This is a genomic window from Prauserella alba, assembly GCF_024171735.1.
Taxonomy (GTDB): domain Bacteria; phylum Actinomycetota; class Actinomycetes; order Mycobacteriales; family Pseudonocardiaceae; genus Prauserella; species Prauserella alba.
On record NZ_JAMTCH010000009.1, the window covers coordinates 57,199 to 114,869 of the forward strand.

Annotated in this window: 49 protein-coding genes and 1 pseudogene (1 of these 50 running past the window's edge); 17 read left to right on the forward strand and 33 right to left on the reverse strand. The window is 70.8% G+C overall.

Features of this window, described 5'->3' with window-relative positions; all coding sequences use genetic code 11:
- The 3 genes from LY12_RS24685 to LY12_RS24695 form a co-directional block, all read right to left on the reverse strand.
- Positions 1-771 carry the 5' portion of a potassium channel family protein gene (locus LY12_RS24685; protein ID WP_253859948.1) on the reverse strand. 237 nt of this gene lie to the left of the window's left edge, so only the first 771 of its 1,008 coding nucleotides appear in the window; its start codon is at positions 769-771; the stop codon falls past the left edge of the window.
- 83 nt (positions 772-854) lie between these two features.
- Positions 855-4,241: an ATP-dependent helicase gene (locus LY12_RS24690; protein ID WP_253859869.1), complete on the reverse strand. Its 3,387-nt coding sequence runs from the start codon at positions 4,239-4,241 to the stop codon at positions 855-857.
- On the reverse strand, positions 4,238-7,660 hold the full coding sequence (locus LY12_RS24695; RefSeq protein ID WP_253859870.1) for an ATP-dependent helicase: 3,423 nt from the start codon (positions 7,658-7,660) through the stop codon (positions 4,238-4,240). The genes LY12_RS24690 and LY12_RS24695 overlap by 4 nt, the downstream gene beginning before the upstream one ends.
- A gap of 299 nt (positions 7,661-7,959) precedes the next feature.
- On the opposite strand from LY12_RS24695, the gene LY12_RS24700 reads away from it, so the two are divergent.
- Positions 7,960-8,250: an MGMT family protein gene (locus tag LY12_RS24700; protein ID WP_253859871.1), complete on the forward strand. Its 291-nt coding sequence runs from the start codon at positions 7,960-7,962 to the stop codon at positions 8,248-8,250.
- Between the two features lie 154 nt (positions 8,251-8,404).
- Positions 8,405-9,346: a siderophore-interacting protein gene (locus LY12_RS24705; RefSeq protein WP_253859872.1), complete on the forward strand. Its 942-nt coding sequence runs from the start codon at positions 8,405-8,407 to the stop codon at positions 9,344-9,346.
- 46 nt (positions 9,347-9,392) lie between these two features.
- Here the strand turns inward: LY12_RS24705 and LY12_RS24710 are convergent, their stop codons facing one another.
- Both LY12_RS24710 and LY12_RS24715 read right to left on the reverse strand, forming a co-directional pair.
- The gene (locus LY12_RS24710) at positions 9,393-10,244 is read right to left on the reverse strand and encodes a uroporphyrinogen-III synthase (protein WP_253859873.1); all 852 of its coding nucleotides are present in this window, start codon (positions 10,242-10,244) and stop codon (positions 9,393-9,395) included.
- A gap of 193 nt (positions 10,245-10,437) precedes the next feature.
- Positions 10,438-11,415 (reverse strand): helix-turn-helix transcriptional regulator, encoded by a 978-nt coding sequence (locus tag LY12_RS24715; protein ID WP_253859874.1) that lies wholly within the window; start codon positions 11,413-11,415, stop codon positions 10,438-10,440.
- A 63-nt stretch (positions 11,416-11,478) separates the two neighbouring features.
- On the opposite strand from LY12_RS24715, the gene LY12_RS24720 reads away from it, so the two are divergent.
- Positions 11,479-11,877, forward strand: coding sequence for a DUF3224 domain-containing protein (locus tag LY12_RS24720; RefSeq protein WP_253859875.1), 399 nt, complete (start codon positions 11,479-11,481; stop codon positions 11,875-11,877).
- A gap of 11 nt (positions 11,878-11,888) precedes the next feature.
- On the opposite strand, the gene LY12_RS24725 is transcribed toward LY12_RS24720, so the two are convergent.
- The 11 genes from LY12_RS24725 to LY12_RS24775 all read right to left on the reverse strand — a co-directional run bounded on the left by LY12_RS24725 (position 11,889) and on the right by LY12_RS24775 (position 28,589).
- Positions 11,889-12,632: a sirohydrochlorin chelatase gene (locus LY12_RS24725; RefSeq protein WP_253859876.1), complete on the reverse strand. Its 744-nt coding sequence runs from the start codon at positions 12,630-12,632 to the stop codon at positions 11,889-11,891.
- A complete protein-coding gene (locus tag LY12_RS24730; RefSeq protein WP_253859877.1) occupies positions 12,629-13,744 on the reverse strand; it encodes a uroporphyrinogen-III synthase in 1,116 nt (371 codons plus the stop codon). The genes LY12_RS24725 and LY12_RS24730 overlap by 4 nt, the downstream gene beginning before the upstream one ends.
- Positions 13,741-14,103, reverse strand: coding sequence for a nitrite reductase small subunit NirD (gene nirD, locus LY12_RS24735; protein ID WP_253859878.1), 363 nt, complete (start codon positions 14,101-14,103; stop codon positions 13,741-13,743). The genes LY12_RS24730 and nirD overlap by 4 nt, the downstream gene beginning before the upstream one ends.
- Positions 14,100-16,616 (reverse strand): nitrite reductase large subunit NirB, encoded by a 2,517-nt coding sequence (nirB, locus tag LY12_RS24740; protein WP_253859879.1) that lies wholly within the window; start codon positions 16,614-16,616, stop codon positions 14,100-14,102. Before nirB ends, nirD begins: the two co-directional genes overlap by 4 nt.
- A 175-nt stretch (positions 16,617-16,791) precedes the next feature.
- Entirely contained in the window at positions 16,792-18,180 is a 1,389-nt protein-coding gene (locus LY12_RS24745; RefSeq protein ID WP_253859880.1) for an MFS transporter, read from the reverse strand.
- Between the two features lie 1,963 nt (positions 18,181-20,143).
- Positions 20,144-21,595 (reverse strand): FAD-dependent oxidoreductase, encoded by a 1,452-nt coding sequence (locus LY12_RS24750; RefSeq protein ID WP_253859881.1) that lies wholly within the window; start codon positions 21,593-21,595, stop codon positions 20,144-20,146.
- Positions 21,592-23,730 carry a molybdopterin oxidoreductase family protein gene (locus LY12_RS24755; protein ID WP_308292173.1) on the reverse strand — a complete coding sequence of 713 codons (2,139 nt, stop codon included), beginning with the start codon at positions 23,728-23,730 and terminating at the stop codon, positions 21,592-21,594. The genes LY12_RS24750 and LY12_RS24755 overlap by 4 nt, the downstream gene beginning before the upstream one ends.
- Positions 23,731-23,892: 162 nt before the next feature.
- The gene (locus LY12_RS24760; RefSeq protein WP_308292170.1) at positions 23,893-24,699 is read right to left on the reverse strand and encodes a TIGR02569 family protein; all 807 of its coding nucleotides are present in this window, start codon (positions 24,697-24,699) and stop codon (positions 23,893-23,895) included.
- Positions 24,700-24,917: 218 nt separating this feature from the next.
- Entirely contained in the window at positions 24,918-26,096 is a 1,179-nt protein-coding gene (gene moeZ, locus LY12_RS24765) for an adenylyltransferase/sulfurtransferase MoeZ (protein WP_253859882.1), read from the reverse strand.
- Positions 26,097-26,201: 105 nt separating this feature from the next.
- Positions 26,202-27,383 carry a DUF3152 domain-containing protein gene (locus LY12_RS24770; protein ID WP_253859883.1) on the reverse strand — a complete coding sequence of 394 codons (1,182 nt, stop codon included), beginning with the start codon at positions 27,381-27,383 and terminating at the stop codon, positions 26,202-26,204.
- Positions 27,384-27,434: 51 nt separating this feature from the next.
- Complete coding sequence (locus LY12_RS24775) at positions 27,435-28,589, reverse strand: alpha/beta fold hydrolase (RefSeq protein WP_253859884.1); 1,155 nt, start codon at positions 28,587-28,589, stop codon at positions 27,435-27,437.
- 86 nt (positions 28,590-28,675) lie between these two features.
- Between LY12_RS24775 and LY12_RS24780 the strand changes: the two genes are divergently transcribed.
- Complete coding sequence (locus tag LY12_RS24780) at positions 28,676-29,299, forward strand: TetR/AcrR family transcriptional regulator (RefSeq protein WP_253859885.1); 624 nt, start codon at positions 28,676-28,678, stop codon at positions 29,297-29,299.
- On the opposite strand, the gene LY12_RS24785 is transcribed toward LY12_RS24780, so the two are convergent.
- Positions 29,238-30,236, reverse strand: coding sequence for an alpha/beta fold hydrolase (locus tag LY12_RS24785; protein ID WP_372493632.1), 999 nt, complete (start codon positions 30,234-30,236; stop codon positions 29,238-29,240). The genes LY12_RS24780 and LY12_RS24785 overlap by 62 nt on opposite strands.
- A gap of 8 nt (positions 30,237-30,244) precedes the next feature.
- Positions 30,245-31,150 carry an AurF N-oxygenase family protein gene (locus LY12_RS24790; protein WP_253859887.1) on the reverse strand — a complete coding sequence of 302 codons (906 nt, stop codon included), beginning with the start codon at positions 31,148-31,150 and terminating at the stop codon, positions 30,245-30,247.
- Between the two features lie 124 nt (positions 31,151-31,274).
- Between LY12_RS24790 and LY12_RS24795 the strand changes: the two genes are divergently transcribed.
- Both LY12_RS24795 and LY12_RS24800 read left to right on the forward strand, forming a co-directional pair.
- Positions 31,275-32,081, forward strand: a complete 807-nt coding sequence (locus LY12_RS24795) for a TetR/AcrR family transcriptional regulator (RefSeq protein ID WP_372493633.1) — start codon at positions 31,275-31,277, stop codon at positions 32,079-32,081.
- Positions 32,078-32,404 carry a DUF4873 domain-containing protein gene (locus LY12_RS24800; RefSeq protein WP_253859889.1) on the forward strand — a complete coding sequence of 109 codons (327 nt, stop codon included), beginning with the start codon at positions 32,078-32,080 and terminating at the stop codon, positions 32,402-32,404. The genes LY12_RS24795 and LY12_RS24800 overlap by 4 nt, the downstream gene beginning before the upstream one ends.
- 75 nt (positions 32,405-32,479) lie before the next feature.
- Here LY12_RS24800 and LY12_RS24805 read toward each other — a convergent pair whose 3' ends face one another.
- Positions 32,480-32,710 carry a DUF3107 domain-containing protein gene (locus tag LY12_RS24805; RefSeq protein WP_253859890.1) on the reverse strand — a complete coding sequence of 77 codons (231 nt, stop codon included), beginning with the start codon at positions 32,708-32,710 and terminating at the stop codon, positions 32,480-32,482.
- Between the two features lie 287 nt (positions 32,711-32,997).
- Positions 32,998-33,654 (reverse strand): ferritin-like fold-containing protein, encoded by a 657-nt coding sequence (locus tag LY12_RS24810; RefSeq protein WP_253859891.1) that lies wholly within the window; start codon positions 33,652-33,654, stop codon positions 32,998-33,000.
- Positions 33,655-34,097: 443 nt separating this feature from the next.
- Between LY12_RS24810 and LY12_RS24815 the strand changes: the two genes are divergently transcribed.
- The 3 genes from LY12_RS24815 to LY12_RS24825 are packed head-to-tail and all read left to right on the forward strand — an operon-like array spanning position 34,098 to position 37,903.
- A complete protein-coding gene (locus LY12_RS24815) occupies positions 34,098-35,735 on the forward strand; it encodes a DEAD/DEAH box helicase (protein ID WP_253859951.1) in 1,638 nt (545 codons plus the stop codon).
- A 5-nt stretch (positions 35,736-35,740) separates the two neighbouring features.
- Positions 35,741-37,042 carry an Rv3212 family protein gene (locus tag LY12_RS24820; protein WP_253859892.1) on the forward strand — a complete coding sequence of 434 codons (1,302 nt, stop codon included), beginning with the start codon at positions 35,741-35,743 and terminating at the stop codon, positions 37,040-37,042.
- 30 nt (positions 37,043-37,072) lie between these two features.
- Positions 37,073-37,903, forward strand: coding sequence for an alpha/beta fold hydrolase (locus tag LY12_RS24825; RefSeq protein WP_253859893.1), 831 nt, complete (start codon positions 37,073-37,075; stop codon positions 37,901-37,903).
- Between the two features lie 228 nt (positions 37,904-38,131).
- On the opposite strand, the gene LY12_RS24830 is transcribed toward LY12_RS24825, so the two are convergent.
- Positions 38,132-39,061 carry a LysR family transcriptional regulator gene (locus tag LY12_RS24830; RefSeq protein ID WP_253859894.1) on the reverse strand — a complete coding sequence of 310 codons (930 nt, stop codon included), beginning with the start codon at positions 39,059-39,061 and terminating at the stop codon, positions 38,132-38,134.
- Between the two features lie 164 nt (positions 39,062-39,225).
- Between LY12_RS24830 and LY12_RS24835 the strand changes: the two genes are divergently transcribed.
- On the forward strand, positions 39,226-39,702 hold the full coding sequence (locus LY12_RS24835) for a DapH/DapD/GlmU-related protein (RefSeq protein WP_253859895.1): 477 nt from the start codon (positions 39,226-39,228) through the stop codon (positions 39,700-39,702).
- A 205-nt stretch (positions 39,703-39,907) separates the two neighbouring features.
- Here LY12_RS24835 and LY12_RS24840 read toward each other — a convergent pair whose 3' ends face one another.
- The 6 genes and pseudogenes from LY12_RS24840 to LY12_RS24865 form a co-directional block, all read right to left on the reverse strand.
- Complete coding sequence (locus LY12_RS24840) at positions 39,908-40,195, reverse strand: hypothetical protein (RefSeq protein WP_253859896.1); 288 nt, start codon at positions 40,193-40,195, stop codon at positions 39,908-39,910.
- Positions 40,196-40,518: 323 nt separating this feature from the next.
- A pseudogene (locus LY12_RS24845) lies at positions 40,519-41,370 on the reverse strand (RecB family exonuclease); the annotation flags it as partial.
- A 31-nt stretch (positions 41,371-41,401) separates the two neighbouring features.
- Complete coding sequence (locus LY12_RS24850; protein ID WP_253859897.1) at positions 41,402-42,019, reverse strand: MarC family protein; 618 nt, start codon at positions 42,017-42,019, stop codon at positions 41,402-41,404.
- A 10-nt stretch (positions 42,020-42,029) separates the two neighbouring features.
- Positions 42,030-42,902 carry a PHP domain-containing protein gene (locus LY12_RS24855; protein WP_253859898.1) on the reverse strand — a complete coding sequence of 291 codons (873 nt, stop codon included), beginning with the start codon at positions 42,900-42,902 and terminating at the stop codon, positions 42,030-42,032.
- Positions 42,903-42,989: 87 nt separating this feature from the next.
- Positions 42,990-43,550, reverse strand: coding sequence for a PH domain-containing protein (locus LY12_RS24860; protein ID WP_183779175.1), 561 nt, complete (start codon positions 43,548-43,550; stop codon positions 42,990-42,992).
- 19 nt (positions 43,551-43,569) lie between these two features.
- Complete coding sequence (locus LY12_RS24865) at positions 43,570-43,731, reverse strand: hypothetical protein (protein ID WP_183657701.1); 162 nt, start codon at positions 43,729-43,731, stop codon at positions 43,570-43,572.
- Between the two features lie 268 nt (positions 43,732-43,999).
- Here LY12_RS24865 and LY12_RS24870 point away from each other — a divergent pair, with 268 nt between their 5' ends.
- Entirely contained in the window at positions 44,000-44,404 is a 405-nt protein-coding gene (locus LY12_RS24870) for an NUDIX hydrolase (protein ID WP_253859899.1), read from the forward strand.
- A gap of 45 nt (positions 44,405-44,449) precedes the next feature.
- On the opposite strand, the gene LY12_RS24875 is transcribed toward LY12_RS24870, so the two are convergent.
- Positions 44,450-45,559, reverse strand: coding sequence for a DUF2332 domain-containing protein (locus tag LY12_RS24875; protein WP_253859900.1), 1,110 nt, complete (start codon positions 45,557-45,559; stop codon positions 44,450-44,452).
- Between the two features lie 486 nt (positions 45,560-46,045).
- On the opposite strand from LY12_RS24875, the gene corA reads away from it, so the two are divergent.
- The 3 genes from corA (at position 46,046) to LY12_RS24890 (ending at position 48,913) form a co-directional block, all read left to right on the forward strand.
- Complete coding sequence (corA, locus tag LY12_RS24880) at positions 46,046-47,149, forward strand: magnesium/cobalt transporter CorA (protein ID WP_253859901.1); 1,104 nt, start codon at positions 46,046-46,048, stop codon at positions 47,147-47,149.
- Between the two features lie 274 nt (positions 47,150-47,423).
- Positions 47,424-48,074, forward strand: a complete 651-nt coding sequence (locus LY12_RS24885) for a metallophosphoesterase family protein (RefSeq protein ID WP_253859902.1) — start codon at positions 47,424-47,426, stop codon at positions 48,072-48,074.
- Complete coding sequence (locus LY12_RS24890; RefSeq protein ID WP_253859903.1) at positions 48,071-48,913, forward strand: chromosome partitioning protein ParB; 843 nt, start codon at positions 48,071-48,073, stop codon at positions 48,911-48,913. Before LY12_RS24885 ends, LY12_RS24890 begins: the two co-directional genes overlap by 4 nt.
- A gap of 127 nt (positions 48,914-49,040) precedes the next feature.
- Here LY12_RS24890 and LY12_RS24895 read toward each other — a convergent pair whose 3' ends face one another.
- The 5 genes from LY12_RS24895 to LY12_RS24915 form a co-directional block, all read right to left on the reverse strand.
- Positions 49,041-50,222 (reverse strand): ABC transporter ATP-binding protein, encoded by a 1,182-nt coding sequence (locus tag LY12_RS24895; RefSeq protein ID WP_253859904.1) that lies wholly within the window; start codon positions 50,220-50,222, stop codon positions 49,041-49,043.
- 4 nt (positions 50,223-50,226) lie between these two features.
- Positions 50,227-51,066, reverse strand: coding sequence for a carbohydrate ABC transporter permease (locus tag LY12_RS24900; protein WP_253859905.1), 840 nt, complete (start codon positions 51,064-51,066; stop codon positions 50,227-50,229).
- Complete coding sequence (locus LY12_RS24905) at positions 51,066-52,022, reverse strand: carbohydrate ABC transporter permease (RefSeq protein ID WP_253859906.1); 957 nt, start codon at positions 52,020-52,022, stop codon at positions 51,066-51,068. The genes LY12_RS24900 and LY12_RS24905 overlap by 1 nt, the downstream gene beginning before the upstream one ends.
- Positions 52,019-53,344 (reverse strand): ABC transporter substrate-binding protein, encoded by a 1,326-nt coding sequence (locus LY12_RS24910; RefSeq protein WP_253859907.1) that lies wholly within the window; start codon positions 53,342-53,344, stop codon positions 52,019-52,021. The genes LY12_RS24905 and LY12_RS24910 overlap by 4 nt, the downstream gene beginning before the upstream one ends.
- A 287-nt stretch (positions 53,345-53,631) precedes the next feature.
- Positions 53,632-54,153: a general stress protein gene (locus LY12_RS24915; protein ID WP_253859908.1), complete on the reverse strand. Its 522-nt coding sequence runs from the start codon at positions 54,151-54,153 to the stop codon at positions 53,632-53,634.
- Between the two features lie 265 nt (positions 54,154-54,418).
- Here LY12_RS24915 and LY12_RS24920 point away from each other — a divergent pair, with 265 nt between their 5' ends.
- From LY12_RS24920 to LY12_RS24930, 3 genes are read left to right on the forward strand one after another with little or no spacing between them, the layout of a single operon-like run.
- A complete protein-coding gene (locus LY12_RS24920) occupies positions 54,419-55,735 on the forward strand; it encodes a magnesium transporter MgtE N-terminal domain-containing protein (protein ID WP_253859909.1) in 1,317 nt (438 codons plus the stop codon).
- Positions 55,728-56,267, forward strand: a complete 540-nt coding sequence (locus LY12_RS24925; protein WP_253859910.1) for a DUF1003 domain-containing protein — start codon at positions 55,728-55,730, stop codon at positions 56,265-56,267. The genes LY12_RS24920 and LY12_RS24925 overlap by 8 nt, the downstream gene beginning before the upstream one ends.
- Entirely contained in the window at positions 56,264-57,409 is a 1,146-nt protein-coding gene (locus tag LY12_RS24930) for an Mrp/NBP35 family ATP-binding protein (protein ID WP_253859911.1), read from the forward strand. Before LY12_RS24925 ends, LY12_RS24930 begins: the two co-directional genes overlap by 4 nt.
- The last annotated feature ends 262 nt before the right edge of the window (positions 57,410-57,671 follow it).

Consider the following 57,671-nt stretch of genomic DNA (forward strand, 5'->3'; position numbering starts at 1 on the left):
CACCAGCGGGGTGCGCGTGGCCATACCCAGCAGCCTGCCCGCCGTCTCACTGGAGACCACGACCTGATCGGCACCCGACTGCTTCAGCAGGTGCACGTTCTCCGCCTCCCGCACCGACGCCAGAATGCTCGCCTTCGGCGCCAGCTCGCGCGCGGTCAGGGTGACCAGGACCGCGGTGTCGTCGCGGTTCGGCGCGATGACCACCGACCGGGCCCGTTGCACCCCGGCGACCCGCAACACGTCGGCACGCGTGGCGCTGCCGTGGACGGTGATCAGGCCGAGCGCGCTGGCGGCGTCGAGCGCCTGCTGGTCGGTGTCGACGACCACGACCTGGTTCGCCTCGACGTCCTGTTCTGCCAGGAGCGCGTTGATCGCCGACCGGCCCTTCGTGCCGAATCCGACGACCACCACATGGTCTCGCACCTTGTTCCTCCATTTCTGGATCCGCAGCGCCTGGCGGGAACGCTCCGTCAGCACTTCCAGTGTGGTGCCGACCAGCACGATCAGGAACGCCACCCGCAGCGGGGTGACGACCACGATGTTGATCAGCCGCGCGAAATCGGTCACCGGTGCGATGTCGCCGTAGCCGGTCGTCGACAACGACACCGTCGCGTAGTAGACGGCATCGAGGAACGAGATGCCGTCCCCGTTGCTGTCGGTGTACCCGTCGCGGCCGATGTACACGATGATCACGGCCACGAACAGGAACAACAGCGCGCCGACGATGCGCCGGACGATCGCGTTGAGCGGGCTGACCTTCGCATCCGGCATCCGGATGACCCCGACCAACGCGTGGCCCGGCTGTTCGGGCAGCGGCCGCTGCCGGAGCAGTCCCTTGATCACGCTGAGCAACCCTAGCCGCTATCGTCCACCGATCGCAGCAACGCGCGCAAACCGTCGGCGTCGGCCAGGTCGGCCGGACGGACGGTGCGGTCGTGGCGCACGTAGTGGAACGCGGCACGCACCTTCTCCAGGGGAGTACCGGACAGCCCCGCCCAAGCGAGCCGGTACGCCGCGAGCTGCACCGACACCGCCTGCATCGCCGATTCGTCCGGCACGCCGCCGGTCTTCCAGTCGACGACGGTCCACCCACCGTCGTCGTCGGCGAACACCGCATCCATGCGACCACGCACCGTGACACCGTCGACGACCGTGGAGAACGGCACCTCGACGTCGTGCGGAGTGCGGTGCGCCCACTCGCTGCGTTCGAACGCCTGCCGCAGCGCGTCCAGTTCCCCGTCCGGAGCCTCCCCCGGATCGGCCGCGCCGGGCAGATCGTCGAGGTCGAACAACCGGTCCCCCGCGAACCGGCGTTCCAGCCAGCCGTGGAACGCGGTACCGCGGCGCGCGTAGGCGTTCGGCGGGAACGGCAGCGGCCGCCGCAGCCGCCGGGCGAGTTCGTCGGGCCGGTCCGCGAGTTCGACGAGCTGGCTCACCGACAGCTGCCCAGGCAGGGCGATGTCCTCCGTGCGGCCGGAGGCACGTTCACGCTCGGCCAGCAGGACGTCCGTGTCGGCCGCCCAACCCTCCGGATCGCCGTCCTCGGGTGGCGCGTCCTCGGGTGGCGGCGCCTCGGGAGACTCGGCCGGATCCGGGAACGAATCGCCGAGTGGCAGCGCGAGCTGATCGTGCTCGTCCGCCGTGGCCGCGGACTCCGGCACGGCGGACTCCGGCGCCGCCCGGGTCCCGGCGGCCGGTGTGGCGTCCGCGGGGTCGGCGTCCAGTACGGCGAGGGCGTCCAGTACCGCGTCGGCGCCGTCCCGGACGGCGTCCCTGCGCGTGCCGAGAGGGTCGGCGGGCCAGGTCACCGGTTCGGCGTTCTCCCCTGCGAGGGGATTCTCGGCGCCCTCCTCGGGTGCGTCGGCCCACGTGGTGATCGTGCCGATCGTCTCCTCGGCGCCGACGGCCTCGGCGACCTCGGTCAGGAACGCCGACGGCCCCTTCGGAGAGCCGCTGGTCTCGCCCCACCAGTGCCCGGACACGAGCAGGTGCTGTTCGCTGCGGGTCAGCGCGACGTAGCAGAGCCTGCGCTCCTCCTCGGCGTGCCGATCGGCGAACGCTGCCTCGTGTTCCTTGCAGGCGTCGAGGACCTCCTTGCGGTTCTCGTCGCCGCGCAGTGGCAGTTCGGGCAGGTCCTGGCTGTCGCCACGCAGCGGAGCGGGCAGTTCGGTGACGGTCCGCAGCCACGAGGACGACCGCCGGTCTCCCGGGAACACGCCCTTCACCAGGTGCGGCACGGCCACGACCCGCCATTCGAGGCCCTTCGACGAGTGCACCGTGAGCACCTGCACCCGGTCGGCGGCCACCTCGACCTCGCCGGGCGGCAGCCCGTCCTCGGCGTGCTCGGCGGTGGCGAGATAGTCCACGAACGACAGCAGTGTGCCGGTGGGCGAGTTCTCGGCGTACTCGGTGACGACGTCGGCGAACGCGTCGAGGTGCGCCCGTCCCGCGCCGCCGGGCCGCGACATCGCCTCGACGTCGAGCAGCATGGTGCGTTCGACGTCGGCGACCAGTTCGGGCAACGGCTGGTCGAGCCGCCTGCGCAGCGCACCGAGTTCCTTGCTGAGCCGCGTGATGCGGGCGAAACCGGTCTCGGAGTACCGCCCCGGCTCGCCGGGGTCGTCGAGCGCGTCGACCAGACCGGCTTCCTCGGCGCGTTCGGTGACGATGTCGTCGCCGTCGGCGGAGAGCTCGTTCGCCCTGCGCCACAGCGCACCGAGGTCGGCCGCGGCGATCCGCCAACGAGCCCCGGTCAGCAACCGTGCCGCAGCGGTGCCGGACAGCGGTTCGGCCAGCACCCGCAGGGTCGCGACGAGGTCGGCCACCTCCGGTTCGTCGAGCAGCCCGCCGAGACCGACGACCTCGACCGGCAGGCCCCGGGCGCGCAGCCGCTCGGCCACCGGGGCCATGTCGGCACGGCGCCGCACCAGCACGGCAGCCGTGGGCGGCGCACCCGTCGCATCCCGTTCGGCGTACCAGATCCCGGCGAGTTCGTCGGCGAGCCACTCGCGTTCGGCCCGCACGTCCGGCAGCAGTCCACATCGGACGTCTGCGGTGGGCGCGCCGTCACGGGCACGGAGCCGCTGCACGCCGAGCCCGCCCGCACGCAGCGGTTCGGCGACCACGTTGGCGAGGGTCAGCACCTCGGGCGGGTTCCGGAAGCTGGTGAGCATGCCGTATTCGCGGGCAGGCAGACTGCGCCCGGTCTCGCCGTCCGCGCGCGGGAAGTCGGTGGTGAACCGGGGCAGATTCGCCGCGCTCGCGCCGCGCCACCCGTAGATCGCCTGCGCAGGGTCGCCCACGGCGGTCACGGGCAGCGCCTCGGCACAGCTACCCCCGAACAGTGACCGCAGCAGCACCCGCTGGGCGTGGCCGGTGTCCTGGTACTCGTCGAGCAGCACGGCGCCGTAGCGTTCGCGTTCGGTGGCGACGACCTCCGGATGCCCTTCGGCGAGCCGGGCGGCCAGCGACATCTGGTCGGCGAAGTCGAGTGCCCCTTCGGCGCGCTTGCGCTGCTTGTAGGCGTCCACGAGGGGCAGCAGCGAGAGCCGGAACCGTTGCGGCGTCAGGATCTTCTGCAGATCGACGGGCATCGCCGCACGCTGGCCCTTGGCCCGAGGTGCGTTCTCGATCAGTTCGCACAGCCACGTCGTGTGCTCGGCCAGCCGTTCCTCGTCGACGAGGTGCTCCGCGAGTTCGCCCGTCAGCCCGAGCAGCTGCGCCGTCACACTGGCGGGCACCAGCTCGGTGTCGAGGTCGTGGTCCCACGTCGACACCACGCGGTGCGCCAGCCGCCACGACGCGGTCTCCGACAGCAACCGCGCACCGGGCTGGACCGGCAGCCGCAACCCGTGTTCACCGAGCAGCCGCCCTGCGTAGGCGTGGTACGTCAGCACCGTGGGTTCGCCCGCGAGCACCGCGGCCCGCCGCGTGCCGCCGGGGTCGATGCGGTCGAGCAGACCCGACCCGGCGAGCACGCGCAGGCGGGCGCGTACCCGGTCGGCCAGCTGCCGCGCCGCCTTGCGGGTGAACGTCAGCCCCAGGACGCGTTCGGGCGTGACGAGGCCGTTGGCGACCAGCCACACGACACGCGCGGCCATCGTCTCCGTCTTGCCCGCACCCGCACCGGCGACGACCAGTGACGGCTCCGGCGGCGCGGCGATCACCGCGGCCTGTTCGTCGGTCGGCGTCGGCAGGCCGAGGGCGTCTGCGACCTCGGCGGGGCTCACCAGCTGTGTCACGGTCCCGTCACCTGCCTGCCCTCGGGACGCGCGGGGCACGACGACCGCGCGGGGCACCGGTCGCAGTCCTTGTTCTCGCGCGCCTCGTACGCAGGGCCCGCGGTCGCGGCCGCCGCGTCGCGCACCAGCCGCAGCCAGTGCACCTCGCCGTCGTCGTCCAACGGCGGCTGCTGCCGTTCACTGGAACCGGTCTTGGTGTGGGACTTGGCGACGTACACGAGCTTGGCACCGCCGGGTTTCGTCGCGGGCTGCGCGGTCGCGGACTGCGTGGTCCGCAGGTGATGCTCGAACGCGCCGAGCAGCACCGCCAGCTGATACGCCGCGAGCTGCGGGTGCTGCTCCGCGTCCTTGGCGCTCACCGCGTTCTTGCCCGTCTTGAGGTCGACCACGACCGGCCTGCCCTGGCCGTCCATTTCGAGCCGGTCGACCCGGCCGGTCAACGTGACCCGCAGTTCCGGATCCGCACCACCGGTGCCCGCGGCGTCCGAATCGGCCCCGGCCGCTGCGTCCACAGCGCCGGTGTCGCCGCCGTCGATGTCGCCGGCTTCGGTGTCGCTGCCGTCGGTGTCGCTGCTCCGGCTGCCGTCGCCTGCCACGTCGAGCGTCGCCGGCAGCTGCACGGACATCTCCTGTTCCACCGCCAGCTGAGTGAGGTCCTGTCTGCTCTGCTGCAGCCAGTTCAGGAAGTTCTGCACCATCTGCTCGACCCGCACCCGCTCCCGGCGGGAGAACCACGGCGCACCGGCGTCTACTTTGGTCCACGCCTTGTCGAGTTCGGCCGTGATCTCGGCGTGGTCGGCGCCGGACGCGGCCGCCTGCGCGAGCGCGTGCACGAGTGTCCCGGTGACGGCGGCGAGCTGCGACGGGTCGGCACCGCCGTGGCGTTCGATCAGCCACCGCAGCGGGCACTTCGCGAGCACCTCGACCGTGGACGGCGACACGCGCACGGGTTCGCCGGGCTTTCGGAGCGGTTCGGCGGTGCTCGGCTCGTGCAGGCCGTACCACTGGCTCGGGTGCGCACCGGGCACGCCCGCACGCGCGAGCCGGGCGAGCTGTTTCGCGGCACGCCGCTTGCGATCGGCGGGTTCTCCGGGGCGGCACACCACCGAGCGCAGCTCGCCGACCAGTTCCGGCAGCACGAGCGCCCGTTCCCGCCGGTACACCCGCACGTCGGGACCCGCGTCGGCGGCGTCCTCCTCGTGTGCCAGCAGTTCCTCCACGAACCGTGACGGCTGCTCGTCCTCCCCCTGCACCGCCGTGACCAGCAGTTCCGAGCGCGCACGGCTCGCGGCCACGTAGAACAGCCGCCGTTCCTCGGCCAGCAATGGTGCGATCAGCGACACGCCGTCGCTGTCCACTCCGGACAGCAGATCGACGAGTCGCTCCACGCCGAGCAGCGTGCCGCGTGGCCGCAGGTCCGGCCAGCCGCCTTCCTGTGCGCCCGCCACCGCCACGACCGTCCACTCACGACCCGCGGCGGCGTGCGCCGTGAGCAGCGCGACGCCGCTGCCGCGCGCGGCGACGGGAGCGAGACTGTCACCGGCGATGTGCTGCGAGGTCAGGTACTCGGCGAAGCCCCCGACGCTCGCTCTCGGCAATCTGTCGACATATCGGCCCGCGGCGTCGAACAGCGCGACAACGGCGTCGAGGTCGCGGTCGGCCTGCGCGGCGAGCGAACCGCCGCGTTCGATCTGCCGGAGCAACCGCTTCTCCAGGCCGCTGGTCTGCCACACGCGCCACAGCACGTTCTCGACGTCCGTACCGCTCTGCGCCGCCTCGCGCGCCGTGGCCAGCAGGCCACCGACGCGGCGCACCGGTGCCGCCTCGGCGTCGGCAAGGCCCGCGAGGATGTCGCCGCCGCGCAGCACCTCGACGAGCAGTTCGTCGCTCGACCGCTCACCGCCGCCGGTGAGTTCCAGCCGCCGCAGGCCGCGCCGCAACCGGCGCAGTGCCAGCGGATCCGCACCGCCGAGCGGCGAGGCGAGCAGCATCTCGGCCACGTCGGCGTCGAGCGCGTCGGGATCGGTGGCCAACCGCAGGACCTCCAACAGCGGCCGCACGCCGGGCTGGCGGGCCAGCGGAACCTCTTCGGCGGCCGACGCGATCGGCACGCCCGCGGCCGCCAGCGCTCGCTGCAGCACCGGCATCGACCGGGTCGGCGACCGCACCAGTACCGCCATCTCCTCCCACGGCACCTCGTCGAGCAGGTGGGCGCGGCGGAGCCGGTCCGCGAGCCAGGACGCCTCGGCGGCAGGCGTCGGGAACAGCCGTGCCCGCACGGAACCGGGAACCACGGCACTGTCCGGGTCGGGTTCCACCGGCCGGGTGTCGCGGGCCGCACCGGCGCCCGCGAACCCGCGCGCAATGCGGGTGACGGCGTCGTGCACGGCGGGCCCGGGCCGGTGGGTGCGGGTGAGCGTGACGGTCCGCGCCCCGTCGAGCCCCGACAGCAGCGTCGGGTCCGCGCCGCGGAACGAGAACACGGACTGATCGGGGTCGCCGGCGAGCAGGAAGTCGTCGGCCGTTCCGCCGAGCAGCCGCAACAGCCGCAGCTGCAGCGGGTCGAGGTGCTGGGCGTCGTCGACGAGCACGTGCCGCAGCCGGTGCTGTTCACGCTCCAGCAGTTCCGGGTCGCCCTCCAGTTCGACGAGCGCGCTCGCGACGAGTTCGGCGGCGTCCATGGCGGGTGCGCCGGGCGTGCCCAGCGCGTGACCACCCGACCCGTGCAGCAACGTCACCTCTTCGTACTGGCGCCAGAAGTTCCCCGCCGCGACCCATTCCTCGCGCCCCTCCGACCGGCCGAGCTTGACGAGGTCCTCGGGCCCGAGTCCGCGTTCGGCGGCGCGCAGGATCAGGTCCCGCACCTCCTCGGCGAACCCGGCGACGCCGAGCGCGGGACGCAGGCGTTCCGGCCAGTCGGGCGCGCCCCGTTCGAGGTCGCCTGCGAGGAGGTCACGGACCACGACGTCCTGTTCCGGCCCGGACAGCAGCCGCGGTTCGGGCTGGCCGGTGAGATTCGCCTGCAGCCGGAGGACGGCGAACGCGTACGAATGCACCGTCCGCACCATCGGTTCGCGGACCGTGCGGTGAGTTCCGGCATCGGCCGGGTCGTCGCCGGCGCCCGCGGCCGTGATGCGCCGGGTGATGTCCCGCCGCACCTCGTTCGCGGCGCGGCGGGACGCGGTGACGACGAGGATGCTCTCCGGGTCGGCCCCACCGCGGATACGCTCGGCCGCGAGCTCGGCGGTCAGCGCCGTCTTACCGGTGCCGGGGCCGCCGAGGACCCGGACGAACCCCGCGGGCGCGTCGAGCAACCGGGCTGCATCGGGCTCCCAGACATGAGCGGGTGCCGCTGGTGCCGGCGGCCGCACCAACCGGGCATTCAGACCACTCCTGCTCACGGCTTCCGATGGAACCATGTCCCCCCGACAGCTCCTCCGGCACGTCGGACGTGTCGAGCCGCGCAACCTGCCCCCAAGGGCACTGTGGTCGCACTGAACGCCACGAATCCTCCCCTCACGACGGGGACGCGGGCCGCACAGTGACCCCTCGGGCGAACACCGTCGACCCCTCGGCGAGCCGCGTCAACGAGGGGGACTCGGCGTTCCCGCTCGCCGACTCGACCACCGCCCCTCATCGACACGCCGACGTGTGGCGGTGTTCGATGCCCCAAGGTGCCCTTGTGGGGGCTCATCCGGCCACGCCTAGGCTCGCTGTCATGGACGAGGAGTTGCACGAGCGGATCCGCGACGCCGTCACGACGGTCCCGCCCGGCACGGTCGCCACGTACGGCGACATCGCCGCCCTCGCAGGCGCCCCGACACCCCGGCTGGTCGGCCGGGTCCTGTCGGAGGACGGCGCCGACATTCCCTGGCATCGGGTGCTGCGCGCCAACGGCACCCCGGCGCCCCACATAGTGCACCGGCAGCTCGAACTGCTCCGCGGCGAAGGGGTTCTCGCCGACGGGCAGCGCATCGACCTGCGCACCTACCGGTGGCGGCCGGAGTAGTTCAACAAGCTGAGTAATTCACAAGTCGAGTAGTTTAACTGCCGAGTAGTTCAACGGCTGAGTAGTTCAAGAACCGGGTAGTTCAGAAGCCGAGTAGTTCGAGAGCCGCGCCACACCGCCACCCAGGGGTTGCGCATTCGGTTAGGCTTGCCTAATGATCGTCACGGCGCAGTCCCACGCGGCACCGGCAGCGACCCCGGCACCGGCATCGACTCCGGCAGCGGCATCGACTCCGGCAGCGACCGCACCGGCCGACGATCGGCCGCCGCAGTTCACCTTCCGGCGCCTGACGGTGTCGGCGACCCGGCGGCTCACCCCGCACCTCGTGCGCGTGACGCTCACCGGCGACGACCTGCGGGGCTTCGTCACCGCAGCGCCCGACCAGTACGTCAAGGTCTTCTTCCCCCACGGCGGCCGCACCCGTCCGGACCTGCCGCCTCCCATCGAGGGCGACACCACGTCCTGGTACCGCACCTACCTGGCCATGCCCGACGAGGTCCGCCCGCCGATGCGCACCTACACCGTCCGCGCATTCCGGCCGGAACATTGCGAACTGGACATCGACTTCGTGCTGCACGCCGACGGCGGACCGGCCTCGACCTGGGCCGCGGACGCGCGCCCCGGCGACGAGATCGCGCTGATGGGACCGCACGGCATCTACTCCGTCCCCGAGAGCGCGACCTGGCAGCTGCTCGTCGGCGACGAGTCGGCGATCCCCGCGATCGCAGCGATCCTGGAACAACTGCCCCGCGACGCCTGCGCCCGCGTGTTCGTCGAGGTCGGCGACCCCGCCGACCGGATCGACCTGCCGAGCCCGGCCGCCGACGTCGACGTCCGATGGGTCGTGCGCAGCCCCGGCGCGTACGGCAACTCGGTGCTCGACGCCGTCCGCGCGGCCGACCTGCCCGCCGCCGCGCCGTACGCGTGGCTGGCGGGCGAGGCCGAGCTCGTGAAGTTCGCGCGGCGCCACCTCGTCCGCGACCGCGGCGTCGACAAGCGCGCCATCACGTTCACCGGCTACTGGCGACACGGCCGGTCCGAAGAGGACGTCGGCCGCGACGGCCTCGCACGGGCGGCGTCCGTACAGGCGGACTGACCCCGCGGTCAACCGCCCCGCAGCCAGCCGCCCGGTTCCGGCGAGGTCAGCCGCCCAGTTCCGCCGCGAGCAGCTTCACCAGCGCGCCCAGCCGCTGCCGCTCCGGCTGCACCACCCGCACCCCCGCGTCCACCAGCGGCGCCGCCGTCACCGGGCCGACGCACGCGCACAGCACGTCGGTGCCGAGCCGCGCGAGCAGCTCCTCGTAGCGGCCGTCGTCGCGGGCGAGCCGCAGCAGATTGGCCGTCGCGGGTGCACTGGTGAACGCCAACGCCTGCAGCCGGCCATCGAGCACGCCGTCGATCAGCTGCCGCGCCGGCCCCAGGTCGTCGGGCCACTGCCACCGGTACGGCTGCACCTCGACGACCGTCGCCCCCGCATCCCGCAGCGGATCGGTGAACTCCGGCAGCGCCTGTCCGTGCAGCTGCACCGCCACGCGGCATCCCCCGACACCCTGCTTTCCGGCGCCCTGCTTGCCGGAACGCTGCTCCTCGACGACCCGGTCGAGCAGGTGCGCGAACAGTTCCCGGTTGCTCTCCTCCGGGGACGACCATTCCTCGGCCAGTTCGTGCCCGCGGACCGCGCCCGTCGCCTTCGGACCGCGCACGAACAGCCGCGCCCGCGACAGCACGCCCGTCAGCTCGTCGGCGACGCCCCAGCCCTCGGCGGCCGACAGCCACCCGCGGAATCCGGCACCGGTCGTGACCGCCACCAGGTCGACCCCACCCGCGACGACGTCGTCGGTCGCCGCGCGCAGCCGGTCGTCGTCGGCCAGCGGCACGATGTGCAGCGTCGGCCCGTGCCACACCGACGCGCCCCGCCGTTCCAGTGCGTCGATGAACTCGCCGGAGCGCCGCTCCGCCGTGATGCCGATGGCGACGTCGTCGAGTTCTGCCATGCTTCCCCGCTCTCACCAGCTGCCGCGAACGGCCACGATATCCCGTCCCGGGCTTGTCGACCTCGCCACGGCCTGGGCGGCCGATTCCGGAGCCACCGCCCAGGATTCTTCGGTGGTCCGGGTTCAGCGGTGCCGGGTTCAGCCGTGCGGGATCACCGGGGCCGCTCCGGTGATCCGGATGCCCGGCCGGTGCTCACCGGGTGTACCGGGCCGCGGTCGCAGCGATCGCCTCGGCGACGGCGGTGCGCAGCTGCTCGGGTTCGAGCACCTCCAGGTCCGGGCCGAACCGCAGCAGTTCCCCCACGCCCGGCCTGCCCGCCTCGACGGGCAGTCGCACCGTGCACCAGCCGTCCTCGTCGGGCTCGCCGCCCTCGGCCTGCGCCGTCTCCAGTGCCGCCGCGCCCACGCTCCCCAGGTACACGGGCACGAGACGCCGCCCGAGCGGAGACAGCCGCACGGTCGCGGTCTCCGAGTACATCCGCCGTTCGAATCCCTCCGACCACACGCGCCAGTACTCGGCGAGATCGAACCCGTCCGGCCGCGAGAACTCGCCTGCGTCGGACATCGTCACGATGCGGCTCACGCGGTAAGTGCGATCGCTGCCGTCGCACCGCGCGACCAGGTACCAGACGCCCGCCTTCAGCACGAGTCCGAGCGGTTCGAGGGTGCGGCAGGCGGCGGAGCCGTCCCACCGGCGGTAGTCGACGCGCAGCCGCCGCGTGCGCCACACGGCGTCGGCGACGTCGGACAGGTGGGCGAGCCGTTCGACCTCGCGGTGCCAACCGGGGACGTCGAGGTAGAACCGCTCCGCCACCTGACCCGCACCGGCGCGCAGCTGCTCGGGCAGCGCCGCGAACAGTTTCAGCTGCGCGGCGCCGAGCACCGTGCCCAGCCCCAGTTCGGCGGCCGCATCGGGCAGGCCGGCCAGCGCCAGTGACCGCGCCTCGTCCTCGCTCAGCCCGGTCAGCCGGGTGCGGTAGCCGCCGAGCAGCTGGAAACCACCCGCTCTGCCGCGGTCGGCGTACACCGGGACGCCCGCCTCGGACAGCGCATCGACGTCGCGATAGACGGTGCGGACGGAGACTCCCAGCTCGGTGGCGAGTTCGCCCGCCGTCATCCGCCCACGGTTCTGCAGCAACAGCAGGATCGACAGCAACCGGCCCGCACGCATACCTCACATTCTGCCCGGAAAACGTGACAGAAGATGGCAAGAAAGCCCGCGAGAGTGGCTGCCATGAACACGGGAACCTTCACCATGAACACCTGGAACGAACACGTCGCCTCCGGTGACGAGGGCGCGCCGCGCTACGCCCACGCGCGGGCGAGTTTCACCTACACCGGCGCCATCGAAGGCACGTCGACCTGCGACTACCTGCTGTACTACCCCGGGGAGGGATTCACCGACGGCGGCCAGGCCTCCCCCGGTGTCGAACGGATCGAAGGCACCGTCGACGGGCGCACGGGCAGCTTCGTCGTCCGACACGACGTGCGCTACGGCGCGGACGGGATCGACGACACCTGGTCGGTCGTCCCCGGCTCCGGCACCGGCGACCTCGCCGGCATCACGGGGCACGGCACGGCGAAGGGCGTCACCGAGACGATCGACTACACCTTCGACTACCGGTTCGACTGAGCATCCGACCATCACCTCGGCGGGCACCGCACCGACGCGGTGCCCGCCGAGGCGGCCGATCCCGCCGAAGCCGGTTCCGCCCGGATGCGGCCCGCTTCGGCGTACCGGCGCAGCACCAGGTCGGCCACGGCGGGATGCGCACCGAGCGGGGCCGCCACGGCGTCGGCACCCGCGCCCTCCAGTCGCCGCTGGAACAACCCCGGAGCCAGCAGCCAGGACGCGACGACCACGCGGCGCCGCGGCCGACGCGCCTCGGCGACGGCGTCGGCGACACTCGGGGAGGCCGTGGCCGCGTACCCGATGCGCACCGGCGTGCCCAGCCGCTCGCCGAGGGCACGCGCCGCCGTGCGCACCTCGGCGAGCGCCCGCGGATCACGCGACCCGGCCGCGGCCAGTACCACGGCGTCACCGGTCCGGTAGCCGGCTTGCCGCACACGGTCGGCCAGCACGTCGATGAGTTCCGGTGCGGGGCCGAACGCCTCCGCAACCGGCGTACGCGGCAGTGGGCTCACCGCGATCTGCTGCGGGATGTCGGTGCGCACGTGGTATCCGGTCGCCAGAAACGCAGGCACCACAACGGGTTCGACGTTCCCGGCAGCGCACAGTCCGTCGAGGACGGTCGTGACGTCGGGGGCGCGGACGTCGGCGTAGGCGACCGTCACCGCCTCGCCCCACGCCCGCACCCGGTCGGCGAGCTCGTCGATCACCTTGGGACCGGCGGGATCCCGCGTCCCGTGCGCGGTCAGCACGATCACGACTCGCCTCCCACCGCGACGGCCAGCCGATATCCGCGCTTGACGACCGTCTGCACCAGCTTGCCCTCGCCGAGCGAGGTGCGGAGCCTGCCGATCGCCGTCTCGACCGCGTGCTCCTCCCCACCGCCGGGCAGCGCAGTCGTCAGCTCACGCCGCGACACGACGTGTCCCGGACGGCGGGCCAGCGCTCGCAGCACCGCCATCGGCGCGGGCGCCACGTCCCGCAGCTGCCCGTCCACCACGGCCGCCTGGCCACGCAGTTCGATCTCGCTGCCCGCCGCGGCCAGCCGTGGTGATCGCGCCACGAGCGTGTCGGCGACCTCGCGCGCCAGCGCGCCGATCCGCGCCCGCCTCGGCTGGACGGTCGGAATGCCCACCGCGGCCAGCGGACCTGCCGTGATCGGGCCGACGCACGCCACCAGCACCCTGCTGCTGAGCGCATCCACCAGGGCCGCGTGCCTGCCCGTCCGGGACGCCATCGCGAGCATGCTCGCCGCCGCGGGCGCGCTGGTGAACGGCATCGCGTCGATCGCACCGTCGAGTACCGCGTCGATCAGCCGGTCCAGCGGGCCCGGGTCCGCTGGACCGACCCACCGGTAGACCGGGATCTCGACGACGTCGGCGCCGGCGGCTCGTAGCGCCTCCACGAAGTACGGCAGCGGCTGGCCGTGCAGCTGCACCGCGATCCGCAGGCCGTCCACTCCGGAGTCGAGCAGGTGCTGCAGCAGTTCGGCGTTGCTCTCCGAGGCCGGCGAGTACACCTCGGACAGTCCGGCGGACCGCACCGCGCCCTTCGCCTTCGGCCCGCGGGTGAGCACCCGGGAGTGCCCGAGGCGTTCGATCAGCTCGTCGCCGATGCCCCAGCCCTCCGCGGCCTCGGCCCAGCCGCGGAATCCGATCCCCGTCGTCACGACGACGACGTCCACCGGTTCGTCGAGCAGCAGCCGGGTAGCGGCGTGCAGCTCCGAGTCGTCGGCCAGCGGGACGATCCGGATGGCCGGGCCGTTGCGCACGGTAGCGCCTTTACGCACCAGCAGCGCGCCGAGCTCGTCGGCCCGGCGGGCCGCGGTGATGCCGATCGCGTACCCGGCGAGCGGCAGGATGTCGGTCATCGCACTCCTACGTGGACGACGCCGTCGGTGATACGCAGCGGGTGCACGTCGATTCGCACGCCCGCCTCGTCGAGGCACTGCCCGGTGCGCAGGTCGAAGTTCTGCTTGTAGATCGGCGACGCCACGACGGGAACGCCGCCGACGTCGCCGACGATGCCGCGGGACAGCACGGCGGCGCCGGAGAACGGGTCGACATTGGACAGCCCGAAGAACTCGTCGCCCGCGGTGCGCAGCACCGCGACCTGCAGGCCGCCGTCGAGCAGCACCGCCACGCCCGCGGCCAGCGGCACCTGCTCCACGCGGCAGACGGGCGTCCACACCGTGGATCCGGCCTGCTGCTCGTCGGACAGCACGGTCATCGGTTCGCCACCTCCGGTACGCCCAGCATCACGGGCACGGGCTGTTCACGTTCGGTCTCGAAGGCCACTGTCGGATCCGGCGTGCCGGGTGCGTTCACGAACGACGTGAACCGCGCCAGCTTCTCCGGGTCCTCCAGCACGCCCTTCCACTCGTCCTCGTAGTGCGCGACGTGCTCGGCCATCGCCGCCTCCAGCTCGCCGCAGATGCCGAGGCTGTCGTCGACGACCACGTCCCGCAGGTGGTCGAGGCCGCCGTCCAGTTCGTCCAGCCATGCGGCGGTGCGCTGCAACCGGTCGGCCGTGCGGACGTAGAACATGAGGAACCGGTCGACGATCCGGACCAGCTCGGCCGTGTCCACACCGGATACCAGCAGATCCGCGTGCCGGGGCACCGCGCCGCCGTTGCCGCCGACGTACAGGTTCCAGCCGTGTTCGGTCGCGATGACGCCGAAGTCCTTGCTCCGCGCCTCGGCGCACTCGCGCTGGCACCCTGACACCCCGGCCTTGAGCTTGTGCGGGGAGCGCAGTCCGCGGTAGCGCAGTTCGAGTTCCACGGCGAGGCCGACGCTGTCCTGCTGGCCGTACCGGCACCACGTCGTGCCCACACACGACTTCACGGTCCGCAACGCCTTCCCGTACGCGTGGCCCGATTCGAACCCCGCGTCCACGAGCCGCCGCCAGATCCGCGGCAGCTGCTCGACGGTGGCGCCGAACAGGTCGATGCGCTGCCCGCCCGTGATCTTGGTGTAGAGGCCGAAGTCCTTCGCGACCTCGCCGATCACGATCAGCCGGTCCGGGGTGATCTCGCCGCCCGGCACTCGCGGCACGACCGAGTACGTGCCGTTGCGCTGCATGTTCGCCAGGAACCGGTCGTTGGTGTCCTGCAGTGTCGCCTGCTCTCCGCCGAGCACGTGACCGTTGCCGAGCGTGGCCAGGATCGAGGCCACGGCGGGTTTACAGACGGCGCAGCCCGCACCGGTGCCGTGTTCGGCGATCAGCTCGCTGAACGTCGTGATCCGCGTGGCGCGGACGATCTCGAACAGTTCGGCGCGTGACTGCGTGAAGTGCTCGCACAACGCCGTGGACTGTTCGACACCGCACGCCGCGAGCAGCTTGCCGAGCATCGGCACGCACGATCCGCACGACGTGCCCGCCCGCGTGCAGCTCTTGATCGCCCCGACGCTGTCACAGCCCTCGCCGTGGACCGCCTCGTTGATCTCCCCCTTCGTGACGGCGTTGCAGGAGCAGATCTGGGCGTCGTCGGGCAGCGCCTCCACGCCGACCGCCTCCCCGCCGCCCGCGGGACCGATCAGCGCGGCCGGCTCGCCCGGCAGCTCCTCGCCGACCAGCGGGCGCAGCAGGTTGTACTCGCTCGCATCGCCGACCAGTACGCCGCCGAGCAGGGTCTTCGCGTCGTCCGACACGACGAGCTTCTTGTACGAACCATTCACCGGATCGTTCACCACGACTTCGAGCGAGCCCTCGGTGGCCGCGCGCGCGTCGCCGAAACTGGCGACGTCGACACCCATGAGCTTGAGCTTGGTCGAGGTGTCCGCACCGGGGAACACCGCGTCCCTGCCCAGCAGCGTCGCCGCCACCACCTCCGCCATCGAGTAACCCGGCGCCACGAGGCCGTACACCCGGCCTTCCACCGAGGCGCACTCGCCGACGGCGAAGATGTGCGGGTCGCTGGTGCGACACGCGGCATCGGTCAGCACCCCACCGCGTTCACCGACGTCGAGCCCCGCCTCCCTGCCGAGGTCGTCCCGCGGCCGCACCCCGGCGGAGAAGACGAGCAGGTCGACGTCGAGCTCGGTGCCGTTGCCGAGCCTCGCCCGCAGCCGGTCGCCGTCCTGCACGATCGCCGACGTCGACGTTCCCGTGTGGACGGTCACGTCGAGATCGGTGATCAGGCGGTTCAGCAACCCGCCGCCACCGTCGTCGACCTGCAGCGGCATCAGCCGCGGCGCCATCTCGACCACGTGCGGGGACAACCCGAGATCGCGCAGCGCCTTCGCCGCCTCCAGCCCGAGCAGCCCGCCGCCGACGACCGCGGCCGCGGGCCTGCCCCGGCGAGCCCGGGCGCGTTCCACCGCAGCCCGGATGTCGTCGAGATCCTCGATGGTGCGGTACACGAACACGCCGGGCAGGTCGGCACCCTCGACCGGCGGGACGAACGGCCGTGACCCCGTGGCGAGCACGAGCGCGTCGTAGTGCTGCACCCGGCCGCTCCGCGTCGTGACCCGCTTGGCCTGCCGGTCGATCGCGTCGACCGGGTCGCCGGGCACGAGCTCGACCCGGTCGTCACCGGCGTACTCGGCGCCGGGCAGCGCCAGCCCCGCCGCGTCCCACGTGTCCACATAGGACGTGAGTGCGACCCGGTCGTAGGCGGGCCGCGGCTCCTCACCGAACACGACGACCTGCCACGTTCCGTCGACGTCGTCGCCGCGCAGCGCCTCCACCAGGCGGTGGGCCACCATGCCGTGCCCGGCGACCACCAGCGTTCGACTCATGACTCACACCTCCAGTGATGTCTGCGTTCCATGCTCACCAGTGGTCGTGTCCTGACCACTTCCGTCGTGTTTCCGCGGCGTTACCAACAGTTCCCTTCCCAGTTCGGCGACGGTGACGGTGACGCGGGTCGTCACGGCGTGACCCCCGTGTGTGCTCGCCTCCGCTGCTCGCTGCTCACACACGCGCGTACGCGAGGCTCGGCACCCGATCCACGGCGATCCGGGTGCGCAGGTAGAACCACCACGTCGTCGCCATGCACACGCCGTAGAAGGCGAGGATCGCGGCGAGCGCGGGCGTCAACGTGCCGCCGCCTTCGAGGGAGAACTTGAAGACGAGGTTCACCAGCACGCCGCCGAACGCACCGAGTGCACCCGCGACCCCGACGACCGCCCCCGCCTGCCGCTTGGCCGCCTTCGCGATCACGTCCGCATCGGCGTCGGCGCCGGCGTTCTTCCTCGTCTCCTCGGCGAAGATCATCGGGATCATCCGGTACGTCGAGCCGTTGCCGATGCCGGTGAGCACGAACAGCAGGATGAACGAGCCGAAGAACAGCGCGAAGCTCTCCTGCGAGACGCTGACCATCACGCCGACCGTGCCGATCGCCAGGCCCGCGAAGTTCCACTGGGTGATGCGGGCGCCGCCGAGCCGGTCGGCCAGCCAGCCGCCGAACGGCCGGGTGACCGACCCGATGAGCGCGCCGAGGAACGCCAGCCCGACGAACGCGGTGTGGTCGGTGAACGTGAGCTGGATCAGCGAGGGGAACGCGAACGAGAAACCGATGAACGAGCCGAACGTCCCGATGTAGAGCAGGGACATCACCCACGTGTGCTTGTTGCGCAACGCCGTGCGGTACGAACTGCCGTCCGGTTTCGCCGAGGTGAGCGAGTCCATCAGCGTCCACGAGCACACCGCGGCGACGACGATCAGCGGCATCCACATCAACGCCGCGTAGGCGAGGTCGACACCGGTGCCGATGCTGATCACCAGGGGAACCAGCAGCTGGGTGACGGCCACGCCGAGGTTGCCGCCCGCGGCGTTGAGCCCCAGCGCGAAGCCTTTCTTCCCTTCGGGGAAGAAGAACGAGATGTTGCTCATCGACGACGAGAAGTTGCCGCCGCCGAACCCCATCGCGGCCGCGGTGAGCAGGAAGAACCAGAACGGCGCCTGGCTGGTGACCGCGACGACGAGCATCACGCACGGGATCATCAGCAGGGACGCGCTGATCGTCGTCCACACTCGCCCGCCGAATCGCGGGATCGCGAACGTGTAGGGCACGCGCAGCAGCGCGCCGACGAGGTTCGGAACGATGATCAGCCAGAACGTCTGCCCGACTCCGAAGTGCACCCCGGCGTCGGGCAGGTTCACCACGACGATGCTCATCAGGATCCACACGTTGAAGCCGAGGTGTTCGGCCAGGATCGAGAAGCCGAGGTTCCGCCAGGCGACCTTCCTGCCGACGGCGTTCCAGAACGAAGGGTCCTCGGGCTCCCAGTTGTCGATCCAACGTCCTCGCCGTCGGGCGAGCGTGGGCTCGGCGGGCGGTTTCTCCGGTGCGAGCGTCATGGAAGTCTCCTTCGGCGTGACGGCCGTCGCCGGGCCGACGGTCTGTCTCACCGTCGACGGTGGCGACGTGGCGTGCGATCACGCTAGGAAGGGACTGTTTCGCCGGGCTGTGGCGGCGATTCCGGCCGTGCTAACGGTTCCTCACCACGCGCGGCGACGGCGGTGAGGACGGGAGGGGTGAGGACGACGGCGAAGGGTTGTCGCGCCGCATGGCCGACCAGCCCGGCACCGGGAAGCCCACGAAGAACCCACGGTCTGAGCGTTGCGGGCCATGACGTTGGTGACGACTGAGGAGTCTGGGATGAGAGGCGGGTTCTTTCGGCGGCAGGATGAGAAGTCACGGGACTCGGAGCAGTCACCCTGATCCGCAGGTCGTTACTGTTTGCTCGAGCGGTCCCGCGTTGCCTCGTTTGTCGAGCTGTCGGCGATCGGTCGGAGTTGGTTCACCCTATTGTGCAATGTCTTATTCGACCATGGGTTCGATATCATTGTCGTTGTGGATGACATGGGGGACATGCTCGAGCAACTGCAGGACCTGCGGGGTCGGCGGGCGCGGCTCGACGCCGAGGAGTTGGCGCTGCTGGCCTATGCCTCGGCCGTAGCGGGTGATGACCGCGGGCTGGCGGAGGAGTTGACGCCGCTGCTGCGGGTCTCGACGCGGGAGGCCGAACGCCGCATCGAGGACGGCAAGTCGTTGACGGGGCGGATGCCGGGGCTGCTCGCAGCGATGCGCGCCGGTGAACTCGAGGCGTACGGGGCCAAGGGTGTTGGCGGTGGTCGATCCACTCGACGACGCGACCCGGAATGTCGACGGTCTGCTGGCGGAGAAACTCGTGAATGCGCCGGAGACGGCGTGGCAACCGGGCAATCTGGCCCAACGGGTGCGTCGGTTGGTGGAGAAGGTCGATCCCGGTGGGCAAACCGAACGTGCGCGGCGGGCGCGAGCAGAGCGCCGGGGGAACTCACGCCGGGTGAGCACGGGATGTCGTCGCTGGAAGCGCAGCTGCCGGCGGAGGTGGCGGGCGCGTGTTATTCGCGGGTGGATGGGATGGCGCGGTCGCTGCGCCACGGTGGTGACGGGCGCACCCTCGAACAGCTACGCGCGGACGTGACCGCCGATCTGCTGTTGGGGCGCGATCCCGGTGTCTCGCCGCCGAAGGCGGCGGCGATGGTCCACGTGCACGTTCCCGTCGATGCGGCCCTGGCGATCTCCGACGACGGGTGCGAACTCGACGGCTACCGACCGATACCGGCCCCGATCGCCCGCGAGATCATGACCAACACCCGCAGCATCTGGCGCGCGGTGCTGTACGACCCGGGTACCGGCGAACCGGTGGATTTGGGGCGGACGCGGCGAAGGTCGAGTGCGGTGATCCGCGACCTGGTGCGGATACGCGACCGGGAATGTGTCATGCCCTGGTGTCACCGCCCGGCCCGACACTGCGATCACGACCACGAACAGGCGTGGGCCGCACCTGGCGGTGGCGGGTCGACGTCCGTGGCCAACGGTGGGCCGCGCTGTCGACGACATCACCGGTTGAAGGACCAGCCCGGGTGGAGTGCCCGCTACGATCCGGTCCACGGCATCACCCGGGTGACGACCCCGCACGGGGCGGCCTACACCGCACACCGCGAACCCGTCCTCACCCCGACACGCGGCACCCAGGCACGCGGCACCCAGGCACGCGGCACCCAGGCACCCCGTGTGCCGGGGGCCGACGCCCCAGTACGTCGCCAAGCCGCCGGAGTCGAACCGGCGCGAGAAGCCACAGAACAGAAACCACAGACCCGAAACACCAGAACGGCGACAGCCCACCCTTCTAGGCGAGCCCGGCTGTCGAGTGGGGCACCGTTTCGGGAAGTGATCTGTCTGAGGTCGCGGAGCCGGATGTTGACGGCGGCGATGTGGACCGCCACTTCGTCGCAGACGAACTTGCCGGCACCCCCGATGTCCTCATCAGTTCTAGTCGGTGCTGGTGAGCCACTCGGCGATGCCGCACACGGCGTCCCGGCAGCTGCCGCATCCGGTGCTCGCGCGCGTTCGCTGTGCGATATCATCCACTGTGGACGCCCCGGCGCGGTACGCGTCGACGATCTTCGCCTTGCTGACGGAGTTGCAGCGGCAGACGATCGCCGAACCGGGCAGGTCCGCGGGGCTGGCCGCGGCGGCCGCCGCCGACGGCAGTCCCCGGCCGAGCAGCAGCGCGAGGCGGTCCTCCGGCACCCGGATCCCACGGTCGTGGAGCTGCGTGATCGTCGCTGCGGCGTCGGGAACGCCCAGCACGATGGCGCCGGCCACCTTCTCGTTGCGCACCACCAGTTTCGCGTACCGGCCGCGCGCCGGATCGTCGACGCACACGACCTCGGTGCCGTCGTCGGCGGTGTCCGCGGCGGGCGCCGTGTCGCCGAGCGCCGTGACATCGACGCCCTTCGCCTTGAGACGCGTGACGACCGACGTCCCGCGATAGCGCGACGCCGTGTCGGCGCCGGTGAGCAGATCGGCCAGCACGCTCGCCTGCTCCCACGCCGGCTGGACGAGCCCGCCCGGAGCGGCGGGATGCTGCGCGCAGTCGCCGATGGCGTGAATGCGGCCGTCGCTGGTGCGCAGCGCGTCGTCGACGACCACTCCCGCCTCGACGGCGAGTCCCGCCTCGGTGGCCAGCGCCGTCTCGGCGCGCACACCGGTCGACACGACCAGCAACTCCGCCGCGACGTGGCTGCCGTCGTCGAGCTTCAGCCCGTCGCCCGGCAGGTACGTGGCCGCCGCCCTGCCCAGCCGGAAATCGATGCCGGACGCTTCGAGCGTCCGCGCGAGCACCCGTCCGGCACCGGAGTCGAGCTGACGCTCCATGGGATGCGGCGCCGGATGCACCACCGTCACCCGGTTGCCCCTTCCGGCCAGGCCGCGCGCGGCTTCGAGGCCCAGCAGCCCACCGCCGAGCACCGCGACCGGAGCACCCACCCTGGCCGCATCGAGGATCCGGTCGCAGTCGTCGAGACTGCGGAATGCCAGCGCACCGTCGGCCGGCTCGCCGTCGTCGCCGACGAGTCCTTCGACCGGCGGTAGCCACGGCCTGCTGCCCGTGGCCAGCACCAGCGAGTCGTAGGCCGCCGTGGTGCCGTCGTCCAGTTCGACCGTCCGGTTCGGACGGTCGATGCGCCGCGCCGCCACGTTCCGCCGCAGCTCGACGTGGTTGCGCTCCGACCAGTCCTCGTCGTGCAGGCGGACACTGCCGGGCTGCATGGTTCCGGCGACGACGGCCGACAGCAGCACCCGGTTGTAAGCGGGGTGCGGTTCGGCCCCGACCACCGTCAACGCCACCCGCTCCCCCTCCGGGTCCCGGTTGCGGATCTCGTCGGCGAGCCGGGCCCCCGCCATGCCGTAGCCGAGCACGACCACCCTGCGCGCGCTCACGACGCACCACCCGCTCCCTGCTGCTCCGCCGATTCCGCCGCACCCGCGGGAACCAGCCGGGCCGCGCACACCTTGAACTCCGGCATCCGGCTGGTCGGGTCGAGCACGGGGTTGGTGATGAGGTTGGCCCGCTGCCCGCCAGGGAAGTGGAACGGCACGAACACGACGTCCGGCCGCATCGACGGCACACACCGCACCGGCGCGGTCACCGCCCCGCGGCGTGATTCGACGGTGGCGACCTCGCCCACGGCCACCCCTGCACGGGCGGCCGTGTCCGGATGCACCTCGATGCAGGCCTCCGGCACGGCCTCGGCCAGTTCCGGCACGGCCCGCGTCTGCGCACCCGACTGGTAGTGCTGCAACAGCCGCCCGGTCGTGGCCTGCAGCGGGAACTCCGCGTCCGGCGGCTCGGCGGGACCGGTGTGCTCGACCGCCACGAAGCGTGCGCGGCCGTCCGGGTGAGCGAAGCCGTCGAGGAACAGCCGGGGCGTGCCGGAGTGGCCGGCAGCGGGCACCGGCCAGTGCAACGCCTCCCCTGCGCGCAACCGCTCGTAGGTCACCCCCGAGTAGTCGGCCACGCCGCCCGCCGACGCGGCCCGCAGCTCGGTGAAGACCTCCTCCGCGTCGACGGGGAACCGGCCTGCGGGCTGGCCGAGCCGCTCGGCCAGCCCGGCGAGGACGTCGAGGTCGCTGCGTACCCCCTCCGGCGGGTCGATCGCCTTGCGGCGCAGCAGCACCCGGCCCTCCAGATTGGTCATCGTGCCGTCCTCCTCGGCCCACTGGGTCACGGGCAGCACGACGTCGGCCATCGCGGCGGTCTCGGACAGCACGACGTCGGCCGTGACGAGGAAGTCGAGCGCCTCCAGCCGATCGGTAACCCGCTGCGAACGCGGCGCCGACACGACGACGTTGCTGCCGAACACGAGCATCGCCTTCGGCCCTTCCGGACGGCCGAGCACGTCGAGCAGCTCGTAGGCCGACCGGCCGGGTGCGGGTAGCGAGTCCGGGTCGACGCCCCACACACCCGCGACGTGCTCCCGTGCTGCGGGGTCGGCGAGCTTCCGGTATCCGGGCAGCTGATCGGCCTTCTGCCCGTGCTCACGCCCGCCCTGACCGTTGCCCTGGCCGGTCAGGCAGCCGTACCCGGAACCCGCCCTGCCGGGCAGACCGTGGGCGAGTGCGACGTCGATCCACGCGCTCACGGTGTCCACACCGGTGGCGTGCTGTTCCGCGCCGCGCGCGGTGAGCACGTACGCGTTGCCGGCGCCGGCGAGCATGCGGGCGAGCGCGCGCTGGTCGGCCGCGCTGACCCCGGTGATGCGTTCGACGTGCTCTGGCCAGTACCGGGCGGCGATGCGCCACGTCTCGTCGAACCCGGCGGTGCGTTCGGCCACGTACGCCTCGTCGATCAGCCCTTCGGCGACCGTCGCGTGCAGCACGCCGAGCGCCAGCGCCAGATCGGTGCCGGGTGCGGGTGCGAGGTGCACGTTCGCCTGCTCGGCGGTCGGGGTGCGCCGCGGGTCGACGACGACCAGCCCACCCGCCGCGGCCGCACCCTGCAGCTGCTGCAGGAACGGCGGCATCGTCTCCGCCGGGTTCGACCCGACCAGCACGATCACGTCGGCTCCGGCCAGATCGGTCACCGGGAACGGCAGCCCCCGGTCGACGCCGAACGCCCGCAGGCCCGCCGCCGCGGCCGACGACATGCAGAACCGGCCGTTGTAGTCGATCTGCGACGTCCCCAGCGCCACCCGCGCGAACTTGCCCAGCAGGTAGGCCTTCTCGTTGGTCAGCCCGCCACCGCCGAAGACCGCCACGGCGTCACGCCCGTGTTCGGCCTGCAACCCGGTGAGCCGGGCCGCGATGAGATCGAGCGCCCCGTCCCAGCTCGCAGGGCGCAGCTCGCCGCCGGTGCGGACGAGCGGGGTGGTCAGCCGCGCCGGGGAGTCCAGCAGCGAGGCCGACGTCCAGCCCTTCTGGCACAGCCCGCCGCGGCTCGTGGGGAACTCACGCGGCGCGACGTCGGCCGCCGGGGTGAGCGTCATGCCGCACTGCAGCGCGCAGTACGGGCAGTGCGTGTCGGTCCGCGTCTCGTTCCCGCCCCGGCGGCCCGGCCGGTCGTGCGCACCGGGCACGTCCGGTCCCGACGGGGTCGCGGCTGTCAGCGTCAACGGGCACCTCCTGCTGGTCGCCTGCGTCCCGACGACCGTAGGAAGCGCGTGTTACCCGGGGATGCGCTGATGTTTCGGGCGGTTGACGTTGCTCCGCCACCCACGCGAGGACGCGGTGAGCCCGCGTCAGAGCAGTTCGCTGACCTGTGCGGCGGCGGCGCGCAGGCGGGTGGCCTCCACGTCGGCCGATCCGGGGTACCGCGCGTGGTACGCGAGCCGGAACAACGTCGCGCGCAGCAACAGCTGGGACCAGTCCGGCAGGTACGACCAGCGGTGCAGCAGCGTCATGTCGGCCCCGCCCCACGCGACGGCGTCGATCGCGGCGACGGCTGCGCCCCACTCCGCGGGCCGGAAGTGCGGCACCAGGTCGACGATGCCGGGCGGGGCGTCGCCGTCGAACAGGACGGTGCCGAACAGCTCCCCGTGCACCAACTGCGGCGGTGAGGACAGCGGTTTGCGGGCGGGCGCGAGGATCTCGAACCAGCGGCCGCCGTTGGACTCGTCGAGTTCGACGTCGACCTCGCCCCAGGCCATGCGCTCGGCGTCGGCGGCAAGCCCCTGCCTGGCGGACAGGAAGTCGGGCTCCGGCAGGCCGGCCGTGGCCCGCTGCAGCTTGATCGCGGTGAGGACGGTGTCGTCGGCGCGGTTCTCGGGCCTGCCGGAGACGAACCGGCTGGCCGCCCAGCCGCCCATCACCCAGCGCCCGTCGGTCGTGTTCAACGGCCGCGCGATGCGCAGGTCCGGCGCGTCCAGTGCCGCGAGGGTGCGCGCCAGCCACACGGCGTGCGCCCGATCCGAGACCTTCCGCAGCACCACGTCGCCGTAGCGCCACACGGCCACACCCGACAGCTGCTCACCGTCCTCGTCAGCAGCCGTGGTCAGACCGAAGGCCGCACGCACATGCGACGGCGGACGTTCGGCTCCATACCCCACGCCGACCGACGTTACCGCCGACACCACACGGCCGGGTGAGCGACCCGCCGGTGGTGGCGAGGTATGCCGGGAAAGACGAGACCTGGCAAAGACGAAGGCCCCGGCGCTGGGGTTTCCAGCTCCGGGGCCTCCGCCGCACCCTGCAACCGGCCAGATGGCCTGAGCAAGTCTCAGCCGGCAGCACACAAGACGACGCCTTCAGCAGGCGCTGCCACCTATCAGTATGTAGGCAAGCTCGTGTCGATCTGCTTCGCCCATGCCAAAACGCCTCCGCCGAGGTGCGTGGCACTCGAAAAACCGGCCTTGTGCAGGGCGGCGAGCGCCTCGGCGCTACGCTGCCCCGACTTGCAGTGCAGCACGACCGGCTTGTCCTGCGGCAGTTCCGCGAGCGCCTCCCCCGACAGGATGCGGTCCTTCGGGATCAGCTTCGCACCCTTGATGTTCACGATCTCGTACTCGTGCGGCTCGCGGACGTCGATCAGCTCGAAGTTCTCACCGGCGTCGAACTTGGCCTTCAGCTCGGCGGGCGTGATCGTGCTGCCGGAGGCGGCCTGCTGCGCGTCGTCGGAGACGACACCGCAGAACGACTCGTAGTCGATCAGCTCGGTGATCTTCGGGGTCTCCGGGTCCTTCCGGATCTTGACCTCGCGGTAGCGCATCTCGAGCGCGTCGTAGCTGATCAGACGGCCGAGCAGCGGCTCACCGATGCCGGTGATGAGCTTGACCGCCTCGGTGACCATGATCGAACCGATCGAGGCGCACAGCACGCCCAGCACGCCGCCCTCGGCGCACGAGGGGACCATGCCGGGAGGCGGCGGCTCCGGGTACAGGTCGCGGTAGTTCAGGCCGCGGCCGTTCGGCGCGTCCTCCCAGAACACGCTGACCTGGCCCTCGAACCGGAAGATCGAGCCCCACACGTACGGCTTGCCGAGGATCACCGCGGCGTCGTTCACCAGGTAGCGCGTGGCGAAGTTGTCGGTGCCGTCGAGGATCAGGTCGTAGCCGCGGAAGACGTCGAGCGCGTTCTCGTTCGTCAGCTGCTCCTGGTGCAGCACGACGTCGACGTACGGGTTCACCTCCGCGACCGACTCCTTGGCCGAGACGGCCTTCGGCTTGTCGATGTCCGACTGGCCGTGGATCACCTGCCGCTGCAGGTTCGACTCGTCCACGACGTCGAAGTCGATCACGCCGAGCGTGCCCACCCCCGCGGCGGCGAGGTACAGCAGCGCCGGGCTCCCGAGCCCGCCCGCGCCGATGACCAGCACCTTGGCGTTCTTCAGCCGCTTCTGCCCGTCCATTCCGACATCCGGGATGATCAGGTGCCTGCTGTACCGGGCGACCTCTTCCTTGGTCAGCTCGGCAGCCGGCTCGACGAGCGGCGGCAGCGCAGTCGACATCACGTCCTCCATCTCGCGCTTGTCGCAGTCCATCCATTCATAACGGGTCCGAGCCCCGGAACCTTCCCGGTGTCCACATCGTGGACAGTTTCCGGGAGATCCGGCTCACTGGGCCTGCGGGTTCGGGAACGCGTTCGGACGGCAGGTCTTGCCGTCGGCGGGCACGCTGCCGGCGTCACCGCCCTGCGTGTCGTTGAGCTTCGCGACGTAGTCGTTCGCGACGCCGAACGTCTGCTGCATCATCACCGGCGCCAGCGCACCCTCCTTGGCGCACCCCACGTGACCATTGCCGAGGGCGTGGCCGACCTCGTGGTTGATGGCGTACTGGCGGTACGCGGTCAGGTCACTGCTGAACGCCTTCGCTCCCCGCACCCAGCGGGCGAGGTTGATCACGACCTCGCCGTCGATGTGGCACGAAGCCGGGTACGGGATCGCGTCGCCGCAGACGTCCTTCGCGGTCTCCGGAGTGGTGAGCCTCACGTAGAAGTCGGCCTCGGGGCCGCTCTCGTCGACCCGCTGCAGCCGCACGTCGCCGCTGCTGACCCAGCCGCGCTCGTCGTCGGCGAGGATGCCCTCCACGGTGGCCGCGTAGCTGTCCTCACCCGCGATGGCGGCCGGGTCGATGCCGTCCTCCACCTCGATCGTGTAGCGCAACAGCCGGCCGCCCGCGCCCGCCTGATCGCCGCCGCCCGGCACGACATGCCACGTGCCCTGCCCGCTCCGGGTGAACTCGCTGCCGTCGGGCAGTTCGGCCGTGGGGATGTTCAGGTTCTGTTTCCGCGCCGGGATCTCCTCGACCCCGTCGCGGTCACTGGCCTCGCCCGCGTCGGCCGCGACCGACGCGTCGCCCGCCTGCGCGCCCGGCTCGTCGGGATCGGTCTTGGTGGTGTCGACGACCACCAGCGCGGTGACCACGAGCAGCACGGGGATCGCATACACCCGCCAGCCGTACGTGGCGATCAGTTTGCGCAGACCGGACTTGGGCTTCCGCCGGCGCGCACCCCGGTCGCCGTCGGCCCCGTCGGCTTCCGGATCGAGGGCCGCGTCGACGTCGGAGGGAGCATCCCGCAGTTCCGCGTCGCCGACGTCGTCACGGTCGTCACGGTCGTCGCCGTGGGGCCGCCACGACGCCCGCAACGGCTCACCCGGCCTGCGGACCCCGGGGCCGTACCGCTCGTCGAGCGGTCGCGCGCCGGGCGTGCGGGTGCGCCGAACGCGACCGGGGCCGCGGCCGGAATACCCGGTCCGCTCACCCTCCCGCCGTGCTTCGTGCGACACCCTGTCCACGCCGTCCAGACTGCCACACCGTCCGCGCCGCACGCGGTCTCACCCGACGGGCTACCAGCGGCCGTCGGCGACGTGTTCCCACATCCCGAGGACCGCTCTGGCCACGGTCACGGGGCGTTCCATCTGGGCGACGTGCCCCGTACGGGGCAACACCAGCAACCGCGCCGACGGGATCGCACCGGCCGTACGCCGGGCGCGTCGCACGGAGATCACCCTGTCCTGGGTGCCCCACACCACGAGCGTCGGCACCCGGACCCGCGGCGCCGCCGACCACAACGATCCGGGTCCCGGCGTGAACCACGACCGGAAGATCTCCAGCGTGCTGCGCGCCAAGGCGGCGGCCGCCCACTGCTGAGCCGAGCGCGCCGCGAACTCCTCGGCCTGCTCGGTGAGCCGGTGCCGCGGGAACCGGTCGGCATCGGCATAGACGAGGCGGATCGTCTGCAGCGCCCGCTCCTCGGGCGTCAACCGCGCCAGCTGCCTGCGCACGGGCGTGCCGACGACGGGCAGCATCGCCAGGGCCATCCTGGGATCGGACAGCCTGCGCGGGTCCGGCCTGCGGTCGGGCATCGCGGGCGAGACGAGCGTGAGCGTGCGCACGAGCTCCGGCCTGCGCGCGGCCAGCAACAACGAGACGGCCCCGCCCATCGAGTTGCCGACCAGGTCCACCGGCCGTCCCAGCGACTCCAGATAGCGGGCGACGACGTCGGCGTGCGCGCCGAGGCTGTAGGCGAACCCGCGGGGCGGCTCGGAGAACCCGAACCCGGGCAGGTCGAGCGCGATCCCCTCGGCGTGCGGCGCCAGCTGCGCTGCCAGGTCCGTCCAGTTCGTCGAGGAACCGCCGAGACCGTGCACGTACACCGTCGTCCGCTCCCGCAGGCCCGGGGTGCGCCGCACGTGGAGCCGCATGCCGCCGACGTCCGCCCCGGCGTTGTGACCGTCGACGCCGCGACCACCCGGGGCGGGGCCGTCGGGGGCGGGGCCGTCGGGGGCGTGATCGCCGGTGCTGTGACCGCGGTCGCCCCCGGTGCCCACGGGTTCCCAAGAGCCCTCCCACGGGGGCAGCATCGGGTCGTAAGCGGGCAGCGAAGCCCGTGAAAGGGGCACGTGGGTCAGCGGCCCGCGGCGCGGGTTCGCCGACCGGACGGCCGGGCGCTGCCGGTGCTGCGGAATCGGGGCACTCGTCGACGATGCGGTCTCGGACACGACGTCCAGCATGCCGCATGAACTCGATGTTTGGCGTTACTTACATACCGGCGAGTAATGTGCCCTGGGAAGTCTGGAGGCAAGAGATGACCGACACGGCGCACGGTAAGGGCGTGCGGCTGCCCCGCACACAGCGACGTGCCCAACTGCTCACCGCGGCACAAGAGGTGTTCGCTGCGAACGGGTACCACTCAGCGGCCATGGACGACATCGCCGAACAGGCCGGTGTCAGCAAACCGGTGCTCTACCAGCACTTCCCCGGCAAGCTCGACCTCTACATCGCGCTGCTCGAAAGCCACGTCGACGACCTGGTCCGTGCCGTGGAGAACGCGCTCGCCTCCACCACCGACAACAAGCAGCGGGTCCAGAACGCCGTCGGCGCGTTCTTCGACTTCGTCAACGGCGACGCCGGCGCGTTCCGCATGGTCTTCGAGTCCGACCTCCGCGGCGAACCCGACGTGCAGCGCGCCGTCGACAGGGCGACCAGCGCGACGGTGGACGCGATCGCCAAGACGATCATGTCCGACGCCGGGCTCGACGCGGAACGGGCTCGGCTGCTGGCCGTCGGCCTCGTGGGCATGAGCCAGGTCAGCGCACGCTACTGGCTGGACCGCGGCAGCGACGTCAGCCGCGACGACGCCGTCCGCCTCACGTCGACGCTGGCGTGGCGCGGGATCGGGGCCGGCTTCCCGCTGCAGCACCCCCTGTAGCCGCCCCGTCCTCACCGCCGGTTGCGGTGCCCGCCGGCGCGCCCGGAGTCGCACCGGCGGTACCGGCATCGGCGATCAGGCCGGCGATCGCGTCGGTGACACCGGTGTGCCGTTCCTGCGTGATCATGTGCCCCGCACCGGGGAACAGGACGAATCGAGCAGCGGGCAGTGCTCGGGCGATGGCCTCCGCGTGGTGGACCGGGGTGAGCCGGTCGCGGTCACCGACGAGCACGACCGTCGGCACGGTCGCCAGCGCCGCCAGTGCCGCAGCGCGGTCGTGCAGCGAGATCGCGTTCTGGAACCCGCCGATGCTGCGCGGATGCGCCTTGCGCAGCTGTTCCGCCACCGAGCGCACGTCGTCGGTGCGCGGCCGCTTGCCGAACACCAGCAGCCTGCCGCCCATCGCCGCCAACGGCCGCCCCACCGGCAGCCGCTCCCGCCGGTAGGCCACGAGCAGCTTGGCGAGCCGGCGTTCCAGGCGCGCTGCACCCCTGCCCAGCGCGCCCGGAAAGCCGAGTGTGAGGCGGTCCATGTTCCCCGACGACGTCGCCACGAACGCCGCGCCTGCGACGCGTCGGGCCACCAGCTCCGGGTACCGGTCCGCGAGCGCCATGATCGTCATGCCGCCCATCGAGTGCCCCACCAGCACGATCGGCCCTTCCGGCACCTGCGCGGCGATGACCTCGGCGAGGTCGTCCGCCAGCCGGTCGATCGTCGCCGACTGCGGCCCCGCGGGGTCCGAGTCGCCGTGCCCGCGCAGGTCGTAACGCACGATGCGCACCGGCGCGACCAGTTCGCCGACCACGCGGTCCCAGGTGCGCCGATCCTGGGTCCACCCGTGCACGAGCACGAGCGTCACCGGGTGGCCTGCGGCTTCGGGTTCGCTGGTCTCGACGGCGAGCCGCGTGCCGTCCGAGACCGTCACGGTCGTCACCACGGGCGTCCTCACTTGTTCGGCAGCAGACCTGCGCTGCGCCACAACCGCATGCCGGGAGCGCCGACCAGACCGGCCTCGTCGAGGAACGGCATGATCTTCTCGCCGGAGAACAGCAGCGTGGCCCGGAAATGTGGGTTACTCAGGGCCGCCTGGTAGCCCTCCTTCGGGCGGATACCGACGGCCTTGTAGACGTACGGGTTGATCAGACTGCGGGTGATGTGCCAGGACACGTAGGCGATCAGCCAGCGCTGATAGGCCAGCTCCACCTTGCCCATGCCCTTGATCCGCCGGGTGACCTCTTCACGCGCGAACGTGACGTGCCGCGCCTCCTCCAGCACGTGAATGCGGTTGACCATCCGCACCAGCGGCTGGATCTCCGGGTCGTTCATCTGCTCGCGCTGGAGCCGGTCGAGGATCTCCTCGGCGATCAGGATCGACCCGTAGAGCGCGGGGCCGTAGCCGATGACCGGGAGGATCTTGGCCATCCGGTGGCGCCACTTCACGGGGCCGTAGTGCGGACAGCCGAACGCGTTCGACATGCGCGCGAACATCGTCGAGTGCCGACACTCGTCGGCGATCTCCGTCAGCGCGTACTGCGCGTGGCTCGTAGTCGGGTCGCCGTTGTCGACCTCCTTGAGCAACAGCTGCATGAGGATGACCTCGAACCAGATGCCGTTCGTGGCGATGCTGGCCATCTCGTGCTTGCCGAGCTCGATGCGCTGCTCCGGCGTGAGCCGGTCCCACAGCTCGGTGCCGTAGAGACTCGAACGCTCCTCGGGGATGAACCGCTTGCCCTCGACGAGGGGAGCGTCCCAGTCGATGTCGACCTCAGGGTCGTAGAACTTGTTCGCCGACGACTTCAGAAGACGCTCAGCGGTCTTCTCCCGCCCGGCATCGCCCAGGGTCCGCGTCATTGCGGCTTACCACCTTTCACGGCTGACGGCTGACTGCTCCGTGGAGCTGCTCCGGAAGCCGGAACCGCTGCGGGAGCACCGTTCGCAGTTTGTGTAACTTCCAGTAACAGTTACTTCTGGTAGCATGCGAGGCATGCCGGACCCTGTCAAGTCGAGCAAGAAGAAGTCGTCCGACAAGGCATCACCCGGAAGTGGTGACGCCCGGAAGGACCGCTGGCGCAAGCACCGCATCGCGCGCCGGGCCGAGTTCGTCGACGCGGCACTCGCCGCACTCGAGGAACAGGGCCCCGACCTGGGCATGGAACACGTCGCGGCCGCGGCAGGCGTGACCAAGCCGGTGCTCTACCGCCACTTCGAGGACAAGGCCGACCTCTACCTCGCACTCGGCGACCGCGGCACCGAGATCCTCTTCGAACGCCTCATGCCCGCGATCAACACCGAACTCGCCCCGGTGCCCCGCATCCGCACGGCCCTCGACGCGTTCTTCACCGTGCTCGAAGAGCACCCCAACCTCTACCGGCTGCTCGCGCGCAGACGGTTCGCCGACCGCCCGCTGGACTCGGACGTCACCGACGTCGTCGCCGAGGACAAGGCGCTCATCGCCAACGCGCTGACCGCACTGCTCGGGGACTACCTGCGCATGTTCAGCGTCGACTCCGGCGCGGCCGAACCCTGGGCGCACGGCGTGGTCGGGCTGGTGCACAACACCGGCGAATGGTGGCTGGCCAGACAAAGCATGAGCCGCGACGCCGTGGTGGAGTACCTGACCCAGATCATCTGGGCGGCCATCGACGGCCTCGCCAGGCAGCACGGCATCCAGATCGATCCCGACCGGCCGGTCGAGACCAACAAGATCGTCCAGTTCAGCCGCAGCGAGGACGCCGGCGACGAGACCGCACGCCCCACCGACGAAGCTGGAGCAGCACAATGAGCGAACACGACGAGGACGGCTACACCGGCACCGCGACCCTGCTGGTGGAGGAGACCGAAGTGGCGGTGGAGGTCCACCTGCGCGGCCACTTCCAGCCGATCGACGGCTACTACCACTGGTACGGCCGGATCAAGCCCAACGACGAGCTCACGACCCTCACCGGCGGCAAGAAGCGGAAGGTGCAGCTGCGCACCCCGGAGGGCACCGCCGACGGCGAGATCTCCGACCCCGACCCGTGGGACCGCTACCGGATCACGGGCACGAGCACCCCACCGTTCGCGGTGCCGACCACACTCGACGAGGTCGAAGCCGCCGCCCACTGAACCGGGCCCGCAGACGACGAACGCCGCGCCTCCCCTTGCGGGAGACGCGGCGTTCGCGGTTCGAGGGGCTGCGGATCAGCCGCCGACGGCGAAGCCGACACGACGGGCGTCCGACGGCGCGATCTCGACGTAGGCGATGCGGTCGGACGGGACCAGGTACTTGCGGCCCTTGTCGTCGGTCAGGCTGAACAGGCCGTCGTCGGCACCCAGCGCTTCGGCGACCAGCTTCTCGACCTCCTCGGCCGTCTGGCCGCTGGACACCACCAGCTCCCGCGGGGTGTCCTTGATGCCGATCTTGACCTCCACGTGCAACCTCCGCTGCGAAAAAGTTGAGCCTGTTCGTTCCCCGCCCAGGCTAGCGCGCCACCCCGGAGAAAGCCCCCAAGGGCACTGTGGTTGCACTGGGTGCGACGAACCTTCCCCTCGCTCGGGGGCGCGACCACGGGTACGAGTGTCACGGCACGTGGGCACGACGCGTTTCTCCGGCCAGCAAGCCCCGGCCACCCACCCTTCCCCACGCGCCGGCGCGTGGGGAAGATTCGTCGCGTTGAACGCAACCAGGGTGCCCTTGGGGGCTCCGCCGGCGGTTCTGTTCAGCCCAGGCCGAGGACCTGCATGCGCTTGGCGTGTCCCTGCTGGAGCTTGCGGAACAGCGCGGCGATCCCGGACAGATCGACCGAGCCGGCCACGATGAGCTCGGCGAGCCCGTCGCGCTCGGCCACGATGTACTGCGCCTGCGTCAGCGCCTCCCCGAGGAGCCGCCGCGACCACAGCGACAACCGGTCGCGCTGCGTGCTGTCGGCGTCGATGGCGGCCGCCACCTCGCGTTCGGCGAACGCCGAATGCCCGGTGTCGTCGAGCACCGTGAGCACGATGCGCCGCACCTCGTCGTCGAGCACGGTCGAGAGCTCGCGGTAGAGGTCCGCGGCGAGGTTGTCCACGACGTACGCCTTGACCAGCGACTCCAGCCACGTCCGCGGGGCCGTCGACTCCTGGAACGCGTCGACGTGCTTGCGGAACGGCTGCATCGCCTCCTCGACCGACGCGCCGTGGGCGTGCAGGTGGTTGGCGAGCATCTCGTAGTGCCCGATCTCCGCGCCCGCCATGGACGCGAGTGCGACCCGCCCGGCCAGGGTGGGCGCCGACCGCGCATCCTCGGCCAGCCGATCGAACGCCGACAACTCGCCGTAGGCCAGAACCCCGAGCAGGTCGACCACGCCGCCACTGATTTCCGCACGCGCCTCCGTCACGCCGTTCACCGTAGTCGAGACCGCAAACCGGGCAGCAGTTACCAACGACACGTGATCAAATGCGGCGGGCGTCACGATATGTCGGCGTCTTCGCTGTACACTGAGGAACCGAGAGCGATTCTCACCACTCGTGGACCGCCGCGAAAGACATATTCGTGGCAGGTGAACACGCAGGTGAGAAGCAATGTGCGTGCACGCCTCGGCGATGTTCCCACACCGTATTTCTTCGCTGGTCACGAACGCGAAAACACGGATGTGAGTGTGGTCGAGCCATCGCGGTATATGCCTGGCTTGCGCGCCGGTATGAGAGAGGCGATTTCATCATCCAGGACCAGAACCAGACCGCCGGCACCGACAGCGCCGACGGTCCCACCACCGATGTCGCACCCGACGTCTCCCGGCCCGCCGCAGAAGCCGAAACGCCGGCCTTCGCCGAGTTCGGCCTGAAGCCCGAGATCATCTCGGCGCTCGAGGCGTCGGGCAAACACCGCACCTTCGCCATCCAGGCGCTGACCCTGCCGCTCGCCCTCAAGGGCGACGACGTCATCGGGCAGGCCAGGACCGGCATGGGCAAGACCCTCGGCTTCGGTGTCCCGCTGCTGCAGCGGCTCGACACCCCGGGCGACGGCACGCCGCAGGCACTGATCGTCGTCCCCACCCGCGAGCTGTGCGTCCAGGTCACCAAGGACCTCGCCGAGGCGGGCGCGAACCTCGGCATCACCGTCGAGTCGATCTACGGCGGCAGGCCGTACGAACCGCAGATCGAAGCGCTGCAGCGGGGCGTCGACATCGTCGTCGGCACGCCGGGCAGGCTGCTGGATCTCGCCGAACAGCGCCACCTGGTGCTCGGCAAGGTGCGTTCGCTGGTGCTCGACGAGGCCGACGAGATGCTCGACCTGGGCTTCCTCCCCGACATCGAGCGCATCCTGCGGATGGTGCCGGACGAGCGGCAGACGATGCTGTTCTCGGCCACCATGCCGGGGCCGATCATCAACCTGGCCAGGACGTTCCTGACCCAGCCGACGCACATCCGCGCCGAGGAGAACGACGCGGGCGCCATCCACGAGCGCACGACGCAGTTCGTCTACCGTGCGCACTCGCTGGACAAGCCCGAGCTGGTCGCGAAGGTCCTGCAGGCCTCCGAGCGCGGACTGACGATGATCTTCACGCGCACGAAGCGCACCGCGCAGAAGGTCGCCGACGAGCTGACCGACCGCGGGTTCGCCGCGGCGGCCGTGCACGGTGACCTCGGCCAGGGTGCGCGGGAGCAGGCGCTGCGCGCCTTCCGTTCCGGCAAGGTGGACGTGCTCGTCGCCACCGACGTCGCCGCGCGCGGCATCGACGTCGACGACGTGACCCACGTCGTCAACTACCAGATGCCCGAGGACGAGAAGACCTACGTCCACCGCATCGGCCGCACCGGTCGCGCGGGCAAGACGGGCGTGGCGGTCACGCTGGTCGACTGGGACGAGATCCCCCGTTGGAAGCTGATCTCCGACGAACTCGGCTTGAACCAGCCCGAACCGGCGGAGACGTACTCGACCTCGAAGCACCTCTTCTCCGACCTCGGTATCCCCGACGACGCGACGGGCCGCCTGCCGTTGAGCAAGCGCAACCGGGAGGGCCTGGCCGCGGAGGACGCCGAGGACCTGGGCGACAAGCGGCGCGAGCGCGGCGAGTCCAGGGAGCGCGGCGGATCCCGCGAGAGTGGCGCGGCCCGTTCGCGGAACCGCAAGCCCCGCAGGCGCACGCGCGGCGGCAGGTCCGCCGAGAGCGGTTCCGCCGAGTCCGCCGACCCGGAATCGCAGGAGGGCGGCGAGAACGGCACGGCAGCCCCTTCCGGTTCCGGCCGGTCCCGGTCGCGCCGCCGCACCCGCGGCGGCAGCGGTTCGAAGCCGGCCACCGAGAGCCACGCCTCGGCCGACGGCGCCGCCTCCGGTGACGCACAGGCCGAGGGCGGCCAGCGGCCCGCGCGCAGGCGCCGTCGTCGCGGCGGCCGCGGCCGGGGCGGCGGCGAGGCCACGCAGGAAGGCACGGCGCAGACCACCAACACGAGCGAAACGTCCGCCACGGCAGACTGACGTCCGTGAGCTCCACCGGATCACCTTCGCCGGATTCCGGCGGCACGGCCGACGACACGGCCCACAGCGGCGGCTCCGCACCGACCACGGTGCAGAGTCGCCGCTCGCCGTGGAACCGCCGCCGCGACCGCGTCGCAGCCGCGCTGCTCGGCGTGGCCGTCGTCATGGCCGGTCTCGTCGTCTGGGCAGGCAGCGACAGCAGGGCCACGATCAGCGAGACCGCTCCCCCGCCCGCGGGCACCCCGGCGCAACCGGCGTCGGTGCCCGCGGAGTTCCACGAGGCCTGGCGGGCACCGAGCGCCGCGACCCCCGCGCCCGTCGCGACGGCTGGCACCGTGGTCACCGGCGACGGCGGTGAGGTCACCGGGCGGGATCCCGAGACCGGTTCCGTCCGCTGGCGGTACGCCCGCGACCTGCCACTGTGCACCGTCGGGGCCGAGTGGGAACGCGCCCTGGCCGTCTATCGCAAGGACGCAGGCTGCAGCGAGGTCACCCAGCTCGACGCGGCAACCGGCAAGCGTACGGCACAGCGCAACGGGGACGCCGAACGCGGCACCCGGCTCGTCGGCGACGGCGGCTACGTGACCACCACCGGCGAGCGGCTGCTCAACACCTGGCGCGACGACCTGGTCAAGAGCATGGAGTTCGGCCGGGTGTACGCGCAGGTCAACGCCGGATACCAGCCGCGGCCTAACTGCCGGTACGGCACCGTCGCCGCGGCATCGGGCAGGGTCGGCGTGATCGAACGCTGCCCCGGCCGCAGTGGTGCGTTGTTGACCGTGCTGAAGGCGGCCCCCGAGGAGTCCGACCAGCCGGAACAGGAGTTCTCCCAGCCGTTGCCCGAGCGGGGCGCCAAGCTCGTCGCGATGGTGCCGGGCGGCTCGGCGGTGCTGCTGCCGGAGGCGAAGGAACTGGTGCTGTTCGACGCCGAGGGCCGGGAGCGGACCCGGTATCCGCTCGACCTTCCCCGGTCCGATCTGGACCGGGAACCGCGCGGCGGGGTGATGCCCACCGTCCGTGGACCGTGGAACGTCTACTGGTTCACCGGATCCCGCACCATGGCACTGTCCACAGCGGACCTGACTCCGCAGTGGACGGTGCACAACACGCGCGGCGCGGGAACGTCGTACGCGGGCCGGTACCTCGCACCGATCGGCGGCGGCCTCGCGGTTCTCGACCCCCGCAGCGGCGACACGGTACGCACGATCGCCGTCGACCGCGACGGCCACCGCGGGCCGATCACCATGGCCACCGCAGGCCCGGTCCTGCTGGAACGCCGCGGCGACGAGGTGGTGGCACTGCGGTGACCGGAGCACCTCGATGACCGGAGACCCTCGATGACCGCGTTCTCCCAACTGTCCCCGCACGGCGGCAGGCGGATCGACCTGCCGGGAGGCCTCGCCGCACTGTCCGGCCCCGAGCCGGCCGACGCGGCGGGTACGGCACTGCTCGTGCCCGGCTACACCGGGTCGAAGGAGGACTTCGCCCCGCTGCTGGACGGCATCGCCGACGGCGGGCTGCACCCGCTGGCGATCGACCTGCCCGGCCAGTACGAATCACCGGGTCCCGACGACGAGGCTGCCTACTTGCCGGACCGGCTCGGCGAGGTCGTCGCCGAGCTGGCCACCTCGCTCGACGGCCCCGTCGTGCTGCTCGGCCACTCCTACGGCGGGCTGGTGTCCCGCGGCGCCGTGCTCGCAGGTGCGCCGGTCGCCGGCCTGACGCTCCTCGACAGCGGCCCGGCCCGGCTACCCCACGGCCTCCGCTCGCAGGCACTCGAAGCGGGCGAACCGCTGCTGCGCGCCCAGGGCGTCGAAGCCGTGTACGCGATCCGCGAGCAGCTCGGCGGTCTGCCGGCCGCGGAACTGCGCGCGTTCCTGCGCACCCGGTTCGTCACGTCGAGCGCGGCCGGGCTGCTGGGTATGGCCAGGGGGCTGCGCACCGAACCGGATCGCACCGACGAACTCGCGGCCGCACTCGGCGACCGCCCCGCACTGGTCGTCGCGGGTGAACACGACGATGCCTGGTCGGTCGATCAGCAGAAGGACATGGCCCGCAGGCTCACCGCGGCCTTCACCGTGGTTCCGCAGGCGGCCCACTCCCCCAACACCGAGAACCCCCACGCCCTGCTGGACGTCCTGCTGGCCGAATGGCGTGGTTGGCTCTAGCCGTCGCCGTGCCCAAACCGCGCGTTGCGCATTCCGGGGCCCGTGTTGCGGATTCGGGGGCCCGTGTTGCGGATTCCGGGGCGCGTGTTCTGCACGCGGACCCGCGTGTTCTGCGGTCGGGGGCCCGTGTTCTGCGTTCGGGGTGCCCACGTCGGTCGCGTGACCGGACTCGCCGGACGACTTCGCAGACGTCCCGGCGGCGGCATCCGTCGATTTCGTTTCGCGTGGTCAGTGGTCCACCCAGTCGGGCGCCCAGACATCGTCCGGGGCCTGCGGCCCCGTGGTGTGCAGATGGTCGCGTAGTGCCGTCAGCAGGGGATGCTGGTCCCCGCTGCGGGACAACAGGAGGTGCGGGTAGACCGGTGTGGGTTCACGCAACGGGATGCGCCGCAGGTCGTAGTTCTCGGGCCACAGGTACCGATCCCCACTGCCGACGAGGGTGGCCAACGAGGCCGAGTCGGCCAGCGCGTCCATCAATGCCTCGTCGCCGAAGTGGGGGCCGAGCGCATCGATGCTCAGTCCGAAAGCCTCGGAAAGCGTCTCGTAGAACGCGGCCCACTCCGCGTCCGGCCTGATCCCCGGGATCCATATGCGGTGGTCCGCCAGGTCCGCAGGCCTGACGGAGGCCGCGTCCGACATCGGGTGGCCCGGCCCGACCAGGAGTTCCAACGGAACGTCCAGGAGCCGATCAGCGGCGATCCCGGCCGGGATCTCGGCCGCAGGCATGGCGCGGAAGGACGCGTCGATAGTTCCTTCGAGCACCGCCTTGGCTGCTTGGGCGGCATTCTCGGTGCTCAGCGTGACCGCGTCCAGGTTCATGTCGGGCTGGGAGCGGTAGAACCGGTAGACGGCCTGGGCCGGAGCGATGCGCCGGTTGAGGACATCGACGCGCAACGGCCGGTTACCGGGCCGTACGGCCTGTTCAGCCCGGTCGGTAGCGGTGAGGATCCCCTTGGCGTGCGGCAGGAAGACCTGTCCGTCCAAGCTCGGCCTGGAGCCGCGGGAGGTACGCACCAGGAGCGCGGCGCCGAGGTGCCGCTCCAGGGACGCGATTCGCTTGGAGACCGCCTGCTGGCTGATCCGCAGCTCGTCCGCCGCTGCCTGGAACTGGCCGGTCTCGGCGACGGCCACGAACGTCCGCAGTGCATCGACATCCACACCACGATCGTACTTTCACAACTCATGGTTGTTTCTGCTGTCCGTTCGCGTTGTTTGATCCCGTGTTCCGGCGGTGGTGGGATCGGCGCATGTCCACCCGCACAGCACAGGTCATGCATGTTTATTCGCCCGAGTTCACACGCCACACGGAACGAATCGCGGAGGTGACCGATGCGACGTCCCGGCTGAACATGCTGCCGTTCAGCGACAGCGAAGGGCGCGCGGAACTACTTTCCGTTGTTTTCGGCAAGCCACTTCCGGAGTCGGTCACCATCTACCCGCCACTGTTCACCGAGTACGGACTCAACACGACGTTCGGGGAGAACGTCTTCGTCAATCAGGGGTGCACGTTGATGGACAAAGGCGGCATCCACCTGGGCAACGGCGTCATGGTCGCCCCGAAGGCCAGCCTCATCACCGGAGGGCACCCGCTGCCGTTGGCCGAACGCCGCGAGCACCTCTCGTTCGCCCCGATCGTCCTCGAAGACGACGTTTGGGTCGGGACGGCGGCCGTGATCACCCAGGGAGTGACGATCGGCGCCGGTGCGGTGGTCGCTGCGGGTGCCGTCGTCACCCGCGACGTGCCCGCCGGCACCATGGTCGCAGGCGTCCCCGCTCAGGTGATCAAGACGATCGATTGAACCCGACCGTGACGGATTTCGTGAGCCGGAACAGGCACCCTCCAGGAAGGTTCCGCAGTCCTGGTTTCGTGCCCGGGTGACGGACGTGCCGACCGAACAGCCGGATCACTTCGCGCCGGTGGCTCGGCGCCGGGTCTGGTGAAGCTCGCCGGGGACGCGCCGGGCCCCGGCTCCAGCCGGACTCACACCCGACGTCGACGGGCCCTCACGCCCACCAGCACGTCCACAACACGACACCGGCGATGCCGATCACGCCGGCACCCGCCAACCCTGCAGCCGGACCCCGCTCCCTGTCGACCATCACCACCTGCAGCGCGAGTGCCACCACCGCACCGAGCACATGCCACACGACGACCGCCGTACCCGCCGCACCGTCGGTGGCCAGCGCCACCACCAGCACCACGGCCGCCAACAACGCGAACCCGGCGGCAACCGAGCCGGTGAAACCCCGCCACACGCGCCCGGCCGTTCCCGGTGCCTCCGGCTCGGTCACAGGCGTCTCCAGTGGTTCGGTGTGGTCGGCCGATTCCGTGGGACCGGCCGGTCCGGTACGTGTGGTCGCGGCCGTGCGACCCGTTGCTGCGGTCGTATTCGTCCTGCCCGGTGACCGGGTCACGGCACACCCCCTGATGATCGGTCGACTCCGGCCGTGACGCGCGCTCGAGGTCCGTCCCCGGCCCCGGTACGAGTGCCTGTCGTCGCCGCGGCCCCGCCACCGTCGGCCGGACCGGTGCTGTGAGCCTCGCCGGACTCGGCAGCCGGGCCGCCGCCGTCGGTGCTGCCGTTACCGCCGACGCCGGTCTCGGCGTCGCGGAGCGGGGCGAGCAGATCCCACGACCGCGCCGCCGGGCCGGCCTGCTGTCCGGCAGCGCAACTCGGGCGGAAGTCGCACCACGAACAGCGGCGGCCGGTGCGCGCGGGGAACAGCTCGTCCGGGTCACCGCCGTCGGCCAGCTTATCCGTGGCCTGCTGCAGGTCGGTGGCGGTCTCCTCGGCCCGGGAGAGCTGCCTGCGCAGGCTGTCTGCGGTGTGCTCGGCCGCCGCGACCGTGCCGCTCGGCAGATGGTGCAGCTCGACAGTCCGGCACGGCGCGTGCAGGGTCCGTTCGGCTGCGACGGCGTACAGCGCAAGCGCCTGCGAGGAGCGCGCCTCGTGCTCGTCGGGGGCGCGCCTGCCGGTCTTGTAGTCGACGACCACGAGTTCGCCGTCACGTTCGTCGATGCGGTCGGCGCGGCCTTCCACGATCATCGACACAGGGCCGTCCCCACCGGCCGCGGGCGCAGACACCCACCGCTCGACACCGCGAGGGTCGGTGCTCAGGTCGTGGTCGGCGACGTACCGGGCCGCCCAATCCTTCGCGACGCGCCGGTACTCGGCTGCCTGTTCGGAGTCGGCGAACCCGGCGTCCTTCCAGTGCCGGCCCACGAGTGCGGCGGCGCGCGCAGGCGTGCGCTCGGAGGCGGGCAGATCGAACAGTGCCCGCAGGGCGTTGTGCACCACCGCACCGAGGGTGCTGTGCGCCCACGGCCCCGTGCGCTGCGGCGTCGGACGGTCGACGTAGGCCAGCCGGTACCGGCGAGGGCAGTCGTCGAACGTCGACAACCGCGCCGGCGTCACCTTCATCAGCCGACGCGGCGTCACACCGAAGTCGAACCCCAGTTGCTCCATCACGCGCACCGTACCGACAAACCCCGACACCTCATGCGCCGGCGATGAAGCCGCGCACGGAATCCGCCACCAGCTGCACCGCGATCGCCGCCAGCAGCAGACCCGCGATCTTCGCGAGCAGCGTGATGCCGCTCTCCCGCAGCACCTTGATGAGCGCACCGGAATACCGCATGCACACCCAGATGATCACGTGGACGGCGACGATCGCGCACGCCAGCGCGATGTACCCGGCCGGATCACCGTCGGCCTCACGGACGAACACGATCGTCGCCGCGATGGCACCCGGCCCGGCCAGCAGTGGGGTCCCGAGCGGCACCAGCGCGACGTTCACGTCGTCGGCCACCTCGGGGTCGCTGCCACCCTTGCTGGTGAGCAGCTCCAGCGCGACGAGCAGCAGCAGCAACCCGCCCGCACCCTGCAGCGCCGGGATCCCGATGCCCAGGTAGGCGAGGATCGCCTGCCCCGCGACGGCGAACAGTGCGATGACCAGGAACGACACCAACACGGCCTGCAACGCGGCGCGCGCCCGCGCCGCCCGCTGTTTACGGCCGACGAGGCTCAGGAACACCGGCACCGTGCCGGGCGGATCCATGATGACGACCAGCGTGATGAGGGCCTCGGTGAACAGCGTCAGGTTGAAGTAGTCCATCTCCGCCGCCTCAGCCGCCGACCACGACGTCGGTACCCGTGGCCTGCGCGACCAGCGCGTCGAACTCCTCCGGTGGCGTGACCTCCTGGCCGATCCCGATCGACTTGTTCGTTCCGTGGTAATCGCTCGACCCGGTGCGCACGAGCCCGAGATCCTTCGCGAGCGCCCGCAACTCGTCGCGGGTGCGCCCGTCGTGGTTCGGGTGGTCCACCTCGACGCCGGTGAGGCCGCGGCGCGCCAGGGTCTCGACGACCTCGGCCGTCACCGTCGGGCCGCGCTGGAACGCGAACGGATGGGCCAGCACCGTCACCCCGCCCGCCTCGGCGATCATGTCGATAGCGAGTTCGACAGGGGTGTCCCGGCGCGGCACCGAATACCCTCGGCCGGTCGCCAAGTAGCTCGCGAACGCCTCGTCGACGGTGCCGCACAGCCCCGCGCGCACGAGCGCCTGCGCGAGGTGCGGCCTGCCCGCCGGGGCGTCGGGACCGAGCATGCCCAGGATCTCGTCGGCGTCGACCGGAAGCCCGTCGGCGGCCATCCGGTCGGCGATCGCCCGCAGTCGCGACCGCCGCTGCTGCCGGAGGCGCCGCTGCTCGGCGACGATGGCGGGAGCGTCGGGGTCGAACAGATAGGCCAGCAGATGCACGCTGACCCGTCCGCCGCGGCCGTCATCGGATTCGCACGACAGTTCCGCACCCGGCACGAGCCGCATCCCCGGCGGCAGCGCGTCGGCCGCCGGCCGCCAGCCCACGGTCGTGTCGTGGTCGGTCAGCGCCACGACGCCGAGTCCGGCCGCTGCCGCCACGGCGACGAGCTCGGCCGGGTCGTCCGTGCCGTCGGAGACGGTCGAATGGGTATGCAGGTCGATGCGCACGGCGGACATTCTCCAACACGCCGGCCGGGCGAACCCGGGGCAGGCACTGCGACGTTCACGACGCGCGCCCCCGACCTGCGACGACGGCGCGGAAGGTCAGCCGCGGACCTTCTTACCGCGCGCGGCCCGCTGCGCCTTGATCATGGAGAACCGCTCGGCCTGCTTCTGCTTGTCGCCGAACACGAGCTCCGAAATCGTGTCGTAGAAGTTCTCCGGCTCCGGCAGATACCGGATCTTGTTCAACGCCTGGATCTGACCGGCCGACTCGATGACCGTCGTGCCGTAGCCGAAGATGCGCCCACCGAACGTCCGCTCGTACGTGAGGTCGGTGACCTTGGTGATCGGCATCATCAGCACCTGCGTGGTCCATACGCCGGTGGTCATGATGAACCGCTTGTCGGTCACGACGAGCCGCTCGACCCACCATTCGATGACCTTGTACGAGAACCAGAGGACGACGCCGAGTGCGGCGTACCAGAGCAGGTTCTGCACGACCCACATCGACGGCGGCAGGATGTACGAGATCATCACGCAGATCGCGATCATGGCGATGGCCTCGAACACGTTCCACCCGAGACACGCCCAATGGCGTCGGATGCGAATCACCCGGCGCTCGGTGTCGAGGAGGTACTCGTCTGGGTCGCGTGGTGCGAACATGAACCGAGGGTAACGCGCGTCAGGTGAAGATGTTGCTGACGAACGTGATCACGGCCTCGGCAGCGTCGCGCAGGAAGCCGATGATGTTGTTGACAAAACCCGCAGCTTGACCTGGCTGCGCGATCACGAAGAACAGAACCAACGCGACAGCGGCAATTCCTGCGAGCTTCTTCGCGTTCACGGCGATCAATCCCGTCTCTCGAGTGCAGACCAGTTGCTTGGACCTGTTGGGTGAGGTGCCACTAAGTTTGTACCGCACTACCTGTCGCTACGGGAGGTAAGTCCTGCGCTTGGGGCAGTACGCGCGGTGATCGTAGCGCGATCGCTACCCATCGTGACCACAGGGGCGGGCGTCGCCGCACCGCCGGAAACCCCGGCACGTGGCACTCCGGGAGGCCGGCGGGACGGATACGACGGCCCGCTCGTCGCGGCCGGGAGACAGGAGCGGGATGGACCACATCCGGTGCGTCGGCGGGATCGTCCACGACGCCGCGGGCAGGCTGCTGCTCATCCGGCGGGCCAATCGGCCCGCCCGGGGCCGCTGGTCACTGCCGGGAGGACGCGTGGAACCGGGCGAGACGGACCACGCGGCGGTGGCGCGGGAACTCGCCGAGGAGACGGGGCTGACCGTCGATGTCGGCCCGTTCGTCGGCAGCATCACGCGCGAGCCGTACCTGATCAACGACTACCGCTGCCTCGTCCGCGGCGGACGGTTGACGCCGGGCGACGACGCCTCCGACGCCCGGTGGATCGATCACCGCGAGCTCACTCGAATGGACTACCACGACCAGTTGACAGAAAACCTGGTCGACACATTACGTGAATGGAACATGCTGCCCCGCGACTCTCAGTGAGGAGTCGGGGCCGGCTCCGTGGCGAACACCACCGCTGGCAGAACCTCACGCACCGAGCCAGGTCATCCGCTGCCCGTGCGGATCGGCCAGCGCGAGCGCCTGCCCGTTCGGGGCGCCGTCCTTCCAGGTCACAAGGCCGAGCGTGGGACGGGCCGTGACGCGGTAGGCCAGCTCGTCCCTGCCGGGCAGCACCGCGTCGAGGCCGGCCTCGTACGACTCGAGCGTGACCCACCACACCGGCCGTTCCGCGGCGATTTCACCCATCGCAGTGATGAACGCCTCGCGCCGGTCGGCAGCCATGTAGGCCATCACGTGGCTACTGAAGACCACCAGGGGCAGCTCCGCGGGAACCCGTGCCGCGGCCGCGGCGAGGTCGTCGACGGCGTCACCCTCGACGAAGTCCGGGATGTCCTTGGCCTGTGCCGCCGCGGCCGTGCGCAGCATGCGGATCCGGTCCGGCTGATCGGCCCACACGCACGCCTCGAGCCAGGCGAGCTCGTCGTCGTCCTGCGCGTCGACCGGATTGCGGTCCAGCCCCACCTTCGCTCCGACGTTCGGTTTGGCCGGCACCACCGGCGGCCCTGCCCCTTCGGCGAGCTCGACCGCACAGTGCAGCCCGACGGGCGTCTTCTTCGGGCCCGCCGCGAGCTGCTCCCCGCCCGGCAGCCGGTACTGGTACGCGAACCGGTCCATGCCCAGCAGCAGCCCGGCACTGCAGCCCACTTCGAGCAGGCCCACCTTGCCCTTCGCCTGCTTCGCCGCGCGCGCCACGGCCGGGTACAGCACAGCCGCGCGGTTCACCTCGTTGGTCTGGGTGAACCGCGTGCGGAGAATCTCCGCCACGCGATCGGCACGCTCGAGCAGGAACGCTCGGAACTCCGGCCACGTCGCGCCGTCCACGCCGTCCATTCCGCCCAGCGACGGGTAGTACCGCGACAGCGGGTGGATCGGCTCCGCCTGGATCAGCCGGTGCGCGGCCGCCAGCAACAACGTCGGGTGCGTGTCCCCGTCGGTGCTCGCCTCCAGCAGGAGCGCGGCGACCTCGTCGTCGTCGGCGGCGTGGGCCGCGAGATGGGAGTACAGCGGGGAGATCCCGGCCGCCTCGTGCTCGGCGAACCGGCGCAGGCGCTCCTTGGCGATGGCGACGTCAGCCATCCCGGCGCTCCGGCCCGACGACCACCCAAGTTCCGAACCGCACGTCAGAGCCCTCCTCGAAGATCCCCCAGCGATGATGCGAGTCAACCCTAGAGGTACCCTCGACCATCGGCGCACAATGCGTCAACGCGAGCAACACCACGTCGCGCGCAGACCGGCCGGAGGAGGTGAGGAATGCAGATGAGCAGTGACGATAGTCCGCCCAGTACGTCGAATCCGCTCAGTACGGGCACCGCTTCCTCACGCCGGTCCGAATCGGCCTGACCCTCCGGCGAGCAGCGGTTTGCGACGGTGTCGGAAACCGCACTCCCCTTGCCGTGGGCGGCATGCGCCACGGGTCGCAGCCGGGCGAGTCCCTCGTCCGCGGCGGCCCTCTTCGCTCCAGCGCGGAAGCGGTCCTGAGCACCCGCCTGCGCCACCGGTCCAGCACCGGCGGCGCCTGGCACCTCAGTGATGATCCGGCGACACCCAGCCTGGAGAGAAGCCATGCCTGCGATTCCTTCCTTCGGCAACCTGCGGGGCCGCGGCGGCAGGTCCGCCCGCGGGCGCCGCGCCCCGGCGCAGGCCCCGCAGCGCCGGCCGCAACCGCTGTCGGCGTCCGTCGTCGACTGCGGCGTCTACATCGGCGGCGAGCGCAAGCCCGGCACCTGGACGCACGAGGAGGCGGTCAACGAGGTCCGCGGCCGCGACGACGGCTTCGTGTGGATCGGCCTCCACGAGCCGACCGAACCCCAGATCCAGGGCATCGCCGAGACCTTCGGCCTGCACGAACTCGCCGTCGAGGACGCCGTGCACGCCCACCAGCGGCCGAAGCTCGAACGCTACGACGACACGCTGTTCATGGTGTTCCGGACGGTGCGCTACGTCGAGCACTCCTCGCCGACGACGGCCAACGAGATCGTCGAGTCCGGCGAGCTCATGGCGTTCCTGGGCAAGGACTTCATCATCACCGTGCGGCACGGGAACCACACGGGGCTGGCGCGGCTGCGGCGCGAGCTGGACGGCGATCCGGAACGGCTGCAGAACGGGCCGGCCGACGTCCTGCACGCGATCGCCGACCACGTCGTCGACCACTTCCTCGATGTCACCGACAAGATCGAGGACGACATCGACGAGATGGAAGCCGAGGTGTTCGCCCCGCGCAGCCGCGTCACGTCGGAGCAGATCTACCTGTTCAAACGTGAGGTGCTGGAGCTGCGCCGCGCGGTCTCGCCGCTGGCGACCCCGCTGCGCAGGCTCTCCGAGGGCTACACGCGGCTGGTGCCCGAGGACGTGCGCTCCTACTTCCGCAACGTGCACGACCACGTCACGACGGTCGCCGAGCGCGTCGAGGCCTTCGACGAGCTGCTGACCACCCTGGTCGACGCCACGCTGGGGAAGATCACGCTGCAGCTGAACTCGGACATGCGCAAGATCACCGCCTGGGCGGCGATCATCGCCGTGCCGACCGCGATCGCCGGCATTTACGGCATGAACTTCGACTACATGCCGGAGCTGAACTTCAAGTACGGCTATCCGGCCGTGCTCGCGATCATTCTCGGCCTCTGTCTGCTGCTCTATCGAATATTCCGGAAGAACCGCTGGCTCTGAGCACGCGCTCGGGGCGGGCACTGAGGGGTACGTCCGGATTCGATCGATCATTCATGGGGAGTTGTCATGATCCGTAAGCTCACCGACCTGAAGTTCTGGGGCGTCATGCTCGGCATCGCCTGGCTCGTCATGGTCATCGCGTTCATCGCGGTGAACCCCGACGCCGCCGCGGTGACCCACTGACCCGAGCCACCTCGCATGTCCCGCGTTCGGAACCGCGTGTCCTGCGCTCAGAACCACCTGTGCTGCGCGCACGTCGGCGTACCCTGTCGCCATGGTGCGAGCACTGGTGGTCGCCGACGAGGTCGACGAGTCGCTGTGGTGCGGCCGTGACGTCGACCTGTCCGTCGACGTCGTACTCGGTGCCGGCGATCTGCCGTTCGGCTACCTCGAGCACCTCGCGAACCTGCTCGACGTGCCGGTGGTGTTCGTGCCGGGGAATCACGACCCGGATCTGACGGGGTTCACGCGCCACCGCGGGCTGCCGCTGCGGGGCGGCATCCCGACCGCCTGGCCCGGGCCGGCGGGCGGGATCGACGCCGACGGCCGCGTCGTCACGGCGGCGGGCCTGCGGATCGCCGGGCTCGGCGGATCGGTGCGCTACAACGGCGGGCCGAACCAGTGGACGCAGCGCGCCCAGGCACGCAGGTCCCGCAGGCTGGCCCGGCGCAGCCGCGGCAGGCCCGTGGACGTCCTGCTGACCCACGCGCCGCCGCGCGGGGTGGGAGACCGCGACGATCCGCCCCACCACGGCTTCGACTGTCTACACGAGACGGTCCGGCGACTGCGGCCGCGGTGGCTGCTGCACGGCCACATCCACCCCTACGGCGAGGCCACGGGCGATCGCACGCTGGCGGGCACCACGGTACGCAACGTGGTGGGCAGCCACGTGCTCGAACTCGGTTCGCTGGTGGGCTCGCCATGAGCCGGGACACCGGATTCCCCCGTGCCGACGCGGAGCACGACTTCCTGCGCGCGCGCAGGCGGCAGGTCCTGTCGCGGCTCGCGACCTGGCTGCGCCGCGAACCCGACGACGTGAACATCACCCTGCCGTTCGACGAGGTCGTCGCCGCGCTCGGCTGGGAGGGGCAGCGACGTCTCGGGCTGCGGGTGGTCAAACTGGACAGCATCGTCGGCAGCGTCGACCGCGACTCCGATTTCGACCGCAGGTTCCGGCCGACGTCGGGCAGGGTGCGCCAACGCTGGGAGCGGCTCGCGCTGGCCAGCCGGCGCGGCGAGGCGATCCCGCCGATCGAGGTGTACCGCGTGGGCGAGCTGCATTTCGTCATCGACGGCCACCACCGCGTGTCCGTGGCGCACGCGCTCGGGCTCGACACGATCGACGCGTTCGTCACCGAGGTGCGCACCACACTCGACCCTGCGGGCATCCGCTACCGCGGCGACCTCATCGTCAAGGACTACCGGCGGCTGTTCCTCGAACGCGTGCCGCTCACCGGCGAGGCGCGCGCCTCGGTCGTCGTGACCGACCCGCTGGACTACGCCGAACTGGGCGAACACGTCGAGGCCTGGGGTTTCCGGTTGATGCAGGATTCCGGCACGTTCCTCGACCGTGCCACGATCGCCGCGCGGTGGTACACCGACGAGTACGAGCCAGTGGTGCGGATGCTGCGCCAGGCCGACCTGGTGGGCACGCGCACCGAGGCCGAGGCGTACCTGTGGGTCGCGGGTGAGCGCTACCGCCTCATCCGGACGCACTCGTGGGACGACGCCGTCATCGAAGCGATCCGCTCCCGGCATCACTGACCGGCTCCGGCGCGGCTCCGGCGTGGCGACGAGGCGGCTCCGGCGCGGCGACGACGCGGCCCGGCAGGACCGGTACCGCACCGTCGCCGCGTGGACAGGCAACCCCGGAGGGCTCCTGCCCGCCGGATCAGCCTTCGAACGTCAGGTTCCTGCCCGACTTCGGGTCGAACAGCTGGAGCCGGTCCGGGTCGAACCACACCTCCAGCGCATCGCCCTCGGCCGCCGCCGAGGCCGCGTCGAGCCTGGTCACGATCGTCGACCCGCTGCCGGGTACGTCCGCCGACCCCGCGTCGGCGGCCAGCTCCGCGAGTTCCTCGTTGACGGCCGTCTGCTCCTCCAGCGAGAAGTAGGCGTACTTCTCCGCGCCCATCGACTCCAGCACGTCCACGGTGGACCGGAACGTCGCACCGGCATCGCGATGCTCGGCGTCCACGAGCGAGACGTCCTCGAAGTGCTCGGGGCGGATGCCGGCGATCACGTCACGCGGTCCGCCCGCCGCCTCGAGGAGGCTGCGCACCCGGTCGGTCAACGGAACAGTGCCGAGCGGGCTCTTGAGCGTCCCGTCCTCCAGCGCGGCCGGGACGAAGTTCATCGACGGCGATCCGATGAACCCGGCGACGAACAGGTTCGCGGGCTGGTCGTAGAGGAACTGCGGCGAGCCGATCTGCTGCACGTGACCACCGCGCAGCACGACGACGCGGTCGCCGAGTGTCATCGCCTCGGTCTGGTCGTGCGTGACGTACACGGTCGTCGTACCGAGCTGCTTCTGCAGTTTCGACACCGACGTGCGCATCTGGCCGCGCAGCTTGGCGTCCAGGTTGGACAGCGGTTCGTCCATGAGGAACGCCTTGGGGCTGCGCACGATCGCACGGCCCATCGCGACGCGCTGCCGCTGCCCGCCGGACAGGTTCGCGGGCCTGCGGTCGAGGTGCTGCGACAGGTCGAGGATCCGCGCCGCCTCCTCGACCTTCTCGTTGACGGTCGCGTCGTCGGCCTTCGCCAGCCGCAACGGGAACGCCATGTTCTCCCGCACGCTCATGTGCGGATACAGCGCGTACGACTGGAACACCATCGCGATGTCGCGATCCTTCGGCGACTTCTCGTTGGCGCGCTGCCCGTCGATCCGCAGCTCGCCGTCCGAGATGTCCTCGAGCCCCGCGATCATGTTCAGTGCGGTCGACTTCCCGCACCCCGACGGGCCGACGAGGATGACGAACTCGCCGTCGGCGATCTCGATGTTCATCTCGGACACGGCGCGGGCGCCATCGGGGTAGCGCTTGGTCACCTTGTCGAGCACGATCTCTGCCATTGCCTTACCCCTTCACGGCACCGGACGTCAGCCCCGCGACGATGCGGCGCTGGAAGAACAACACGAACAGAATGATCGGAATGGTGATCACCACGGCCGCCGCGGAGATCGTTCCCGTCGGGTCGTCGAACTGCGAGGTACCCGTGAAGAACGACAGCGCGGCGGGAACGGTTCGCGACGCCTCCGTCGAGGTCAGCGAGATCGCGAACAGGAAGTCGTTCCAGCAGAGGATGAACACCAGGATCGCCGTGGTGAACACCCCCGGTGCCGCCAGCGGGGCGATCACCTTCCGGAAGGCCTGCGCCGGTGTGGCGCCGTCCATCTTCGCCGCCTTCTCCAGCTCCCACGGGATCTCGCGGAAGAACGACGAGAGCGTGTAGATCGCCAACGGCAGGGCGAACGTGATGTACGGCAGGATCAGGCCCGGCCACGTGTCGAACAGGCCCAGTTCCCGTTCGATGTTGAACAACGGTGTGACCAGCGAGATCTGCGGGAACATCGCGATCAGCAGCGACACCCCGACGAGCAGTTTCTTGCCGGGGAAGTCCAGGCGGGCGACCGCGTACGCCGCCATCATGCCGAGCATGACGGCCAGGAACGTGGCGATGAGCGCGATGCCGATCGAGTTGAACAGCGGCCGGATGAACTCCGTGGTCGCGAAGATGTCCTTGTAGTTCTGCAGGGTCCATTCCCGCGGGATGAAGTTGCCGTCGGCGATCGTGTCCTTGGTCTTCAGCGACAGGGACGCGATCCACAACACCGGAACGAGCGCGTACACCACGACGATGATGTCGAGCAGCGCCCAGCGCGCCTTGCGGCCTGCCGTGGCCGGCTGCATTGCCATCAGCGCTTACCTCCCTCGTCACTGCCCGGCGCCGCCGTGCCGAAGCCCTTCACGAAGACGAACGCGATCACCGCGACCGTCAGGAAGATCAGCACCGCCATGGCGGATCCGATACCGAGATTCAGTCCTTTGATGAGGTTGTTGTAGGTCTGCATCGACACCGACGCCGTGTCGTTCGACCCGCCGGTGAGTACGAAGATGTTGTCGAAGATCCGGAACGCGTCGAGCGTGCGGAACAGCAGCGCCACGAGGATCGCCGGTTTCATCACCGGCAGCATCACCTTGGTGAACCGTTGCCACGCGTTCGCCCCGTCCATCGAGGCCGCCTTCATCAGGTCGTCGGGCACGAGCGCCAGTCCGGCCATCAACAACAGCGCCATGAACGGCGTCGTCTTCCACACCTCGGCCAGCCCGATGATCAACAGCGACGGCCCGTACTCGGTGAGCGGGGCGCCGCCGTCGGCGAGGAGGTTGGCGAGGTACCCCGTTTCCGGCGTCCAGGCGTAGTACCAGGAGAACGCGGCCGCCACGGTCACGATGCCGTAGGGGATCAACGCGACCGTGCGGACCAGGCCGCGGCCGACGAGGGTGCGGTGCATGACCAGTGCCAGTGCCATGCCGAGGACGAGTTCGATGGCCACGGTGACGACGGTGATCAGCATCGTCGTGCCGAAGGCGGTCCACCAGTACGAGTTCGACAGCACCGCGATGTAGTTGTCGAATCCGACGAACTCCTGCTCGCCGGGGAACCGCAGGTCGTAGCGCTGCAGCGACAGCCAGATCGAGTAGGCGATCGGATATCCGGTGACGGCGAGCATGACGATCGCCGCGGGTGCGCACAGCAGCCAGCCGAGTCTGCGCTCGGCCTTCTTCCCCTCGCTGTGCTTGGCCTTCTTCGGTTTCGCCTGCGACGCCGCGGACCCTTCGTCCGGTGCGTCGGTGACCGCGTTGCTCATGGGATCACGCCCTTCGAGTCGAGCGCGGCGGTGAGCTCCTCACGGAGGCGCTCCGCCGTGCGCTGAGGGTCGATGTCGGACGGCGGTGACAGCACCTTGGCCATCACCGTGGACAGGTTCTGGTACGCGGGTGTCAACGGCCGGACCGCCGCGTTCTGCAACGCGTCCTTGATGGCGCCGCGCATCGGGTACTCGGTCGCCATGCTCGGATTGTCCTCGGGATCGGCCGGTTTCGACGGGTCGAGCGGCTCGGTGTCGTCGTAGACCGTCTCGATGCTCGGCGGCACCCCGTCGCGGAGCGCGGAGAACTTCTGGTGCTCTGCGCTGCGCAGACACAGTGCGGCGTCGAACGCCGCCGGCTTGTTCGTCGACGCCGACGAGACGGCCAGGTCGTAGCCGCCGATGGTGCTGCGGCCCGGTTCGCCCTGCTTCACGCCCGGATACTGCGCCCACTTGAAGTGCTGCAGCGTGTCCGGCTTCTCCGCGGCATAGGAAGCGTAGACGAACGGCCAGTTGAGTTCGAAGGCCCCGCGGCCCTGCTGCATCGCGAGGCGGACCTCGTCCTCCTGCTGGTTCGTCAGCGACGGATCCGTCAACCCGGAGGTGGTGACCTCCTTGAGGATGCGCAGCGCCTCGACCGCACCCTCGTCGATGACCACGCGCTGGCCGTCGTCGGAGAGGATGCGGCCGCCCGCCGATTCCACAATGGAGTTGTAAACCACGACGAGACCCTCGTACTGGGCTCCCGTGAACAGGATCTCGTGCGGCTTGCCCTCACGCTTGAGCCGCTTCGAGTCCTCGATCATCTCGTCCCATGTGGACGGCGGTTCCGGGGTGATGCGGTCGTCGTACCAGAGCAGCTGGACGTTGGTGTTCTTCGGCGCGGCCCAGAGCTTGCCGTCCCACTGCGCGGTGGCCAGCGGCCCCGGCAGGACGTCGCGCTGTGCCTTCGCCTTGCGGTCGCCGGTCCACTCCTCGATCCAGCCTGCCTCGGCGAACTCCGGAACCCAGGTGACGTCGAGCCCCAGCACGTCCATCGTCTCGTCACCGGCGGCGAGCCTGCGCACCATCTGCTCCCGCTGGCCGTCGGCGTCACGCGGCAGCTTGTGGTAGACGATGCGGTACCGGCCGTCGGCCTGCTCGTTGCAGTTGTCGACGACCGTCTGGAAGTTGTCCTCGGGTGCGTAGTAGACGTCGATCGTCCTGCCGTCGCCGGGGCCGCAAGCGGTGACCAGCCCGGCACCGGTGGCCAGCGCACACACCAGGCCCGCCGTCCGCGCGGGTGGCCGGTGCCGGCGGGGCCGCGTCCGCCGTATCGCCATCTGCTCCTCCTCCACGTCATACACGCGGATCGGAGGAACCCGCCTCCGCACCGCGTCGTGCATGAGAATCCGGGAAATTCACGGTCGTGCGACCGCTCGGATGAGCGGTCGGGAAAAGGTATTCCCAATGATCACGGAGGGCAAGCGCGTACTGTAACGATTCGGGGCGAAGCCGTGGCGATTCCCGACGAAAGAACTACGCGCGGGCGCCTCTCCCGCCCGCGCGTATCGCGATCAGCTCAGCCCTGAATGCCTGAGCATTTCGATCTCGGGTGCCCGAGATCAGCTCAGCCTTGGGTGCCCATGTTCAGCTTGGCGAGCAGGTCGCGGCCCTGTTCGGCGTTCCGCGGCTGGCACAGCACGTCGTAACGGCCGGCCACCAGCTGGCTCGACGACGAGAAATCGCGCCTGCCGCGGGTCGACGCGTAACTCACCGCGGCGAACGCGACACCGAAGCCGATACCGACGACGAGTCCGATGAGGATCGGCGCGAGCGCCATGCCCTGCGCGTTGCTGAACATGCTCAGCAACAGGCCGACGAACAGACCGAACCACGCGCCGGACGCGGCACCGGTGCCGAGCACCCGGCCCCACGACAGCCGTCCGATGACGCGTTCGACGAGCATCAGGTCGACCCCGACGATCGTCACGTCACGCACGGCGAAGTCGTTGTCGGCCAGGTAGTCGACAGCCCGCTGGGCTTCCTCGTAGGTGTTGTACGAACCGATCGGCCACCCGGTCGGCGGCGTGGGCAGCTTCGGCTGTCCGGGCGCCTGACGGCCTGACGACAGTGGACCGGTCACGATCATCACCTGTGCTTTCGGCTGCTCTGCGTTGTCAGCACTGTAGGCAGCGACCCACCTGGCTGAGTACCCGCAGTGGTCCTCGTTCATGCGTGTTCGCCCGTCCGGAGCCCGGACGATACGGCGAATCCTCCACAACAATACGTACTTCCGGGCCGGGATGATCACCGGACACGGCGCGGGATCCACGCGGGGAGGTGACAGCGGCCGCGCCACGCCGTGAGGTGATCACCGGCGGGCACGGCGGCCGGAGCGCGCCTACGCTGGGCACATGGCGGCCGTCAACCGGGTTTTCGCAGCTCAGCTGGCAGGACTACCGGTCTTCGGGCCCGACGGCGAGTCGATCGGCAAGGTCCGCGACCTCGTCGCGGGGCTGCGGCTGGACCACCAGCCGCCGCGGGTGCTGGGACTGGTCGTGGAGGTCTCGACCCGGCGCCGCGTGTTCGTCCCGATGTTGCGTGTCACCGCCATCGAATCGAACGCCGTCACCCTCGCCACCGGTTCGGTGAACATGCGCCGGTTCCACCAGCGGCCCAACGAGGTCCTCGTACTCGGCCAGCTCCTCGACGCCCGCGCACACCTGTCGGCGGAGGGCACCCGGCTCACGGTCGTCGACGCGGCGATGGAGCCCACCAGGACACGGGACTGGGTACTCGCCAAACTGGCGGTCCGCCAGCGCACGGGACCGCTGAAACTGGCGGGCCGCCGGGGCGGACTACAGGTGCTGGGCTGGGAGGACGTCTCCGGGCTCGGCCTGACCGACCTCGGCAGACAACCACAGGGCGCCGGCCAGCTGCTGATGCTGTTCGACACGATGCGCGCCGTCGACGTCGCCGCGACGCTGCGGGACCTGCCACTCAAACGCAGGCACGAGGTCGCCGACGCGATGGACGACGAGAAGCTCGCCGACGTGCTGGAGGAACTGCCGGAGGACGACCAGAAGGAACTGGTCGACTACCTCGCCGACGAACGCGCGGCCGACGTGCTCGAAGCGATGAGCCCCGACGACGCCGCCGACCTGCTCGGCGAACTCGGGCCCACCGAGCAGACCCGGCTCCTCGAGCTGATGCACCCCGACGAGTCCGGCCCGGTGCGCAGGCTGCTGGCCTACTCGGCCGACACCGCAGGCGGGCTGATGACCCCGGAACCGGTCGTCCTCGCCCCCGACGCCACCGTCGCCGAAGCGCTCGCCCACATCCGCAACCCCGACCTGACGTCGGCGCTGGCGAGCATGGTGTTCGTGTGCCGTCCGCCACAGGCCACCCCGACGGGCCGCTACATCGGGTGCGTCCACTTCCAGCGACTGCTGCGCAGGCCGCCGGCCGAACTCGTCGCCTCCGTCGCCGACACGGACCTGCCGCCGCTGCCGCCCACCGCGCCGCTCGCCGAGCTGACGCGCTACTTCGCCGCCTACAACCTCACGTGCGCACCGGTCGTCGACGGCCGCGACCACCTGCTCGGGGCCGTGACCGTCGACGACGTGCTCGACCACCTGCTGCCCGAAGGCTGGCGCGAGACCGGCCTGCGCGACCTGGACCCGGCGACCCCGGCCTCCCCCGACAGTCCCGCGGAGAACGACCATGCCTGAACTGACCGGCCGCAGGCGTCTCGACCAGCCCCGCCATTCGCACCGGTTCGGGCGGCTGACCCCGAATCTGAACTCCGAGTCGTTCGGCAGCATGGCCGAACGACTGGCCCGTTTCCTCGGCACCGGGCGCTACCTGTTCTGGCAGACGCTGATCGTCCTCGTCTGGATCACGCTCAATCTCACCGCGGTGACGCTGCGCTGGGACCCGTACCCGTTCATCCTGCTCAACCTGGCCTTCTCGACCCAGGCGGCGTACGCGGCGCCGCTGATCCTGCTGGCGCAGAACCGGCAGGACGACCGCGACCGCGTCTCCCTCGAGGAGGATCGGTCACGCGCCGCACAGACGAAGGCCGACACCGAGTTCCTCGCGCGCGAGCTGGCCGCGCTGCGCCTGGCCGTCGGTGAGGTCGCGACCCGGGATTACCTGCGCAGCGAGCTGGACAAGTTACGCGAAGACCTCAACGGGCAGCCACGTAGCATGGGGAGGCAACAGCAGGCCGCCAGCGACAGAAGGTCGGTGCCCGAGCAGTGACCACCACGCAAGAACAGCCCAGTGTCGAGACCGTCCGCACCGCACTGAACTCGGTGCAGGATCCGGAGATCCACAAGCCGATCACCGAGCTCGGCATGGTCAAGGACATCACCGTCGGCGACGGCGGGGTCGTCACCGTCGAGGTGTACCTCACGGTGGCCGGGTGCCCGATGAAGGACACGATCACCAAGGACACCAAGGCCGCCGTGGCCGAGCTCCCCGGCGTGACGGAGGTGCAGGTCGAGCTCGACGTCATGAGCGACGAGCAGCGCACCGAGCTGCGCAAGCAGCTCCGCGGCGACGCCGAGGAGCCGGTGATCCCGTTCGCCCAGCCCGGCTCGATGACGCGCGTGTACTGCGTCGCATCGGGCAAGGGCGGCGTCGGCAAGTCCAGCGTCACGGTCAACCTGGCCGCGTCCATGGCCGAGCGCGGGCTCAAGGTCGGGGTCGTCGACGCCGACATCTACGGCCACTCGGTGCCCCGCATGCTGGGCGCCGACGAGAAGCCCACCAAGGTCGAATCGATGATCATGCCGCCGCAGGCGCACGGCGTGAAGGTCATCTCCATCGGCATGTTCACGCCCGGCAACACCCCGGTGGTGTGGCGCGGGCCGATGTTGCACCGTGCGCTGCAGCAGTTCCTCGCGGACGTCTTCTGGGGCGACCTCGACATCCTGCTGCTCGACCTGCCACCCGGCACGGGCGACATCGCGATCTCCGTGGCGCAGCTCATCCCGAACGCCGAGATCCTGGTCGTGACCACGCCGCAGCAGGCAGCCGCCGAGGTCGCCGAGCGCGCGGGCGCGATCGCGCTGCAGACGCGTCAGCGGGTGGCGGGCGTGATCGAGAACATGTCGTGGTTCGAAGCCCCCGACGGGTCGAAGATGGAGATCTTCGGCTCCGGCGGCGGGCAGACGGTCGCCGACTCGCTGTCGAAGTCCGTCGGTGCCGAGGTGCCACTGCTCGGCCAGGTGCCCCTCGACCCGCGGCTGCGCGAACAGGGCGACGCGGGTACGCCGCTGGTGCTGTCGGCCCCCGACGCGGCCGCCTCCGAGATCATGCGCGCGGCGGCGGAGAAGCTGTCGGTCCGCGCACGCGGCCTCGCGGGGATGATGCTGAACGTCTCCCCTGCCGGCAGCTGACGAACACCTCCGCGTGTCCTGCGCCCATCCGTCGCCCGGCCACCACCCCGACGCGCTGACGCGCGGCTGTGCCGTGCGCGTGTTCTGCGCTCGGCACGCGTGTCCTGCACTCGTGCAGCCGGTCGACCCGGTGCGCGGCCCCGCAGCGGCGTGAGTGCAGCGGCGTGATTGCGGCGGCGTGATTGCGGCGGCGTGATTGCCGCGGTGACCACGGCGACATGAGCGGTGGTCCCGAGGCCTCCACCCCCAGTGCGAGGGATGC

What these genes read in the sequence shown, in the direction of transcription:
- LY12_RS24705 (WP_253859872.1), top strand. Translation starts at nt 8,405, where the DNA reads ATGATCGTCACGGCGCAGTCCCACGCGGCACCGGCAGCGACCCCGGCA.
- LY12_RS24700 (WP_253859871.1), top strand. Translation starts at nt 7,960, where the DNA reads ATGGACGAGGAGTTGCACGAGCGGATCCGCGACGCCGTCACGACGGTC.
- LY12_RS24715 (WP_253859874.1), bottom strand. Translation starts at nt 11,415, where the DNA reads ATGCGTGCGGGCCGGTTGCTGTCGATCCTGCTGTTGCTGCAGAACCGT.
- LY12_RS24925 (WP_253859910.1), top strand. Translation starts at nt 55,728, where the DNA reads ATGCCTGAACTGACCGGCCGCAGGCGTCTCGACCAGCCCCGCCATTCG.
- LY12_RS24885 (WP_253859902.1), top strand. Translation starts at nt 47,424, where the DNA reads ATGGTGCGAGCACTGGTGGTCGCCGACGAGGTCGACGAGTCGCTGTGG.
- moeZ (WP_253859882.1), bottom strand. Translation starts at nt 26,096, where the DNA reads ATGTCGACTGCGCTGCCGCCGCTCGTCGAGCCGGCTGCCGAGCTGACC.
- LY12_RS24745 (WP_253859880.1), bottom strand. Translation starts at nt 18,180, where the DNA reads ATGACGCTCGCACCGGAGAAACCGCCCGCCGAGCCCACGCTCGCCCGA.
- LY12_RS24710 (WP_253859873.1), bottom strand. Translation starts at nt 10,244, where the DNA reads ATGGCAGAACTCGACGACGTCGCCATCGGCATCACGGCGGAGCGGCGC.
- LY12_RS24695 (WP_253859870.1), bottom strand. Translation starts at nt 7,660, where the DNA reads ATGGTTCCATCGGAAGCCGTGAGCAGGAGTGGTCTGAATGCCCGGTTG.
- LY12_RS24905 (WP_253859906.1), bottom strand. Translation starts at nt 52,022, where the DNA reads ATGAGCAACGCGGTCACCGACGCACCGGACGAAGGGTCCGCGGCGTCG.
- LY12_RS24860 (WP_183779175.1), bottom strand. Translation starts at nt 43,550, where the DNA reads ATGTTCGCACCACGCGACCCAGACGAGTACCTCCTCGACACCGAGCGC.
- LY12_RS24900 (WP_253859905.1), bottom strand. Translation starts at nt 51,066, where the DNA reads ATGGCAATGCAGCCGGCCACGGCAGGCCGCAAGGCGCGCTGGGCGCTG.
- nirB (WP_253859879.1), bottom strand. Translation starts at nt 16,616, where the DNA reads ATGAGTCGAACGCTGGTGGTCGCCGGGCACGGCATGGTGGCCCACCGC.
- LY12_RS24800 (WP_253859889.1), top strand. Translation starts at nt 32,078, where the DNA reads ATGAGCGAACACGACGAGGACGGCTACACCGGCACCGCGACCCTGCTG.
- LY12_RS24910 (WP_253859907.1), bottom strand. Translation starts at nt 53,344, where the DNA reads ATGGCGATACGGCGGACGCGGCCCCGCCGGCACCGGCCACCCGCGCGG.
- LY12_RS24895 (WP_253859904.1), bottom strand. Translation starts at nt 50,222, where the DNA reads ATGGCAGAGATCGTGCTCGACAAGGTGACCAAGCGCTACCCCGATGGC.
- nirD (WP_253859878.1), bottom strand. Translation starts at nt 14,103, where the DNA reads ATGACCGTGCTGTCCGACGAGCAGCAGGCCGGATCCACGGTGTGGACG.
- LY12_RS24790 (WP_253859887.1), bottom strand. Translation starts at nt 31,150, where the DNA reads ATGACGCGGACCCTGGGCGATGCCGGGCGGGAGAAGACCGCTGAGCGT.
- LY12_RS24890 (WP_253859903.1), top strand. Translation starts at nt 48,071, where the DNA reads ATGAGCCGGGACACCGGATTCCCCCGTGCCGACGCGGAGCACGACTTC.
- LY12_RS24920 (WP_253859909.1), top strand. Translation starts at nt 54,419, where the DNA reads ATGGCGGCCGTCAACCGGGTTTTCGCAGCTCAGCTGGCAGGACTACCG.
- LY12_RS24915 (WP_253859908.1), bottom strand. Translation starts at nt 54,153, where the DNA reads ATGATCGTGACCGGTCCACTGTCGTCAGGCCGTCAGGCGCCCGGACAG.
- LY12_RS24730 (WP_253859877.1), bottom strand. Translation starts at nt 13,744, where the DNA reads ATGACCGACATCCTGCCGCTCGCCGGGTACGCGATCGGCATCACCGCG.
- LY12_RS24795 (WP_372493633.1), top strand. Translation starts at nt 31,275, where the DNA reads ATGCGAGGCATGCCGGACCCTGTCAAGTCGAGCAAGAAGAAGTCGTCC.
- LY12_RS24875 (WP_253859900.1), bottom strand. Translation starts at nt 45,559, where the DNA reads ATGGCTGACGTCGCCATCGCCAAGGAGCGCCTGCGCCGGTTCGCCGAG.
- LY12_RS24780 (WP_253859885.1), top strand. Translation starts at nt 28,676, where the DNA reads ATGACCGACACGGCGCACGGTAAGGGCGTGCGGCTGCCCCGCACACAG.
- LY12_RS24720 (WP_253859875.1), top strand. Translation starts at nt 11,479, where the DNA reads ATGAACACGGGAACCTTCACCATGAACACCTGGAACGAACACGTCGCC.
- LY12_RS24850 (WP_253859897.1), bottom strand. Translation starts at nt 42,019, where the DNA reads ATGGACTACTTCAACCTGACGCTGTTCACCGAGGCCCTCATCACGCTG.
- LY12_RS24855 (WP_253859898.1), bottom strand. Translation starts at nt 42,902, where the DNA reads ATGTCCGCCGTGCGCATCGACCTGCATACCCATTCGACCGTCTCCGAC.
- LY12_RS24870 (WP_253859899.1), top strand. Translation starts at nt 44,000, where the DNA reads ATGGACCACATCCGGTGCGTCGGCGGGATCGTCCACGACGCCGCGGGC.
- LY12_RS24825 (WP_253859893.1), top strand. Translation starts at nt 37,073, where the DNA reads ATGACCGCGTTCTCCCAACTGTCCCCGCACGGCGGCAGGCGGATCGAC.
- corA (WP_253859901.1), top strand. Translation starts at nt 46,046, where the DNA reads ATGCCTGCGATTCCTTCCTTCGGCAACCTGCGGGGCCGCGGCGGCAGG.